Here is a 40747-nt window from a genome sequence, read left to right as displayed (position 1 = left end):
TCATCGATACCGAAATACTGGTGTTAACGCTCTTTCGTTGGGCAAATAGTTTAAGAGAAACCTCATCCAAGCCATTGATCGCTATTGACGGCAAAACCTTGCGGGGTGCTGTTAATCAACATGGTGCTAAAAATGCGCTACACCTCGTTTCGGCCTTTGATACCGAACAAGGAATTGTGCTGTATCAGCAAGATACACAGACCAAAGGTAACGAAATCGCAACGGTTCAAGCGCTGTTGCACATGTTAGACATTAAAGATGCTGTTGTAACCTTTGATGCACTTCACTGCCAGCGGGAAACGCTTCAACAAATTATCAAAGCTAAAGGCGACTATGTTGTTCAGGTAAAAGGCAACCAACCGCTACTGAGGCAGGCCATTGAGATGCAATTTCAACCTCACTGGGATAACGACGGCGTCGACATATTAAGTATCGAAGAGGATGACAAGGGGCATGGCCGTAAGGAGCGTCGCACAACGTTTCAAGTCCCAGCAAAGCTGCCACAGGCGCTCGCGAAAAAGTGGCTATCAGCCAAGTCACTCATAGCAGTTGAACGTCAACGAACATGTAAAGGCATTACAACCATAAATACGGATTATTACTTAAGCTCTTTACCTTTAGACGTCGAACTTGCAGCCAAAGCGGTGCGTCAGCATTGGCACATCGAGAACCTGCAACACTGGGTGCTTGACGTCACTTTTAGGGAAGACTGTTCAAGGATTGGTGACCGTGAAAACGCGAAGAAGATGGCGCTATTTCGCCGTATCGTGATAAACCTTCTAGAGCAGCATCCGCTAAAAGCCAGCAAACCAACCAAGATAAGAAAGGCAGCATGGAATGGCGATTTTAGGAGCGAGATTTTCTTTGGTTAAGAGATTTACAAAGCTTAATCCCGCTCTGTCACATTGTTGATTGCCCTGCCAATATTCTGATTATTAAGTTAGTTGATGAAGTGTAACATAAGTTTTTCGGCTAAGTGGCAAGGCTAATTTAAATTGTAAGCTTGAATAATTTAACTTTAATATAATTGCAACTTTAACTTTATTGATTTTACATATTTATGCCGTTAAATGTCATTTTAGTTAGACGTTTAAAAGGTTCATAAAGAACAGGTTACGACAGATATATTAATAGCATTTAAGCATATGCTGAACTAAAAATTCTGCAGTAAACAATTTCTAAACCTACTTTTTTGTTCGAAAAATATACACGCCGATTTTCAGTGCGTAATCTTTCCTGAATGCAATTTAATATTTAGGTATGACATCGATGATTCTGTTTATACATTCATCTTAATCAGATGGTAAACTTTGTTAATTAGTATTTACATCTGAAGGATGTTGTGTAAAATGCGTTTAAATTTTTGTGTATACAGATATTAGGCATTTTTACCTATGTTTAAGCAATGGAATGTATGTTTAGCTATACTAGTCTTATTTTTTTGTAGCCTTGCTAAGGCCGATTTTAATAGTGACTACAAAAAATTCGAAGTGTACGTTGATCAAAATGGAAACTATATCTTAAGGGTTCCACCTACCTTTGTTCTCATAGCTGCAGATATAAATATCCCACTAAATATTACGCCTAAAAATGGTGTGTTCAAGCTTATTCAGAATGGTTTAGCATGGTCGTTAGTACCAATAACTCAAGGTGAGTTTGAGAGTTTAACTTTAACAGCTGCATCCAATATAACATTAGAGTTCCATGATGTAGATGGCGATGGTGTTAATGATCTGATTCTTCGTGATGTCAGTGGAAATAGAGATAGTTTTATTGTCAGTAACTTAACCGGAATCGCTAATGTTGATGCTTATAGTATAAGTCGCAATGGTATTGATCTATCCCAAGGAAGTGCGCTGACTTTAAAAGATGTCAATGGTGATGGCATAACAGATATTATAAATGGAGATGCCTCAGGCGACCCAATGACTTACTTGGGGTCACGCTCTGGACAACTGATTGATACCTCTGCATTGGATTTATTTACAAATCCCGGAAACGTTGTTGGTCTTAGTGCTGGAGAATTTAAGGTTACTGAATCTGGGGCCGCAACATATAACATTCCCTTTATTTTACCTCAGGGAATTTCAGGCGTTGTTCCGCAGATAGGCTTAACTTATAACAGCCAAAGTGGTGACGGTGTTTTAGGTGTAGGCTGGAATATATCTGGCTTGTCTGTAATTAGTAGATGTCCTAAAAATATTGTAACTGATGGGTTTATCGCTGGAGTTAAATTTAATGATAGTGACGCATTGTGTTTAAATGGACAAAGATTAATACTTAACAAAAATAGTAGTGATGAGTATCACACAGAAGTTGATAGTTTTAGTATAATTAAGCGCTATGATGGTAATCATGGTCCGAGTTATTTCAGTGTGACTAATAAGGCTAATGAGGTATATTATTATGGTGGGGCACCTAATAATATATCAATGAGTGAAGATGCCTATGTTACACGTACGGGAAAAAAATATACCTCTGATTCTGAAGCTGCAAGTTGGGTATTAAAAGCTATTGTTGATAATAAAGGTAATTATATAAGGTATGATTATAATAGAAACCAAGATAATGGCAGCCACACAATTAAAAACATTGCTTATGGTGGTAATGTAAATACAAATGAAATACCAATTAATCAAATTTACTTTGATTATGTTGATATTCAAAATCCCAAGAAAGGACTGTCGCATGGTGGGCCCATAACCCAAGATAAACAGTTAATAAAAATTGTCATCTATCAAGATGATGACGTTTTTAGAACTTATAAAATAAATTGGTCTCGAACTTCTATCCCAGAAGAGAAAGATAATATCACTGCTATTCAAGAATGTTTTGATATATCGAGTACTAGCTGTTTACCTGCTACTTATTTTAAGGTTGAACAACCAGAAAAAAAGTCATCAATAGCAACTAGTTATCAGCCTTTTGAAATAGGGAAAGTAAATTTTTCTAGAAGTAGCACTAACAGAGACTATGCACAGGTAGCTGATTTTAATGGTGATGGGATTGCTGATATTCTACTTCCCAGTAGTCACGGTTGGGAAATATATAGTAGTTATTCCACAACACAATCAGTAAATATAAATGATTATAATGGTAAATGGGAAAAAGGTTTTTTAAGTCAGAATTCAATAGGAAGAAGTATTAAAGATCGTTCTGTTAACCATAAGTATCAAACTATTACTGACTCAAAGGTAGGTGAAAAAGAATATGTTAAGATAATAGATGCCAATGGCGATGGAATAAATGATTTACTTATTCCTGTGTCTGGAGTTTGGCATATTATAACATTAGATACTAGCTCCAATTATGTTTATAAATCGTTAAACATATCATCGTCAGCGTATGAAAATACTACAATAGCAGATGTTGATGGTGACGGTATGCACGATATTTTGTTCAGTGAGGGTGATAAACTATATTACTATAAAAATCTTGGAAGTAGTTTTTCTTCCAAAAAAATGATTGATATTTCTTATGGAAGCTTAGAAAATTATGGGGGGGACGTTAGATTAGGTAATTCTAGGTTTCTGGATGCTAATGGTGATGGGATTACTGATATTATTATGGAAGTCAAATCCATACAATTTGGTCTTCCTCGAAGAAGTACTAATCTATACATTGCAACTTTATCTGCAGGAAGACTGACTTATACTATAAGTTCTCATATATATTGGGGGACATCGGCAACATCATTTACGGGCTCCCCCGTTAAAATTTTGCAAACTGTTGATTTTAATGGCGATGGTCTTCCTGATATTGTTAAAGCAAGTACAGTAAAATCATCAAATGATTTCTCTTGGAATGTCTATTTCTCTCGAGGTGACGATTTATTGGGCGGCAACATACCTTTAGATTTCCTAAACATAAAAGATGCGCAAATTGCCTATCGAAATAAATTTATTGATTTAAATGGTGATGGAATAACTGATATCTTAGCTGCTACAAATACAAATAAGTATGACATTTATATTACTGTTCCAGATAAAGAAAAAATTGTACGTTTTGAAAAAAGAGGCTCTATTGAAATTGGAACAAGCAGAGATGCTACTGTACGGTTAGCTGATATTAATGGAGATGGTAAAGTTGATCTGTTAAGCGCTTCGTCTGATTCGGGTTATTGGCAACTGCAGGAAGCGTCTCGTTCATATATAAAAGATCAGGTAATTACCCAAATAACCAATGGTTTTGGTGTAAAAACTGATATCGCTTATGCAACATTGAGCAGTGGGATTCCACTGCTCAATGTTAAATCGAGTCAAAAGCCCGTAGGTACTGATTATATATCGCTATTCTCTGGTATCTCAGTTGTCACAGAGGTTGCTACTCAATCGTCTAATACTGATTCTGTATTAATTCAATATGGATATGGTGGAGCATTAGCACATAAAAAAGGTCGTGGTTTGTCAGGTTTCGAAACTGTACAGACAACAGATCCACAGTCAGGAGTTGTCACTACAACTCAATATTATCAGCTTTACCCATTAACAGGATTGGCACAGAGTACAACTCGGAAATATAAAGATAAATTATTGAGTAACACCTTTAATACCTATACACAAACTACCAGTGCCAATGGTGGAATGCATGTCTATCTTAATACATCAAAAGAGACTAGTTATGGCTTGGATCTTTCTACTGATGGCACCACAGTAACTAATCATAAAATAATAAGTGAAACGTTAACGACTAATCTTCATGATAATTGGGATAACTTATTTTCAAGTCTTATACAGGTTAAAGATGCTACAGGCAGCTTAGTACACGAAACGAGAATCAGTAACCATTATGATAATGCGGCATATAATACAATTAATCCCGACGCATTAGTGTTGGCTCGACCTCATACTCAGGTTACGAGTCAGAGTGGTTCTCAGCCAGATGCTAGACAATTTGGTAGACTTTATAAAACGATAGTTTCGAAATCACGTTTTCAGAATACAGAATCAGGTAGTACGAATAATCAGAGCAGAGAAACTAAGTTTAGTTATTATCCAAATGGTATGCTGCGTGAATCGAATGTCGATGGGTTAACGACTTCATTTTTCTATGACATATATGGAAATAAAGTCGCAGAGCAAAGCTACGGTAAGCATGACAGTAACAGCTACCAAAAACGTGGACAATATTGGTTTTATGATAGCCGTGGTCAGTACCTTTCCGGTCAAATGAATCAAAACGGCGAGTCTGAAATGTATCTATACAATGGCCAATCATCTGCCTCGGCAACATTGGGTCGTATCTATAGCCAAACGACTACTGGTCCCAATAAATTAGCTACAACTAGCTATTTTGATATTCAGGGCCAGGTTATTCGACAGATATATGCTGATGGTAATAATAGTGAAACTAGTCGCAGTATATGCACGAGTTGTGATCATAACTTTATAACCGAAACTAATATTAGTAGTAACAAACCGCAAAGTGTTGCTTATTATGATAGGTTCGGTTATCAACGTGAGCAACGTGTTGAAGGTTTTGATGGTAAATGGATTGTAACTGCATCTGCCTACGATAAGTTAGGGCATGTTACTCATCAAAGTGTGCCTAATTATGACTCTGCTTCTACTTACTCATCACAACAATTTTATGATGCTTTAGGGCGAGTTTATAAGCAAAGTAAGCCTACTGAATCTGGTTCAGTGATGGTCAGTAGTATAATCGATGGTTTAGATACGACTTCGATAGATGAAAAGGGATTAAAATATAAAGATACATACAGTGCCGACGGTTTACTTTTAACGAGAGTCGATCCGCAAAGCCAAGTTATAAGCTACTACTACGATGCTTTTGGTAACACTAGTAAGATCGTAACTAAAGCAAAAGACAAAAATAATGCTTGGAAGAACCAAGTAATTATTACCGATTTTGATTTATATGGCCGAAAAAAGGCAATTATTGATCCGGATAAGGGCAACTGGAGTTATACCTATAACGACTTTGGTGAATTGATAGCGCAGACTGATGCGAAAAATCAAACAACTACTACTGATTATGATGCCATGGGGCGCATAGTGTGGCGTAAAGATGACACTAGCCTTTCATGTTGGGGGTATGGTAGTAATGCTAGTTTACATAACGTTGGACAACCAACCTGGGTTAAACAGTGGGCCGGACAAACTAGTTGTAATACAACAGCAGCAGTCGATGCGAGCGAAATATATAGCTATGACGATTATGGTCGCCCAGTTCAAACGGATTTTAATATTGGCGGTAACAGTTATAGTACTAGAAGTGAATATAATGAAAAAGGTCAATTAAGCCGTCAACACTATCCGTCGAATAATGGCTCTTTCTACGTTAATTTTTACTATAACGCTAGCCATTACCTTTATTTACAGAGAGATAGTAGTAATCGCGACCTGCGTAAAATTATTTCCATGGATGCATTGGGTAATATTACCAATCAAACTTTTGCTAACGGCACCAGCGAAACTCGAGGGTTTAATAGTCGTACGGGACGTATCAACAGTATCGATCTTAAAAACGGTAATAATTTCATTCATCAGTTGAGTTATGGTCAGTTTGATGAGAAAGGTAATGTCGAGCACAGATCTCACAGCTATTACAACAATAGCGGCTTACAAACGCTCGGTTTCAGTGAAGACTTCACCTATGACACGTTAAACCGGGTATACACACGAGATTTGAGTGTCGGCTCAGGTAGCCTGAATGGTTACAGTTACGATGAACAATATAATTATGATGGTTTTGGAAATCTAAATAGTCGCAAGGGGTATTCAGGCGGTAGCTATTCAGTCAATTTAGCCAGTTATGATTACTTGCAGACGACCAGTGCTAATCGTCTCAATAGCGCCACTGTTGCTGGTAAAAACTATAGTAAATTTGAATATGATGCCAATGGAAATATTAAGTCCGATGGTAATCGTACTTTCACATATAATGCCTTTGATAAAGCTAGTCGTATTCAGGCAGGTACTCAATATACAGAATATAGATACAATCATGAGCGTGCGGTGCTTAGCCGTACCGATTATCGTCAAGAGGGGAGTGATTGGAAGACTTTTAAAACAGATTACGTTGGGACCATATATCAACAAGAAAGGCGCTTTAAGGGGAATGTTGGAGCTGCGAATCTTGAAAATACCCGCCATAAATACATTATTGGTAACATCATGGTGGTGCGTAATCAAAATACTAAGCTAGGTAGTAGTGAGGAGGTGCAATATCAGCATGCCGATCACCAAGGCTCCATCTTGACGGTAACCAATAAAGATGGTGGTGTGCTTGAGCAGTACTTCTATACAGTCTTCGGTAAGCCGATTAAGTTGTCTGGCTCTAGTATAGTACAAGCGATGATTCCGATGGAACGGGGTTATACTGGTCATGAGATGCTGCCAAATCTAGATATTATCCAGATGGGAGGAAGGCTCTACGACCCGTCACTAGCACGTTTTATGCAGGCAGATCCTTTTATTCAGGCCCCAAATAATCTACAAAGCTACAACCGTTACAGTTATGTTGCTAACAACCCGTTAACCTATACAGATCCAAGTGGGTATTTCTTTAAAAATATAGGTCGTTTTTTGGATAAATATTTTGACGTAATTGTTGCTGCATTTGTAACGTATGCGACAGCAGGTTTAGCTAGTGGCTGGGCTGTTACATGGGGCTTTTCCGGAGTGGCTGCTGGGGCTGCATCGGGCGCGATTGCAGGTGCCGCGGGAGGATATGTTGCGACAGGCTCTTTGCGAGGTGCCTTTATGGGGAGCCTATCGGGGGCTGTCTTTGGTGCAATAGGTGCGCAAATTCATGGTGCGGAAAACACATCAAATGCATGGTCCTTTAGTGAAGAAGTATTAGCCCATGGTATGGCTGGTGGAGCCATGAGTAGTTTACAGGGGGGGAATTTTGGTCATGGTTTTGTCAGTGCAGGTATAATGAAAGGTGTCGGAAAAATCCAGACAACTGCGAGTGTTGGCCGTGTCCTCGTGCAGTCGATAGCTGGAGGAACTGTTTCTAGAATTACTGGTGGTAAGTTTGCGAATGGCGCCGTAACTTCAGCGATACAGTTTATCGTAAACGAGGTCGGTAATAAAACTATCTATCGGACGGCGCAGCAGCAAGAAGAAATTCTGAAGATTCAATCATTAGCTGTTGAACTAGCACAAAATGCTGCAAATGAAGTTGATAGCAGTGATCTTGTTGTCGTAACTTTACGCAGATTTTCAGGTGATGGGCCGTTGAAGTGGACATTATATAAAATGGTAAGGGGACAAGTAATTCATACTCGTTTTTCTCTGTTTGTAGACGCTGCGGGAATACCTAATTTTAGAGGCGAAGGTCCATCTTACCTTGGTGGAAATATATCCGGTTGGGGTAGAGCTTTCACTTCTAGGCCTGATGCTTCATATGGACCTATTTTTAAGCCTGATGTTGCATTTGAGTTAAAGACAGGTGTTACCCCGCCCTCGGTTTTTGAACTTAAAAAGTATGATGTAAATTTACCTGCTGAAACCGAGTTATTTATTATTCAACAGGCACATGGAAATTAATAATATTTTAACGAGGCGTATATGAATAAAAATTTTTACACCAAACTTTCTGATAATTTAAGTGGCTTATTTTTTGTCTCTAAGTTTAGATTGGCAAAAATATTTGTTTCAGAGAACTCGGATGACGAACTTTTGAAAGGTGTTTTTCTTATTAAAGCTCGCTCAGGTGTTTTAGTTTGTACTTGGTTTTGCCCGTTGATTCATTTTTCTTATCCTAGTGAACCATTAACGTTTTTGGTTTTTGATGGATGGGGACTTGGAGGAGAAAGTAGTGGATTAATTTCATATTATGTAAATTCTGAATTATTATCGCCTAAAAAGGATGAGGATACACTGATAAAGGAGGTGGCTGATTACATTACCCAAAGAGTAAATGACTTTGATAATGTAAAAACACCAAATGATTTGATTAAACTGTTAAGTATATTTCCCTTATCAGTTTCTGGTGTTTATCGCCAGTTGAATTTTGGCTTGTTGCATTACTGTGTTGGAAATAAGTGGGTTGGAGAAAAGATAATTAGAAATTCAATAGAATCAAAGGAGAAATATCCATTAATAGAAGGCGATGTGGAGGAGTTTTTATCTTGTCTAGATATGGGGGAAGATAAATCAAAAGAATATATAGAAAAAATGAAAATACGTAATAGACAATATCTTGAAAGGTTTGGATTTTATATGCATAAATAAATTAATCTATGGAATATAGGATGTTGTAAGGGCTGATTAGAAATATTGTTAATTAATGTCCAACATATAGTTATGCAGATGATCGCTATTTGCCAACTTAGGGAAATACACTGCGCCAGTCTATATAGGTTCAATATAGTGATATGAATATAAAATATAAATTGTACATTATGGTCTTTGTCATGCTGTGTTCTGTGTTTATCTCTGGGGCTGCATTTGCTAGCAATATTTGGTGTGCTGGAAAAGTAACTAACGCCTATATTGATAGCAACAAAAATGTAATCCTGAAAGGGAGTTGGCGAAATGACTATACACGAATTTGCAGTACTGATGGTAGCAATGGAGTCGATACTATCACTTGTAGCCTATGGTTTTCGATTATAACAACCTCTATGGTGCATGATAAAGAAGTTATCCTGATGTATTCCGATCAAAATGGCACTTTAAATTGCTCTAATATCCCCACTTACTCTAGTTCACCTCGCCCAGGTTATGTTATGTTGACGAAATGAATTGTTAGTCATTTTTTCTCGGTCATTATTTTAATCAATATGGTTTTAAGGTGTGGGTTATGAACTCCAGATTAGTATGTTTTTTATTTTTAATTGTTACTTTATGTTTATCATTGTCAAATGCAGAAGCTACTAGATACTGGCCCCCTAAAACATTAATCGAATGGTCCTTAAGCTTGAATAATGGTGTCGCTTATATTTCATCACCACAGTTTGCCGAACATTGCCTTTATGGTCGTGGACAAATAAATATGGATGGAACGGAATTTAATAAGTCTATGTATGCTTACGCCATGTCTGCGAAGGCAAGAGGACTGAAGTTGAGATATGTAGTTGATGATACACATAGCACTTGTATCATTACAGGGCTTCAAGAAGTAAGTTAACGTCATTTGAATGTGTCACTCAATTAAGTCGGTTAACGATTTAGAACTCTAGCTTTTTACTAGCTTACGGAATGTATTTTGAATAAAGTTGTCTTAAAGTTGTTTGGTTTGTTAGTTGTTTTTTTAATTCTCTTACCATTCCGTACTATCGCATGGGACGGAGCTGTTTCTGGTGCTATTACAAACATCGATGTAACAGGCCATAATAACTATGATTTTAGAATTACATTGGAAGGTTCTCCACAGCTTTGTGGGAATGATAATAGGTGAGCATATATCAATCAATCTGATAGTAATTATCAGACTTTCTCCTCTGTTTTATTAGCCGCAAAGTTGACAGGCGAGCTTGTCACTATTTATGCAAATCAAGAGAAAATTTCTGGTCAAAGTTATTGTCATATTGGCTATATTTCGATTAGGTGAAAATTATGAAATATTTATTTGTACTCTGTTTGTGTATGTTTACTGGACATGCTTGTGCTGCATGGGTTAATACAACAGGCAAGATAACTAGTATTGTCAATTATGCCCATCGGGATACCATTTTAGTCGCATTGAGTGATAATGGTATGGCTGTTTCACAGTGTAGTGATAGAACTACTTTTGCTGTGGGCGATAAATATACTCCAGAACGTCGCGCAAGAATGTATGCAATGCTGCTCGCAGCTCAAGCATCTGAACGTAGTATTACTATATCCTATAACGATGTTGGAAATTGCGAGCCCTGGGATAGCAATCCAGATGTTTTCCGACTTATCACTCGTTTAACATTAAAAAATTAATAATGTTAAAAATGGATTTTTATATAATGAAATGTACTTTTCTTTTAATTTTTTGTTTCTCACCTTGTTGTTGGGCTAATAGCTCATTTACAGCCGACTCAATCAATAGACTAGTTGTTCATGACTTTGGTCAGCATATTTTAGTCTATTTCCCCAGTGATGTGACAAATGCTGAGCAATGCGCAAGCAACAATGGTGTTGCCTTGAAAAAAGAACATCCACTTTTTAATGAAATGTATGCAGCATTGCTATCTACATTTCATGGGAATGGACGATTATCTGGTTGGGTTAATGGTTGTGACCCTTTTTTTAAAATGCCGTTATTGACTCGGGTAGATCTAACTAAGTGATCTAATCTCTATTGGTGTGAGAGTCAAATCTCACTCGTATAATTTAATTGCTTTGTGAGGTTGTAATGAAAAGGATTTTGTTTCTATTTCAAATGTGTATTTTAGTTGGAGTTTCAAGTGAGGTATCTGCAAGAACAGATTGTCAGGTTGCAAAAATTTTGAACATTCAGCTAGAAGGTGAAAAAATCATGTATTTTCAAGAGGGGGCTCCATGGCGTACGCTTGGGTATGTGAATAACAATGACGGTACAAAAGAAAGGTATGCTGCACTTCTTGCCGCACAAATGGCTGGCAAAAAAGTCGTCGTAGGATATAAAGAAAATGGATATGACTGTAATGTGACTAATTACGGTGTGCCAGCTTTTATTGTGAGAACATTTAATGAATAATCTTCTAAAAGTATTTTTATTAGGCTTAGCTTGTATTCCTTATGCTGTTAAAGGTGAGGAAGTGTGGAGTGCGGAAACAAAGATTAAGATATTGTACCCCACGTCAGGGGCGTTGATTTTCATGACTGACTATCGCCATAATTTAAGTCAATGTGATAATGGCACAAGATTTATGCTCGACACTACTGCTGCGGATTATTCTGTACTTGCTTCAATATTAATTGCCGCATTTATGGCCGATAAACCTATTAGGTTTAATTTCAATCTTTCGCAGAATCCTACTTGCAGTCCAATAGTCAATAGATTTATGGTTTTTAAATAAATTTAGGTGTTCAATATGCGCACATTTTTTACGCTTACTCTTACTTACTTACTTCTTATGTTTTAATTGTACCGCAGCAGGGGTTACACCTGCTGTTGTTCCTAAAAATTTGCATATCTATAATGTTCAAGGTTCTACTTATGTTGATATGGTTGCGCATGATTGTTCTGGTTCTAGATATCATTTAAACCCTAATCATCCTAAATATGATGCAATATTTTCCATATTATTATCAGCTCAGTTAGCAGAGAGAAAAGTGATGGTGAAGTTTGATGATTGCATTAATGGAAGTAATCCTCAGGGAGAAATCGTTGGTGTTTACTTACCCTAGGCTGTTGAATTTTTTGAAAAGTGGGGCGGTTGTGAAATTTTTATTAACATTTTGCATATTGTTTAGTTTTAATGTTTATTCAGCTGAGTATGCTTCGAAAGTTGCTCAGATCAACTTGTACAGCAGTAATTGGACTCATGATACATGGAAAGGGTCATTGATTTTTAAATTACAGACCATGCCATCTGGTGTGTCCCATTTTACGGTGAAGAGAGATGATATTGCATTATCTAGCTTTTTATCATTGTTACTGGCAGCGAAAAAAACCGATACTACTGTTAATGTTGTTTATGACGCAGCTGTAGATGCCAATGGCTTTGCAACTACTTTAGCGATATTTGAACCTTAGCTGATAAAATGATTGTCTGGTCGTGTCAAAAAACAGACTTTTATAGTTTTCGACGTAATTTTAAATGTATGTAGCTATGGAGGGAGTTAGATGAAAATAGTCACGTCTATCGTGTTATTTATATGTTCCGTGTCTTCGGCGTTTGCAGGTGGTCAAACTGGTCTAATTACGCAAATCAATGTCAGAACGGATGGGTTACATTGGGTTGTTTTATCCGGGGAACGTGGGGAGATGCCAGCTTGTACTAAAGGTCAATATAAGTACTGGATGATAAAAGATGAAAACGCTACCTACGGAAAAAGCCAATTTAGTATGCTATTAGCAGCTTATCTCTCAGGTAAACCGGTGACAATTATTGGTACTGGAAACTGCAGTCGATGGGGAGATGGTGAAGATATAGGCACACTGCTACTATAGAGTTGAGTTGTTATATCTCATATTGTTAGCTTCATTTGCTTAACTTTATGATTTAATTTTTATCGTTAAGCTGTTGCTCTAATCGATACTTTTTTGTTCTTTTTACTCTAAATATAGTTATCTGATTAATTTTGCTGTTTCTTCCACGCATTTGGTAATGCGCCATGTTGCCGAATATACCGCACTTATCTTTATGTTGTTGATTCTTAATATGAATTCGATGTTGGCATCAGCGTTATGCGATAGCATATATTGACTGGGGACCTGTTAGCTAAGGAGTGCTAAAAATACAATGTTATGTTAATGGTTATAGAGTTACATTGTTATAATTTGAGGGTCGTATGAAATTTAAGAAAAGATTACTATTAAGTTTGTTGTCTCTATTTGTTTGTAATGTTTGGGCTGGTAGTTTCACCGCATTTGCTATTCCTACTCGCATTGATATCGACCGCGGAAATGGGCTGATGGTTTTCGGCGCGTTTGGTAATCCTGGTGGATGCACTGTTGGTGATAGAATATACATTAATATTAATCATCCTCAGTATCAGCAGATTTATGCTGCTATATTGGCTGCTTTTGCCAGTGGCAAAAAAATTCAAGCCTATTCGCACGAATGTAAGCCTGCTACTTGGTATTCTGTTGAGGCCGTAACATATAACCACGTAGAGCCTTATTCTGCGGTGAATTTGATGAATTAACTCTAAGCTAATTCTGACTGCTATGTTCATTTGTAGCAATATTCTCCCAAAAGCCTTTACAAGTGGATAGCATCAAACCCTTAGTTATCATAGGATTTGTCTTAAGTTGGTTTAAGTTAGCGGTTTTCCCCAACGCTCTTTGGCCATATTCAAAGGTGTTATCCTGTCCATTTTGACTTAGACTACCTGAAATAGTGGCAAAGAAACCGTTATCTCTTGGCACTATTGCATAGCTTTCTATTGTTACTCGACTTATATTAGTCTTGGAGTTGGTTTGTGACTCTTGTTTCATGCAGGTGAGTAGAAGTGTTTGGCTATTTGCACCGGTAGATATCAACCCCTCTTCAAGTTCTTTCGCTATGCCTTCATCTATCGCTACTCCGATTGCAATACCTACAATCCCTATGGTTGACATCATTGCAGCACTGTTCCCTTTATACAAAAGACGTGCTTCTTTAGATATTTCAACTTTAGCTGGTGCAACTAGTTCTTGGCTTGCGCAACCATTCAAGGTTGCGGCAAAAAATACAGTAACAATGATTGGTTTACATGGAATAAGCTTGAACATTTATTTCCTCTTTGGTTTGTATGGCTTCGACTAGGATAATACTTTTTCAAGCTATTTTTATGGTTTTTTACAAAATTACATTTTCTAGTTATAAAAGTATTTTAGATACTGCACTCTGAAACCTTAAAAATATAAAGACATGCTTGAAAAGCAACTAATTTATTAATAGGTATTACGGCGGAATAAGCCGTAATACCTACTGAGTTGAATGAAAACCGTTACTTTTGTTTTCCTCTCACCATCCTGACATATAGATAAAGAACTGGTCCATTCCAGCGTCCATGACCATCATAGAATTGGATAAGCCACTTGCCACCAAACTGGCTATTATCGCTGGCAGTTGAAGTCCAATAGCCAGCATAGTCAGGTGTCTGCGGAAATGCTGCTCGCGCTAATGTCGGGCTTTCATAGTTACCTTCACACACATTATCGTTTGGTTTCCAATAACTTGGTTTACCTGATGAACAATAAATCAGTGAACTTAATTCTTCTTTTGTGGGTAAGCGCCAGTCTGCGTAGTTACCATCAGAGATAGACATTCCCATGGCATATGGCCAGATAAAAGTATTAGGGCTGCCTTTACAGCTACCGTCTTGCCAAGTCTGTCCTACACTACAGCGCATCCACATGAGTTTGGTTTGCGTGTCGGTGATAGTGCCATTGCCGTTATCGATATACCGCTCAGCAAGTGTGCCATCGCCGATTTTGGTAAACGTGGCGTTGATTTGGCAATCTGATGTCACTGTGCCTGTGGTGTACTCATTGTTACTGAGCGTACCGTTACAGCCTGTGACGGATTCAATTTGATAGCCGATGTCCGTTGAGAGGTTAAAGCTGGCGTGGGTGTTGTAACTGACATCAATACTCTCGGGACTGATTTTGCCTCCGGTTGTTGCTTGCGTGGTGATTTTGTACGTGCTGAGTTTGAAAGATACGGTGACTGCACACTGGGCATTTATGATCGCTGTTTTATAGCTGTTTTGGGTTAATGCGCCGCCGCAACCACTGATATCATCGATTTGATAGCCGGTATCGGGTGTCACAGTGAAAGTCGTTGCATGACCGGATTCAACCAAGTTTATTGCTGGGCTGATTTTCCCGCCAAGGCTTGCCGTCGCTGGGATGCTGTAGACGGTTGGGGTGACTTGTCCGTTGTCATCGTTGCTGTCACCCTCCGAGCCGCCACAGCCAGCGAGTAATGTTGTTGCAAGTATGCTCAAAAGCAGTGGATTTGCCTTTGATGGCGGTGTTTTTATTGATGTTATGGCGTGTTTGATGCTTGCGTGAATGCACTTATTCATAGGTGTTCCCTGTTATGTGGTCCTGATTAAAGCAGGCGGTTGGTTGTGATGATTACTTCGTTACTTGATTGAGGAGGATGTGTTCTGGTGTGAATATTTCGCCGATAGCCTTGTTGAGTGAGTTACTGTAGATGTCATCTAGGGCATTGTTGGCGGTGATATACGGGGTGTACTCTTTACCTTCTCCCAATGACAGTTGCCACTTTGCTGTATTCACTTCAAAGGTATCGTCGAGATTGATGAGAAACTGAATCGTCAATGATGCGCGCGTGACCTGAGAGATAAAGGCTTCATCGACTTTTCCTGTTACCGCTTCAGAGGCTTTTTGACCCATTTGCTTGAAGTGTTTCAGCTTCATATTGCAGGTATAGACCACTGTGGTAATGCCATTGTTGGCTTCTTGCTCTACCCAAGCCGTGTTGGCGCAAGGCGACCATTTATCAAACGCCTGACCTATGTTGGTTTGCTTGTAGTCTTCGAGGAACCCCTCTTTTACATAGAGAATATTTAATGGTTCACCGAAACGAATGCCGAGAATGATTAAGACGATAAGGAACGCAACAAACGTAACAACCGCAGAGGATATGATACCTAACCAACCCGTCATCCACTTTGGCATCCAAGGCCATATAGTTTCACCGAGCTTGTAATAACGGTAATAGTCATAATTAGCTGTAAGACCGAAGACAATAGAATTGATGATAAAAGGAAGCTTGCTCAGGTTCTTGTCAGTAATGAGTGATGCAACCGCTAGGATTATCAGATTCAGCAGCATTAGCATGAGAAACAAATAAATGCCTTTCTTCCACATGCCCTTAGCGAAGTAGTACCCCGTGCCAAACACAAAAGCGAGCGCATTCATGTTAACCACATTCTGCCCCTTTAATTGCTCCTTTTTAGGCCTTGAGGTATGTGCAGGACTTTTTGCTGAAGCAAAATAGCCCAACTTGTCAGCTTGTCTAAGGTCAAATTCAGCAAACACCTTTTGCCAGCCTTGGCTTAAATCATCATAGGACTTCACTGTAGGCTTGGTGGCCGCAGACGGCTTAGCTTCAATCGATGGCTTCGCTACTTGTTGTGGTGTTACAGGTGTTGTGGCTACAGGGGCCGCAGTTGTGGCTTGAGTTGTCACGGGCTTGATGTGGGTAATGATACCCACACCGTTCAACTTGGCTTTTAGTGCGTTAGCTTCACTTTCGCTCAGAGCTTTCTTAATGCATATCGGATTACCTGAGAACAACAGATGTGCTTTTTCCTCGGGGACTTTTAGAAACTTTGCCAGTGCCTGACTCAGCTTATGGCGGTCTTTTCCTTCTGCTATCTCACCTTTAAAAATGACGTTGTAGGAGTTCATTACCTTTCCTTGTAATACGGGTTGAGCTATAGGCTTTACTAGGTCAAGTAGACCTATGTTTGCTCAAGGGTTTAAATGAGGATTATATGCACCAAATGCGGATTATAATCCGTGGTTAGTTGGTAAGCAAATTCCCATAGTGGTTGCCTTGTGACGAAGGAGACACTATGAAAACATTGGCGACTGAATTTGGTCATGCGATGCGCAAAATGAGAAAGCTCAGAGGCTTATCTCAAGATGAATTGGCGTTACGTGCAGAGATTGACCGCAGTTATATCGGCCGTATAGAACGAGCTGAGGCGAACATCACGCTCGATATGTTGTACAAGATTGCTGAGGTGCTCGACTGTGAGCCGCATGAGTTGCTACCGAGTCGAACATCACTAAAAGGTTAGTGATTGTCTAAGGCTTAAATACAGCCACGCTGTTTGTAGCTGGCTTGCCACTCTTTAAACAGCTCAGTCAATCTCGCTTCATTTTGCTTAACGCCAGACGTTCTTTTGGTTTTTACTTTGGACTTGGCTTTGCCTAGGTCAACACCCGACAGTTCTTTACTGTACATTTTCGGCGTCACGTGGCTGTAGTGCTGTTCAATCATGGCAATGCTGGTGCCACATTGTTTAGCTAACACTTCCATGCTGACGTTACCTGACATCAGTTGCCACGTAATGTAGGTATGGCGCAATGAGTAAAGTGTTCTAACGCCATGCGGAGATGACTTTAAACCTGCTTCGGATATGGCTTTTTCAAAGGCTTTACCCAGTTCATTGGTGGTTGAACCATCTGCCAAGCGAAACAGTTTGTCTGAGGGCTTTCTGTTTGGGAAGCGCTCTCGTAACTCTTGAACGCTGGAGAATATTTCATCACGGCAAACCACTTCTCGGGTGCCAGTGTGCTTGACTGTTTTCCCCTTGGTCACAGTGATATAGAAGATAATGTTGTGCTCATTGGTATCGATGTGGATGTCACCCCATGTCAGGCTTTCCATTTCCGTTCCTGGTCGAATACCTGTATTCACCGCAAACTCGATATAGTCCATCAGTAACTCACGAATTTGGCGGGTTTTCTCCTTACGGCTGTTTTGCTTAAGCTGGTATACGGTATCGAATGCTTTGTTGTATTCCTCGGGTGAAAAATGTGCTCGACGCTGTGACTCTGCCCCTTTGGTCGATAAAGAGGGCACTTGAGCCGCTAACATCCATTTATGGTCAACCGCTTCTTTAAACACTAACTGCATAGCGGCATTGTGGTTTAGCAGTGTCGATTTGGCTGGGACTCTATCAAATTGTTCAATACGCCATTTATCAAATTCACGCAGCTTCTCACTATCAATCGAGGTAATGTAAGTGCGGTCGAAAAAGGGGATATGGTACTTACGTAATACCTGAATATAGGTCTTGTAGTTAAGTGGGGCAGTCTCGTTATCGAACGCTTCTTCCATAGCGCTAATGGCTTTTTCAGCCACATCACGAAAGCGTTTGGAACTCACCAGCAGATTACGGTCGGCCATGAACTGGAATTCCATTTGAATCCGATAGGCCATGCCAATGGCTTTCTCTTTTTCTTTCTGCTTGGTGGCTCTGGCGTGCCACTTACCCGCGACTTTAGTGCGAGCATACCAACGTTCGCTATTGTCTTGCAGGTAGATGTATAATTCGTCGGAAATATCGTGTCGTTCGACCTGTTTGCTCATAGTCAGTTTCTAATGTTGGTTTGCAAAGAATTTGCAAAGTGGTGTATTAGTTAAATCTAATACAGATAGGTGCATGAAAAATAATAACAAAAAACGTCCGATTTAGTAATAAATTTGACGCGCTTTATTCAAAATCCCGCGCCCTTAAAAGCGTGCCAGTTCGAGTCTGGCCACTGGTACCAAATCCTTCTGATGAAGGAACTAAACCGACCTAGCGTCGGTTTTTTTGTACCTGAAATTTGGCAGTAAGTCGATTTAGTGGGATTCGGCGATATCAATTTGCGTCATAGTCACACCTTTGATTTGTGCATAAATCGCTTTGCCATGGGTGAGTTGCAGTTCATCGCAGGCCCAAGGTGTGATGTTGGCCCAAAGTTCATCGCGGCCTAGGGCGATTTTTAATTGGATTTGCTCACCATTATCGCTGGGGTATAACTCTTTAATTTCTCCCTTCAATAGATTACGGATACTTAATCCTTTGGGGACCTCAGTGCAAACCGAGACATGGTTTGCCTGAATACGTACTTTGAGTTTCTTAGTCGTTTCAGCCAGATAACCGCTTACCCATAGATGATTGCCATCATCCATCACGAGTCGCGTCATGGGGTAGTCTGGATGTCTGTCGGCAACCTTAGCACTGAGGAGTGAGCTGAGTTCCTGCAATGGCACCCAAGGGCGCATTTGCTCACTATTCCACACTTCACTTAAGGCGCCTTGGGCGATCAATTTTCCCTGATGCAGCACCAGCATATAATCCGCCAGTTGTAAGATCTCATCTAAGCTGTGGCTCACATACACAATCGGCAGTTTTAGTTCCTGCGATAAGGTTTGCAGGTAGGGCAGTAACTCGCGTTTACGGGGTAAGTCGAGTGACGCCAGCGGTTCATCCATCAACAACATGTCGGGCGATGTTAGCAGGGCACGGCCAATGGCAACCCGTTGTTTTTCTCCGCCCGATAGCGTGCTGGGATAGCGACTGAGCAGCTTTTCAATTCCCAGTAACTGCACAATTTTATCGAATAACACTGGGTTGGCTTTACGCACACCATAGTTGAGATTGCCCTTCACGCTATAGTGTGGAAACAGCCGTGCTTCTTGAAATACATAGCCAATTTGGCGCTTTTCTGGGGGAAGGTTCACTTTGCCTTGCTGATAAAGCAGTTTGTCACCGAGGCGGATTTCACCGCTATCTGGGGTCGAAAGCCCGCCGAGCAGGTTCACGAGCGAGGTTTTACCTGCACCCGAGCGGCCAAAAACGGCGGTCACGCCTTGCAATGGCAATTGGGTATCGACTTTCAGTTGCAGTTGTCCGAGTCGTTTTTCAATATTGATTGTTAGCATACGCTTGCCGTCCTCTGCAGGGCTTTTTTACTCAGCCATTGGGAGGCAAGTAAAGACGCGAGTGCGATCACTATCGAGATAATGCATAAACGCATGGCCTGATATTCGGCCCCTGGGGTTTCAATAAAAGAGTACATGGCGAGCGGAATCGTACGGGTTTCACCGGGGATATTTGAGACGAAGGTAATGGTCGAGCCAAATTCCCCTAGGCTGCGGGCAAAGGCGATAATCATCCCCGACACTATCCCCGGAGAGGTGAGCGGCAGTGTGATGGTGAGAAATACCCTCCATCGACTGCTACCTAAAGTGCGTGCGGCCTGCTCGAGTCGAATATCAACTGTTTCAAAGGATTGTCGTATGGCTCTGACCATCAGCGGGAATGACACTATCGCCGCGGCGAGGGCCGCCCCGCGCCAACTAAAGCTAAAACTGATGCCAAACCAATTATATAACCACTGGCCGATAAAACCTTGGCGGCCCATGCTGATCAGCAGGAGGTAACCCACTACCACGGGCGGTAACACCAGTGGTAGATGGAGCACACTGTCGAATATAGCTTTGCCAGGAAACTCGACTCTGGCCAGCACCCAAGCGCATAAGATGCCCAAGGGTAAACTGGCGATAACGGCAACGGATGACACCTTTAAGCTGAGCAGCAGTGCGGCAATTTCATAGTCGCTTAGTAGAGAACCACTCAGCACCCTAATTCACTCCAAAGCCATATTTTTCAAACACATTTTTTGCGCTTGGGCCTTGCAGATACTCATTGAACGCTTTGGCGCTTGCAGTCGATTCTTGTTTGACTAAGGCGATAGGGTATTCAATTGGGCTGTAGCTCGTCTCTGGGAAGGTTGCCACGATTTTGATCTTCTGGGCGACTTTCGCATCGGTTGAATACACTATGCCTAGCAGCGCTTCGCCCTGTTCAACTAAGGCGAGGGCGGCGCGGACATTGTTAGCGCGGGCGAGTAATGGTTCAGCAACTTGCCACAGCTTGAGATTTTCGAGGGCTTGCTTGGCATATTGTCCTGCGGGCACATGATCAGGATCGCCAACGGCCATACGGCTGCCTTTTAATGCGGTTTTGATATCCCAATCGCCATTGAGCAACACCTCTGTGATGGGGCTATTTTTCTCTGCAATCAAGACTAAGGTGTTTTTTAACAAGGTTTTACGGCTGTTAACATCGACCGCTTTGGCCTCGACCAGATAATCCATCCACTTTTGATTGGCCGAGACAAACAGATCGGCGGGCGCACCATTGGCCACTTGTTTTGCCAGTGTTGAAGAAGAGGCGAAGGAGAATATCACCTTAGTATTGTGTTCTTTTTCATATTGCTGGCCGATTTCGTTAAGTGCATTGGTGAGTGATGCCGCAGCAAAAACAGTTACTTGCTCATCGTCTGCCGCAAAACTTGGGCTAGATGTCAGTGCCATTGTGAATAATGAAGCCGTGGTAAAACGCAGTAATTGCTTAAGGTGAGAGAATTTCATTGTGTTCCTCCGTGATAAAAAGTGATCGTTATATACCAATCTATATATCGATTATTCAAGCCCTAAGCAATCAATTAGTGATCTGTGTGCGGTTTCTTGCGGATTAATGGCATTAATCCGCTGAAATATCTCGGCAATCTTATTGGTATCCTCAAGGTGATGAAGGACAATAGGGCTCAAGTCAGACTTGGGTGCGGGATAAACGATGGATTTACATGCATTACTTACGCTTTCCCTCGGGGATAAGCCCTTCGCTAATCCTAGGCGGATAAGCCTGCTCGAGCAGGTCGCCAGCACAGGCTCGATAAGCCAAGGCGCTAAGCTTGCGGGGATCAGTTATAAAGCGGCGTGGGACGCGATTAATGAGATGAACACCGCCATGCCCGAACCCGTAGTGTGCAGCGAAAAGGGCGGCAAAGGTGGTGGTGGCGCTAAACTCACCGAATTTGGCGAGCGTTTGCTCAAGGTGTATTCCATCACCTCTCAAGTACAAGCAATGGCCTTGGCCGCCTTGCTCGATGAGTCCGTCGACATGCACAGTTTGTTGGATGTGATGGCGCATTTCTCCCTCAATACTAGCGCCCGTAATCAGTTAACGGGCCGCATCAATGGCATTGATTCATTTGGATTAAATGACAACATCAGCGTGACCTTAGCGGGCGGACAACAGATTCAGATTTCAGTGACCCATTCGAGCCGCGAACGCTTGCAGTTAGCCATGGATAAATCTGTGTTGTTACTGTTTAAAGCGCCCGCTGTACTGGCGACGATTCATGCCTGTGAAGTAGATGGGCAAAATTGCCTCAGCGGCCGTTTGCTGAGCGTGACTGAACTTGGTGATAAGGCCGAATTAGCCATAGATATTGATGGTAAAGACATCATCTATTCAGTGATGCCACTGACTCAAATGCAGGCGTTGGCTGTCGGCGAACTATGTTTCGCCTGTTTTGATGCCACGCAGGTTATCCTCGCCAGCATGAATTAGCCGGATGGAGCGGCTTCATTCTGCTAATTACGATCTGTCACCTATAGAGTTTGAAAATTCTCAAGTAAAAGTGTCCAGTTTGGGTTGACCAGTACAATCTAATGGTTTCTTTTGCTTGCGAACTTAATTTGAATTTTTCATTCTTTTAGAGAAAATCAAAGTGGTGGGGTGAAGCTCCACGACGTTGATTTTTTCTTGAAAAAAAATCAAATGAAGTCTGTATCTAGATTCGTTTGAATGGCAGAACTACCACAAGTGGCACAATCATAGAACGTCGAACCCCTACAATTTACCGCCTAACGATTTGGTATCGCACTCAATCGGCATTGCTACCTAATGCTCAGCTGTGCTTCCCTTGCAAATTTCTACACAGATATTTGCAAATCTTTACCTGTTAACGACACTTCCTTCGTCTACTGTCTTTGGCTAACTCTATATACTGTTGGAACAATTTCTGTTCCTTAGCAAGATGAATGCTTGCTGTCTTTAGCATTGATGGACACGACAATACCGATGAAAAAATCCTCAAAGCGTAAATTGCTGCTCGCGTTAAGCGGCTTAATCCTCCTAGGTGGCGGTGCTTATTTTATGTGGCATAAGCCTGAAACGGCACCTGCCTATGTGACTGAAGCGGTGCGCCGTGGCGATATCGAAAACTCAGTGTTGGCCAATGGCATGTTGCAGGCCTCTAAACTGGTGAGTGTGGGCGCGCAGGTATCGGGGCAAATTTTAAGTTTGCCGCTGGCACTGGGGGATGAAGTAAAGAAAGGCGATTTGATTGCTCAGATTGACAGTCTAGCGCAGCAGAATAATTTGAAGGATGCCCTCGCATCACTCAAGAGTATCAATGCCCAGTTCCGCGCCAAACAGGCGCAGATCCGCCAAGCCAAGTTGGAGTTTAGCCGCCAGCAGCAAATGCTTGCCGATAAGGCCAGTTCCCGCGCCGATTATGAAGTGGCCGATGCTAATTTAACGGTTTATCAAGCCGAGCTTGAGCAATTAGAAGCGCAAAAACAACAGGCTGAGATTAACGTCGACAGTGCCCGAATCGATTTAGGTTATACCAAAATCACCGCGCCTATGGATGGCACTGTGGTGTATTCGGCGGTGGAAGTGGGGCAAACCGTTAACGCCAATCAAACGACGCCGACAATCGTGGAAATGGCGCAGCTGGATACCATGACAGTTAAAGCACAGATTTCTGAAGCGGATGTCGTCAATGTCCATCCGGGTCAAGCCGTATATTTCACGGTTCTTGGCAAGCCGAATCATCCCTACCGTGGCATCTTAAGGGCGATTGAACCTGGGCCGATTTCGATGGATGGCGACGATAGTAATATGAGCTCTAGCGACTCAGACGCCATTTATTACCATGGTCTGTTCGATGTTGAAAACCCAGACCGCACCTTGCGTATCGGCATGACGGCACAGGTGTCCATAGTGTTAGCTAAGGCCAGTGATGCGCTATTAGTGCCTGCGCAAATATTACGTATAAAGCCGAGGGAGAAATCCGCGTCTCCAGAGGCTAAGTCTGGCGAGCGTAAAGCACGCAGTGGTCCGCAATATCAAGTGCCTGTGTTAGTCGATAACCAAGTGCAATATGTGGATGTCACGGTTGGGATTAACAACAAAATCAATGCCGAAATCACCACTGGTTTGAAGGAGGGCGATCAAGTCGTGCTTGGCATGCCGTCCGCCGATGATGGTAGCAGCAAATTCCGTCGTCCACCTAGCGTGAGGTTTTAACAGTGACAACGGCATTACTTGAAATTTCAGGTTGTTATCGCACTTTTCAGGCGGGTGAGCAGCAACTCACTGTGCTGAAAGATGTGAACCTGTCGATTGGCCGTGGCGAGATGGTGGCGATAGTGGGCGCCTCTGGCTCGGGTAAATCGACCCTAATGAACATTCTTGGTTGTTTAGATAAGCCGTCAAAGGGCGCGTATTTTATCAACGGCCAAGATACCTCAACGATGGACGTGGATGAGTTGGCGCAGCTGCGCCGTGAGCACTTTGGCTTTATTTTTCAGCGTTATCATTTACTGGGCGATTTAACCGCCATAGGCAACGTCGAAGTGCCTGCTGTGTATGCGGGTAAAGAGCGCACTGTGCGTAAAGACAGGGCCGAGCATTTGTTAACGCGTTTAGGCCTTGGCGACAGGCTCGACCATAAACCTAATCAGCTCAGTGGTGGTCAACAGCAGCGGGTCAGTGTGGCGCGAGCCTTGATGAATGGCGGCGATGTGATCCTCGCCGATGAGCCAACAGGTGCGCTGGATAGTCACAGTGGTGAAGAAATGATGCAGCTGTTGCAGGAGCTGCACAGCGACGGTCATACCATCATTATCGTGACCCATGATATGCATGTGGCCCAATATGCCGACCGCATTATCGAAATCAAAGACGGCGTGATCATCAGCGATGAGCGCAGTCAGGATAAACAGACGGCTAAGCCGCAAAGCTTGGCGTCACAACATTCGTCATCACAAAACACGACCTCACAAAATACGGCGCCACAAAAGCCTAACGGCACTGTGATCGCAAAAACAGTGGCAGCAAAAGACAGCTCGCGTGCGCGGGTGGCTTCGTGGGACAGATATGTCGAGGCGCTTAAAATGGCGCTGGTGGCGATGTCGACCCACAGGTTACGTACTTTCTTGACTATGCTCGGGATTATTATCGGTATAGCCTCAGTGGTTTCTGTGGTGGCCTTAGGTGAAGGCTCGCAGCAGGCCATTCTCAAAAGTATCAGTTCGATGGGAACCAATACGATTGATATTCGCCCGGGTTCAGGTTTTGGCGATCGACGCTCGGCGCGGGTGCGTACCTTAACGGCGACCGATGCTAATGCCCTTAAAAATCTGCCCTATGTCGATAGCGTGACCCCAAGTATTGGCTCTAGCGCGACGGTACGTTTTGGTAATAAAGCGGTATCGGCCTCGGTGAATGGGGTGGGACCGGAGTTCTTTCGCGTGAGAGGTTATGAGTTAGCGCAGGGGCAGTTTTGGGATGATGCCAGCGTTGCAACACTCGCCCAAGATGCGGTGATTGATGACAACACCCGTAAGGAGCTCTTTCCTAACAGTGCAGGCGCGAATAACTCGGCCATCGGCCAAGTGATTTTCCTCGGGGATTTACCCGTGCGCATCATAGGTGTGACGCAGCCAAAAGAAAGCGCCTTTGGTAACAGCGATGCGCTCAATGTGTGGGTGCCTTACACCACAGTTTCTGGCCGTATGATAGGTAAAAACTATTTGGATGGCATCACAGTGCGACTCGATGAAACTGTGCCGAGTAATGCGGCGGAGCAGGGCATTATCGCGCTACTTAAAATGCGCCACGGCACTCAAGATTTCTTCACCATCAATACCGATACCATTAGGCAGAACATCGAAAAAACCACAGCAACCATGACCTTACTGATCTCGGCGATCGCGGTGATTTCCCTCGTTGTTGGCGGAATTGGGGTGATGAACATTATGTTAGTGTCTGTGACTGAGCGGACCCGTGAAATCGGGGTACGTATGGCAGTGGGCGCGCGTCAGAGTGATATTTTGCGCCAGTTCCTTATCGAAGCCATCTTAGTGTGTTTGTGTGGCGGAACCTTAGGCATTGCTTTGTCCTACTTAATTGGCGTGGTGTTTGCTCAAACGGGAGGCAGTTTCCAAATGATTTATTCCACCACCTCCATCGTTGCCGCCTTTGCCTGTTCGACCTTAATTGGTGTGCTATTTGGTTTCTTACCCGCCCGCAATGCGGCGCAGTTAGATCCCGTTGACGCATTAGCCAGAGAGTAATAACACCATGAATACAAAAATATTTAATCGACACTTTTCTCCTCGTAGCTGCGCGATTGCTGTGGACATAGCTTTGGGAATCGCCTTGCTGAGTGGCTGTGGCAGTTTCATGCGTTCAGACTTTGAACCGCCCGCATTGGCGATTCCTGAGCAGTGGCAAAACACCACAGTGAACGAGCAAGTAAAAGTCGATCCTTGGTGGCAGCAGTTTCATCAGCCTGAGCTTGATAAGCTGGTCAGCCAAGTGTTGAGCACCAACAATGACTTAACGCTGGCGACCTTAACCCTGCGTAAAGCGCGCTTGCAGGCAGGACTAACACGGGACGATCTGTACCCGCAATTATCGGCCAATCTTGGTGCTTCCCGTAATCAGCCACTCGATGGCGGCGATGCGACTAAGAGTTACCAAGCCAACTTGTCTGTCAGTTATGAGGTGGATTTGTGGGGCAAAGTGTCGGCCAATATCGACCAAGCTCAATGGGCGGCGCTGGCGAGCGCCGAAGATAGGGAAAGCACCACCCAAAGCCTAGTGGCGACCACTGCATCCTTGTATTGGCAGATAGGATATTTAAATCAACGGGTTGATTTGAGCCAAAAGAGCATAGCGTACAGCAAGCAAACGCTGGCTTTAACTCAAAGGCAGTATGATTCTGGCGCCGTGACGCAAGTGAATGTGCTCGAAGCGCAGCGCAGCATGGCTGGACAAGAGGCGGCCCATAGTCAGCTTATCCAGCAATTAACTGTGGCTAAAAATGCCCTCGCGATATTACTCAATCAGGCACCTGCTGCTGATCCAGCGCAGAGTTTAGCCTCAGGGGAGACTTGGGTTGAGATTAAGCAACTCCCCGATGTGGCAGTGCCGGACGTTAGCGTGGGTGTACCAGCAGATTTGTTAGTCAGACGCCCAGATGTGAAGGCTTCCTTGTATCAACTGCGCTCCGCCTTGGCGAGTAAAGACGCTACCTATGCGAGTTATTTCCCAAGCCTGAGCTTAACGGGTGGAGTTGGGGAGTCGACCTCAGAGTTAAAAGAGCTGTTACGCAATCCCGTTGGTAGCTTAGGCGCTGGGCTTGTCTTGCCCTTTTTGCAGTGGAATCAAATGCAAATCAATAACGACATTGCCGATATCGATTATCAAACCGCTGTGGTGAATTATCGCAAGACGCTCTATTCCGCCTTTGAAGATGTCGATAATGCGATTTCGGCTAAGCAACAATATCGCTATCAAGGAGAGAAGTTGGCGCAGCAATTCAGCGCAGCGGCAGCCGTTGAAGCCATTTATGAGAGTCAGTATCGCAATGGCGCTATCGGTATTCAGAATTGGATTGATGCCCAAGAGAATCGTCGCAGCGCCGAGGCGGCTTTACTCGAGAATCGTTACAACCAACTCACCGCCCAAGCGACGCTTTATCAAGCCCTTGGTGGCAGTGATATCGCCCCGCCTTTGGCAAAGTAATAACGCATTGTTGTAAAAGCATTACAGCACTATAGAAAAACAAAACCGCTATTAATAGCGGTTTTTCGTTTTTGCATCACTCAGGGCAAGTGCAAGCCTCTGAGTGCTAGTGCCTTTGCGCTGTGTTTAGCTGTTAAGCTGAATTAGCTGCGCAATATTTGCAGCGGCAAACTGAGCATATCATCGCCGGTTCCGGCTAAGTGCCAGATGATGCCGACTAAAGCGCCAACCGTGAGCAAGTACCAAATCACCGAGAAGATTTGTCCGTATCTGTCTAACGGCAGCAGGTGGCTTTGATGGCGAGTGCGCCACTCGAAGATGATTTCTAAGCTGCCGATCAACAACAAGAATCCCAATAAGGCTAAGCCTAAGGTGTAGCTGATATACACACCGAAAGCGGCACCGGCGGCGCAGGCGACCAAGCCCATAATGCTGTTCATCGAAAAGCTGATGCTCTTTAAAATATGGCCGCCATCGAGTGGTAAAATTGGCAATAAATTAAATAGGTTAAGCAGCGCATTAAAGGCGGCAAGGCCAGCAAAAAACACATTGCCCGTGGCGTGGTAAGCAATCAAGGACGCGATGGACATCAGGAGTCCAAAGGTTGGCCCCATGATGGAAATCACCACATCTTGCCAACGCGTATTAATTTTTTCATCGGAGAGCGCGAGCCCACCCATAAAGGGAATAAGGTAAATCCCTTTGGTTTTCATCCCAAAATATTTCATCGCGCGGATATGGCCGTATTCGTGGAATACCAAGCAGGCGATGAGCGCGAGGGCGAATTGGAAGGAGAATAGCCAAGAATAAGCCGCAACGCTGGCGCCCGCTAATACCACTTTTATGACTTTGGCGCTTTTTAACAGTTTAAAACCAAGGGAGGCGAGTCCAACCATGCTCAGTTTTTGCTGCTTAACTATGGGCGTTTCAGGAGTTTGGCGTTCGATATCTTTTTCGGTGCGTCGGCCTTGGTCGATAATTTTGTCATCCTGCAGCAAGCAGTAATCGAGGCGGAAAGGCTGCCAAACGAGATCGGTTTCGAGGCGAACTTGGATTTTATTTTCTGTCATGGCGATGGCTTGCTCGCCACTTTCTGTCGCCAATGGACTGCTGTGGTGGGTGAGCTCAAAGACATGAACCTTGAGGCCGCCATTGTCGACGGAAGCTTCTTTTTGTGAGACTAAGGTGTTGTCCCAGAAGAGTTGTTGCCAGCCCGCGAGTGAGCCTTCTAAGCGCAGTTGTTTGCCTAAGCAGTCAATCTTAAGTAGTTCCAATTTCGGTTCCATCTGTTTGTATATTTAGTGCCAACTTAAACGTCATCCCTTAAGTCGACGCAGAAAATGGTCATTTTGAAGTGTATTTTAGCTGCGCTTTGCCAGTGGACTCGGCGCTGCTACACAGCGGCAAATTATGCCTGTGAATTCACTATGAGGATATTAGCTTTTAAGGTCATAGTGTTTTTTATTGAGCAACTGAGTTGTTGGTAGATAGTATCTCAGCTGCTTGCCGATTATTCATCGAGGGTGCGTACAATTTCAATCCCTTGGGAAATCGTTGTGAAAGCCAGTTTAGCGACACAGCATTGCCCCAGTGCTTGGGCGTGGTTTTGAACCCACTTGATAAATTCATTGAGCGGCAAATCTTGTTTTTGGCGCAGTAATTGCGGCAGTTCGCCGACGGGGTCTTCATGGATTTTCTGCGGACAGGCACTGATTAGATAACGCTGGCCTTTTGAGTCGAGTAATTGATCGGTATCGATAAAATGATGCTGATAGAGACAGGCGAGTTCGAGCCAATCCCTTTGGTGTTCTAGGTAAAGTAATTCGTCACTTTGAGTCAGTTTTACAATGGCTGGCCATTCAATACTCGACATCTTAACGCTAGTTATTTCAGAACCTTAGGAAGTTTAAAATGGGCTCCGAGACAGTCTCTGAGAACAATCGGCGGCAGTAGACAAGGATTAGGATTATACAAGAAGATACTTGGCATGCTGCTGCGTGAGTTTATCTGACAGCAGTATGCCACGCTGAGGGAAGATTGATAGAGGCCAGAGCAAGTTCACTGAGTCTGGCTGAATGAGGAAGGCGTGACGACTGAGTCATCACTCCTAGCCAAGATTATGCGGTCGGTGCGGCTTTGGCTTTGGCGTTATAGTCAAAGTTAATTTCTTGACTGACATTGGCAATGCAGCAAGTGCCGTGTTCACGGGCGGTGCGGTGATTCGCTGGACCTATATGTAACTCAACGTTAAGGAATACGTGTTTAAGCACTTCGATACGGTATTTCTCGTAATAGCCTTCGACCTCTTGTTTGAAGGTATCGAACTCGAGTTCTTCGCGGGTGCGTTCATCCATAATGCGATTCTTCTCATCGAGCATCATTTTGATTTGCTCGATCATCGCCGCGTCGCCTTGCCATTCTGATTTAGGCGGTAGCTTATTGAGGCGAGCCTCGATATCTAAACTGGCGACAACCATAGCTTTAACGCTTTCATCGAGCAGCTTGAGATCTTGTTTGAGTTCGGCATGTTCCATCGCGCAATAAACGTCGGTTTTGGTTCCCGCCGTTGCCCCTATGACAACCGCCGTGATGCCTTTCTCAGCACGCGCGACACCGCCGACCAGATCGCCACGACGACCACTCGGATCGCTGACCGTTAAACTGCCGGCGGTTTTGGTATGGCTGTGCAGCAACTGTTTAGTGACTAAGATATTGCCCTTGGCTACCAAATTGGAATATTGCACAAATTGGGCGCTGATCTGCCCTTGAGAATGGATATTGGTAGAGTATTCATTGGCTTTGATTTGTCTGCCAATGATGCCTTTACTGACTGTGACGTCACCTTCCGCCTCTAGGGTAGCGGAGTCCACAAAGCCCATCACGGTAATATCGCCCGAGCTTTTAACGACCATGCCTTCGTGGACATCGCCGGTGATTAAAATACTGCCCTTAAAGCTGATATGACCTGTGCCGATGTCGACATCTTTAAGCTGTAAAATATCATCGACATTCATACCTGTACGGGTTTCGACGGGTTGCCCTGCTACTGTGGCGATGAGTTTATTGGGATCTTTGGGATGAAAATCTGTGCCTGTACCGGCTTGAAGCACGGCATCTTTACCCGGTTTTTGTTTAAGCACTTCGCCCTTAATATTGTAACCCGGCGTGCCTTCGGTGGCTGGGTGCTTAACCATCAAGAGATCATTGGCTTTGACGACGATAAGCGAGCCGAGATTGCGCATATCGACACTGCCATCTTCCCGCTCTTGTGGCTGGAGTAAGCGTTCGCGCGCGAGGAACACTTTGCGTTCTAATACCGCATTGAGTCCATTGACTGGCGCTTTACCTTGGGCGATGTCACTTTGGCAAACTTCGCCGGCCTTGAGCGTACCGAGTTGTTTCAGTAGCGCTTGAATTTTGAGTTTGCTCAACCCCATGCAGACGTTGTTCTTTTTGAGATGGGTAAGGATCTCTGGCAAATCTATCTGTTTACCGCCCCATGCAGCGGTCAGTTTGAGGCTGGCTTGCATTTTATCTGGGCTAATTTCGATTGCGATGGCGCCATCGCGGCGTTCAGCTAAAGTGGCGTAGAGCTCAAACTTCCCGTCGTCTTGACTACACAGAGAGTTAATTTTAGCGACGGTTTTAGTAATGGCAGGCTCTAGCGGAAACAGGGAGGCGAATTCAGGTAAAGACAACAGGCGCATTATATCTTCATGGGTGACTGGGCCATGGACATTAGGGATCAGGCGCAATTCAGCTTTTGTCTTATCGCTGTTTAGCTCAATGAGTTCAGGGTCCAGCATAGGGGCATTCCTAGTAATTGCGTTTTATTATTGTTTAAGAAGCTGATTTGAGTATAACAGTAGAAACTTAGGGTAAAGAAGCCTTTTTGGCTGCAAAAACAGCAAATGTTGGCATTTTGTTGTTAATGGTCTATGGGGTGGTTTTTAAATAGTTTTTTATAAGAAATTGAATGGGATAAGCAGTGTTATCTCTGGTTTATTCGTACTAATAGCAGTGTAAGCCGCAACTTAATGCTAACTTTCGATTTAGCCATTATTTTGATGTTTTAAATCAAATCCCTATGCTAGGAACGGCAGTTTGATGTAAATGAAAGCCTGTTTACCGGAATCGCTGACATGCGGCAGATCACAATATTGAGTTTTGTAACACGAGGAAAGATAAGCTTTATCTGAAAAAAACTGGGATAGTGATACGAGTGAGTATGAGGCGTAGTCAATAACGCGCCTATAGCTGAAGCATAAGCGCGTTTTCGATAGCGGTTTTACTTGTGCTGGAAGTAATACAGCTTGTACTTGTTGTTATCGGCAACCACTTTTAATTGGCCAAATTCGGCGGCAATGATATCTGAATAGGGTAAGTGGCGGTTGGCGACAATTTGCCAAATGCCGTTATGTTGTAATTGCTTGGCACTATCAGTGACAAAGTTCTGCGCTATGCTGGTGGTGCTTGCAAGGCCATCGTGGAACGGCGGATTAGAGATAATGCCGTTAAATTTCCCTGTGGTTTGCGCGAGTCCATCGGAAGGATAGACTTTGGCCGTCATGCCATTGGAGGCTAAGGTGAGTTCGCAGGAAGCCAAGGCCATCGCATTAATATCGACACACTCTAAGGATAAGCTCGGCTGGGCCTTGAGCAGGGCTGCGGCAATCACGCCGGCGCCGCAACCAAAATCGAGCACTCTGCCCGAGAGTGTCGGTAGGTGCGACAGTAACAATTCAGTGCCCAGATCTAAGCGTTTTTCGCTAAACACCCCGACTAAGTTACAGATACTTATCTCGCCCTGCGGCGTAGTCAGTTGATACTGACTGACCCAGTCGCTGAGCTTCATCGCTGGTGCGCTACCTTCCAAACTGCTGCCAAATAACAGGCAGTGGCGAGCGTTATCGAGCTTCATTCCAGTCGCAAAATACTCAGGCAACAGCTTCACTAAAGACTTAATCCCGCCTTTGTTTTCTCCAACGACTAACAGTTGGCCGTTAGGCACAAGATGATTGGCGGCGAGGTTAAACAAATAAGGTGCTAAGGGTTTGGCTTTGGGGAAATAAACAATAACCGTATCGTACTTTTCTCGTTCAAGCGGATCTTGGTGCGGCAGGTCATGGCCGAAATAGCAACGCAGCTTTGTGTTGGCGTGCGGCGCTAAGTGCAAGTAATGGTGGTAATCCAAGGCGAGTGCATCGACCGATGCCGCGACATCGAGCAGGGCTTTTGGCAGTAGATCGGCTTCATGATTGAGCACTAACACTTTATGTTGGCTTAGGCTGTCTTGATTACGAATAATGACTTGCGATGGATTGGTTAACACGGTTACTGGCACCTATAAACTTAAGTGTGGGCATTATACCCGTTATTCACGCCTGAGCCAGTTTGCATCGAATCCCTACTCAAAGACCTAATAAAATCCCTAATAAAAAGACCCAATAAAAAAGGCAACTGCATTATGCGGTTGCCTTTAATGAACGGAATCGATTAACGCTTAGCTTTTAGGTTTCTTCGGTTTAGGTAATAAGCTAAAAATCTTATTGGCGATATCGGTATTATCTTGATGGCCGTTAAACAGCTCAGACGCCGGACCTGCGGCAAAGACTTGTACGTCTGTGCCTGTGTGACCGTCGGTTGTCCAACCTGTATCAGTACGTTTATCAATAACATGGCGAATCGCCACCGCCATGGTTTCTAATCCCTGCATTCTGGCGACGTTTAATTTGGCGACTTCTTCTTCGCTAAGTTCAAAGCCTAAACCGCGGGCGAGATCGGCTTGCCATTGCTCACCAGTGATGGCGGCTAAGGCCAAAGTGTCTGTGCTGGCCGAGATATTACGCAGGATTTCAGGGTTCCAGCTGTAATTGCCATCGACGCCAATCGATAGACCACCGGTATTGTGGTCGGCGGTGATCACCATTAGGGTATCTGGATGTTCACGCACAAATTGCTCAACCACTTCAATGGCATTGGAGAACTCATCCATCTCACCCATGGCAGTGGCGATGTCGTTATTGTGGCCCGCCCAGTCGATGAGACTCCCTTCGACTAACAGCACAAAACCTTGGTCATTTTGCGACAGTAAGCTGAGTGCCTTTTGAGTTAAGGTGCTGAGTTTTCTTGCATCTTTCTCATCAATCGCCCAAGGCAATTGTACTTCGGCAAACAGGCCCAACACTTTTGGTTGGGTGATGCTGGCGAGATCCTCAAAACGGCTGATGTGTTGATAGCCCTTGGCTTTGAACTGCTCTAACAGCGCAGGAGGAAAATACTTTTGACCACCGCCTAAAAATACATCGGCGTTGGTTTCTAAATAGCTGAGTGCCAAAGCGTCGTAGTTTTTACGGCTCTCGTTGTGTGCCAAAAAGGCGGCTGGCGTGGCGTGGTTGATTTGCGACGTTACTGCGACCCCTGTGCTGAGGCCAAGGGATTTGGCTTTTTCGAGTATGGTCGGCAGTGGTTGCTTTTGGGTATCGACCGAAATCGCCCCATTATACGATTTAACCCCTGTGGCCAGCGCTGTCGCGGCCGCGGCTGAGTCAGTCACATAACCACTGACGCTTGCGGGATAGGTACTCGCCATGCCCACCAGTAAACGGTCAAATACGGTTTGCTCGACTTCTTCGGTGTCAGGATTATCTTTGTAATAGCGGTAGGCGCTAGTGTAAGACGGCCCCATACCATCACCTATCATGATGACGATGTTTTTCGGTCGCGATGGCGCTTTCGTTGGACCCGTTTCATCTGCCCAAACTGGCGTAGATAACAGCAAACTGATGCCGAGTAACAAGAGTGGCGCTTTGGTGAAACTCATATCACATCCCTAGAAGTGGTTCGGCGCTCGCGATTTGCTCGCGCCTTACAATCAACAAACTCGTTGGTAAATTCTTATGCTGTGGCGTTAATACGTGCTTCGATAGCATCCATTAACATGCCCGTGATGTCGACATCAAATGCCGCTTGGATTTCACGTATACAGGTTGGGCTGGTCACATTGATCTCAGTCAGCTTGTCACCAATCACGTCCAGCCCGACAAAAATCAGTCCACGTTTTTTAAGCTCAGGGCCAATGGCGCGGGCAATTGCCCAATCGCTGTCGGATAAAGGCTGCGCCACACCGCTACCCCCAGCGGCTAAGTTGCCACGGGTTTCGCCTTTCATTGGGATACGTGCCAATGCGTAAGGTACAGGCTCGCCATCGACCACTAAAATGCGTTTATCGCCTTTGGTAATTTCAGGGATAAAGGCTTGCGCCATCGCATATTGTTGGCCATAACTGGTCAAGGTCTCGATGATCACCCCAAGGTTTGGGTCGTCCTGCTTCACGCGGAAAATCGAGGTGCCGCCCATGCCATCTAAAGGTTTAAGAATGATATCGCCCTTAGCTTGGTGGAAGGCGCGGATACGTTTGGCATCACGGGTCACGATCGTTTCCGGGGTGAATTCGCTAAACCATGCGGTGAACAGCTTTTCGTTAGCATCCCGTAGGCTTTGTGGCTTGTTGACGATTAATACGCCTTGTTCTTCGGCGCGCTCAAGCATGTAAGTGGCGTAGATAAATTCAGTATCAAATGGCGGGTCTTTACGCATTAAGATCACGTCGAGTTCGCTCATTGGCGTGTCTTGAGATTCGCCTAGCTCATACCATTTGCTCGCATCATTGATAACAGTTAACGGACGCATATTGGCCATCGCCACGCCGTTGACCATGGCAAGATCAGCCATTTCCATATAAAACAGTTGATAACCTCTGTCCTGCGCGGCCATTAACATGGCAAAACTGGAGTCTTTCTTAATGTTGATCTCACTGATGGGGTCCATCACTATGCCGAGTTTTATCATTAATCTGTTCCTTATTTGTCGCCGTTTGCAGGCAAAAAAGCATTTATTGGATAATGGGGTCTGTCATGCCAGCGCAGCTTGCGGCTGCGGTTTAGCCTAAATCACCAAATCTGAGTTGCAGCGCCGTAATGGCCGTGAGCGAGGCGGTTTCAGTGCGAAGCACTCTGGGGCCAAGCAACACATCGGTAAATTGATAGGTTTCTGTCATGGCGATTTCTTCCGCCGACAAACCACCTTCTGGGCCAATTAACAGGCGCACGCGTGTGTGCGCTAAATCTAAGCCATTGATGCCGTGTGCGGCACGTGGATGTAAATTGAGTTTCAGCGCCGAGGTTGGCTCACTGCACCAATCGTGTAAGTCCATCGCTGGGCGAACCACAGGCACTTGGCTGCGGCCCGATTGTTCACAGGCGCTTACAACGATTTTCTGCCATTGTTGAATTTTTTTCTCTAGGCGTTCACCATTAAGCTTTACACCGCAGCGATCGGAAAACAGCGGCGTAATGGTATTCACACCCAGCTCGACCGATTTTTGAATGGTGAATTCCATTCTATCGCCACGGGAAATCACTTGGCCTAAGTGCAAGTTGAGTGGCGACTCAGATAAATTGGCCTCACAGGAAAGCAGTTTTACTGTGACATGCTTCTTACCTGCATCGACAATTTCAGCAAGATAATCATGGCCATCGCCATTGAATAGGCTGATATGTTCGCCGTTACCCATGCGCAGCACTTTGCCGATATGGGCTGCGCCATCTTCGTCTAAGTTCAACTGTTGATTGATGGCTAATGGTTGAGGTTGATAAATTCTTGGGACTCTCATTGTCGACCTTACTCGGCTAATTGTTGACGCAGTGGTGGCGCATTACAGGCATTCTGCACAAAGGGATTATGGTTGCCTTGAGTTTGCGCTATAGCGTTATCGCGTTTGCACTCAATAGTATCAACTGGATAGGTTTTATCCCATGCCTTAAACAATTTTAATTGGCTCGACGCGATTTTAAGCCCATAGGTCTGCTGCATATAGAGGTAGGTTCTGGCTATCTTACCGCGAGCGTTTACGGGCGGCTGCGCCTGACGATTCTTAAAATCGACCACCATAGCGCATTGGCCATATTGGTCGGCTTTACCGTTCCATTGGCTAAAACGGAAGTTACTGCGATCGCCATTCACTTCACCGATGGCGGGCACTAAGTTGTGCATGTCCGCTTCCATCTTATTAAATTCGTTACTGTTATCGGCGCAGTTTTTACGCCCGCCCTTTTGCCAGCATTGGAGCTGATGGCCAAATTCCCAGGCGGGCACTATGTGTTCCCACTCGATACGATTGGCGCGGGTTTCCTGTTTACGGACTTGATAACCGCAGCTGGCGAGATCGGGTTTCCACGATTTGCCTTTGATCTGAATATCGCAGCCACAGTAAAAACTGGTGGCGGGTAGAGTACCTTGGCGACTTCCGGCGTAGAGCGCCTGCGACTTAGTTTTCGCTTGGCTGAAACTATTGGGGTGTGACACTGAGGCGCTAGCGGGCACAGTTAAGATTGCCGCCCAAGTGATCAGGCACAGCAAGAGGCGCCGTGAATTAACGGTTAAAGAAGTTTTGTTCAAAATTTATCCCAAAATAACAAACACTACGCGAGCCTTTGGCTCGTCTTTTATGGCGTGATGGTAAGGGAAATGCCGCTGATTATGCAAATTGAGTCGTACTTTTTACTCACGCAATTCCCAAATGTTGAAATTCGAATTGTGGAGTGGGTGTGAGGATTGTGCACGAAGAGTGCTTAGATCGCCGTTAAATGGGTCTTACAGCGTTTACAGATATAACGGCTTTCACCGCGTAGCACCTTGTTATGGCGGCGAATACTTAACCGAATCGGTCCACAGGCGCAGCGATACTCCACGTCGCGACCTGCCACAGAAGTGGTATTGAAGCTGTGGGTGGTACTCGGGTTAACCTTAAATACCGTTAGCATCAAAGATTGCCATTCTTTACCGTGGGGCTTGGTTTTGCCAAAAAGCTGAAAACACAGTAAATGACAAATTTCGTGCGGTACAACTTCAGTTAGAAAAGCTTCGCTGTTTTCGCGTAGTAACACAGGATTGAATCGCAAACGATTCTGCTGCAGATGAGCCGTACCCGCGCTCTTTCCCCTGAGACTAAATTGTGTGACTGGGCGTGGGAAAGCGCGCTTAAGCGATATCTCAGCTTCTTGATAACAAGCTTCAATTCGCTCTAGTACTTGTATTTGCAGTGACGAGAGTGGGCGTGATGAACCGGTGAAAATATGTGCCTGAGCCAGATCTTGTACTGGTGGACTCGTTATCAGCTGCGACTTATCTTGGCTTTGGCCCAAGGCTGCGTATGTCGATTTTGTCAGTGGGGCGAGTGCTTCACTGCTGCGACGACGTAAAGCATTGAGTAAGTCTGCAGGTTTCAACATAGGGTTAGCGTTGGATCTCGTCGGTTAAAGGTAAACATTGAGTGCTTAACACTCATTTAGTTATAAAAGCATCAGTTATGAAGCCAATCCTAAGTATGGCGCTTGGCTTCTGCGTTCGAACGCTTGTTCTTGCAATCCGCTCTTATACTCAGCCTTCCAAATCAGCGATTGAAATAAGAGTCAGGCCAAGCGTTCGCATCATAGCGAACGCTATCTGACAATGCCAGTTTCAGCCAGTGTGACTTGGCTTATAAACTCGCTGCCGCCTGCATCACCATAGTGCGCACTTGTTCGACTATGGCTTGCTCAGTATCGGCGTCATAGCCTTTGACTCTTGGGGTGTGAATATGGCCGACTTTCGCACGGCTATTAAACTTTTGCTGCAACACTATGGCGCGATAGGAAATTTCATTAGAAAGATAACCGCCGCCAGAGCCTTCGACTGACGTTTCATTTTGCAGTTCGCCTAATGATGTTGCACTAAACTCGCCGCGGGCAAGGGTTGTGACTGTGTGGTTATCGTTGACTTTCCATTGGTCATCTTTTACTTGCATGGCGGCAACAGGCAGCGAGAATTCGACAAATTGCGGGCCGATAAAATCTTTGCCATTGAGCTTAGGGGCAACCGGTGCGGTTTTAGTGCCGCCAGTGAGGACATTTTGGTTATCGGGCGCCGCGGCACTGCGATTTCGGGCAGGGAAGCGTTCAATATCAAAGTCAGTTCGGCCCATGCTGACGGTAAATACAAATTGGGTTTTAGGATCGCGGTATATCGGGCTCAGTAGCGATTCGATAAGTCCTTGGTCAAAATCTTCAAAACGCACTGGCACCATAGCGGTTTCGATTTGCGCCGTTTTGCCATTTACATCAAAGCGGAACCCATCCAAGGCGAGGGCGACTAAGCCGGAAGGATTACTCTGGGTGATATCTTTATCGAGGAAGAAGGGATCGAAACCCGTGAGGAATATTTTGATTTGAACATCATCAGCATATTGAATATCGCTAAAACCCCGAGAGGCCTTTTCAACCGCACTCATTAATATGTCTTGTTGCCAATCGGCCATTTTAAAGTTGGCGCTGGTGCTCTTAAGACTATTAAGCATGGCAAGGCGCGCCCAATATAAAGGTCGGTCGTCAATATGACCGGACTGCACATCGCGTACCGCCTGTTGCCATAATCTGTGACCTTGGCGCGCCGCTAATTGGGTGGCATCGACTTCGTTTTTCTTGGAACTTAACTGCTGAGTCAGGCCATCATCGAGTGCTTGATAGCGAGTCACGACTTCGCCCATGGTTGTTTCGGCTGTTGGTAGGCGGGAAACTTCAACATCACCAAATAGCTGCACAGCACTGGCCGTATTGATCAAGCTACTGGCGAGGATTAGCGTTAACACTGGCTTCAACACTGGCTTCAACATTTTTGATTTCCCTGTAGTGATTAGATGTTATTGATTGGAAATGATGTTCATCTCGTCCTGCGGAAGGCTCTTATGCCAAAAAGTATGCACTACAAGCTGAGGGTAATAAAGTTATGCGCAGTGATCTTCGTCATCTTATGCCAATATCTTCTATCTCAACATCTTCTATTTCAAAGGCGGCGGAGCTGGCATCAGTCCTTCTATGGCAGAACTTACTTGCCTCTTTTTTGCCACAATTGGTCAGCAGTTTGCTAGGGCATGCAAACACGCTAAGTGATAGCCTTAATCACTTTTTTAGTTCATTGGATTTTTTGTTTTCTACAAGGAGACTTTATGCGTTCGTTCGCCATATCGACTGTGTTGGTGATGTCCTCACTGTTAGCGTCGTCAATCTTTGCTGCCCCAGCTTTTGCCTCAACAGCGGCGAAGACGGAGTGGCAAGAAACCCGCAGTTGGGATGCCATTTTTACTCAGCACCAAGTTGAACCGCAACAAGCTAAGCAACAACAAGCTAAGCAACAACAAGCTAAACCGCAAAAAACTAAGCCCCAACAAGCCTCGGGCGTGGTGGTGCTGTGGAACGAAAATAAGCAACAGGGATATACCAACAATCTTAAACGTGCCAATCAAGGTTTTTTACCGGCATCGACCTTTAAAATCCCCAATAGCTTGATTGCGCTCGAGTTGGGTGTGGTGAAGGATGAGCACCAAGTGTTTAAATGGGATGGTAAAAGTCGTGATATCGCCACTTGGAATCGTGACCATAACTTGATTACTGGGATGAAGTATTCGGTTGTGCCCGTCTATCAAGAGTTTGCCCGCCAAATTGGTGAGGCGAGGATGTCGAAGATGATCGCCTCCTTCGATTATGGCAATGAGGATATCTCGGGTAATTTAGATAGCTTTTGGCTCGATGGCGGTATTCGGATTTCTGCCACTGAGCAAATTGATTTCCTGCGTCGGCTTTATCACAACAAGATCCATGCCTCAGAGCGCAGTCAACGAATCGTTAAGCAGGCCATGCTCACCGAGGCGAATTCTGACTATATTATTCGCGCAAAAACCGGCTATGCGGTCAGAGCTGAGCCAAGTATTGGCTGGTGGGTGGGTTGGGTAGAACTCGATGATAATGTGTGGTTTTTTGCAATGAATATGGATATACCCGACGCCGCAGGTTTGCCATTGCGTCAAGGCATCACTAAAGAAGTTTTAAAACTGGAACACGTTATTCCTTAGGTCGCGTAAGCATCGCGTATCTAAACCTTGCGAGAATTACGTATGAAGCTGCCTACTTAGCTGACATAAATCG

The 40747-nt window shown here is 44.2% G+C and carries 34 protein-coding genes; 17 read left to right on the top strand and 17 right to left on the bottom strand.

Going from position 1 to position 40747, the window contains the following annotated elements:
• The 11 genes from FW758_RS18670 to FW758_RS18620 form a co-directional block, all read left to right on the top strand.
• A partial coding sequence (locus FW758_RS18670) for an ISAs1 family transposase (protein WP_446446182.1) occupies positions 1-872 on the top strand: 872 nt, incomplete at its 5' end.
• Between the two features lie 522 nt (positions 873-1394).
• Positions 1395-8516 (top strand): toxin TcdB middle/N-terminal domain-containing protein, encoded by a 7122-nt coding sequence (locus tag FW758_RS18665; RefSeq protein ID WP_446446181.1) that lies wholly within the window; start codon positions 1395-1397, stop codon positions 8514-8516.
• Between the two features lie 21 nt (positions 8517-8537).
• Positions 8538-9203 carry a hypothetical protein gene (locus tag FW758_RS18660; protein ID WP_446446180.1) on the top strand — a complete coding sequence of 222 codons (666 nt, stop codon included), beginning with the start codon at positions 8538-8540 and terminating at the stop codon, positions 9201-9203.
• A gap of 571 nt (positions 9204-9774) precedes the next feature.
• The gene (locus tag FW758_RS18655; RefSeq protein ID WP_347672239.1) at positions 9775-10101 is read left to right on the top strand and encodes a hypothetical protein; all 327 of its coding nucleotides are present in this window, start codon (positions 9775-9777) and stop codon (positions 10099-10101) included.
• A 78-nt stretch (positions 10102-10179) separates the two neighbouring features.
• A complete protein-coding gene (locus FW758_RS18650; RefSeq protein ID WP_446446179.1) occupies positions 10180-10371 on the top strand; it encodes a hypothetical protein in 192 nt (63 codons plus the stop codon).
• A gap of 158 nt (positions 10372-10529) precedes the next feature.
• The gene (locus FW758_RS18645; protein ID WP_446446178.1) at positions 10530-10883 is read left to right on the top strand and encodes a hypothetical protein; all 354 of its coding nucleotides are present in this window, start codon (positions 10530-10532) and stop codon (positions 10881-10883) included.
• Positions 10884-11298: 415 nt separating this feature from the next.
• Positions 11299-11622 carry a hypothetical protein gene (locus FW758_RS18640; protein WP_446446177.1) on the top strand — a complete coding sequence of 108 codons (324 nt, stop codon included), beginning with the start codon at positions 11299-11301 and terminating at the stop codon, positions 11620-11622.
• Positions 11615-11944, top strand: a complete 330-nt coding sequence (locus FW758_RS18635; RefSeq protein WP_446446176.1) for a hypothetical protein — start codon at positions 11615-11617, stop codon at positions 11942-11944. The genes FW758_RS18640 and FW758_RS18635 overlap by 8 nt, the downstream gene beginning before the upstream one ends.
• Before the next feature lie 272 nt (positions 11945-12216).
• Positions 12217-12624 carry a hypothetical protein gene (locus FW758_RS18630; protein WP_446446175.1) on the top strand — a complete coding sequence of 136 codons (408 nt, stop codon included), beginning with the start codon at positions 12217-12219 and terminating at the stop codon, positions 12622-12624.
• Positions 12625-12714: 90 nt separating this feature from the next.
• The gene (locus FW758_RS18625) at positions 12715-13041 is read left to right on the top strand and encodes a hypothetical protein (protein WP_347672244.1); all 327 of its coding nucleotides are present in this window, start codon (positions 12715-12717) and stop codon (positions 13039-13041) included.
• Between the two features lie 341 nt (positions 13042-13382).
• Positions 13383-13739 carry a hypothetical protein gene (locus FW758_RS18620; RefSeq protein ID WP_446446174.1) on the top strand — a complete coding sequence of 119 codons (357 nt, stop codon included), beginning with the start codon at positions 13383-13385 and terminating at the stop codon, positions 13737-13739.
• 7 nt (positions 13740-13746) lie between these two features.
• On the opposite strand, the gene FW758_RS18615 is transcribed toward FW758_RS18620, so the two are convergent.
• The 3 genes from FW758_RS18615 to FW758_RS18605 all read right to left on the bottom strand — a co-directional run bounded on the left by FW758_RS18615 (position 13747) and on the right by FW758_RS18605 (position 16962).
• On the bottom strand, positions 13747-14307 hold the full coding sequence (locus FW758_RS18615) for a hypothetical protein (protein ID WP_446446173.1): 561 nt from the start codon (positions 14305-14307) through the stop codon (positions 13747-13749).
• A 218-nt stretch (positions 14308-14525) separates the two neighbouring features.
• The gene (locus tag FW758_RS18610) at positions 14526-15608 is read right to left on the bottom strand and encodes an Lcl C-terminal domain-containing protein (protein WP_446446172.1); all 1083 of its coding nucleotides are present in this window, start codon (positions 15606-15608) and stop codon (positions 14526-14528) included.
• A gap of 52 nt (positions 15609-15660) precedes the next feature.
• Positions 15661-16962, bottom strand: coding sequence for a DUF2628 domain-containing protein (locus tag FW758_RS18605; protein ID WP_446446171.1), 1302 nt, complete (start codon positions 16960-16962; stop codon positions 15661-15663).
• 167 nt (positions 16963-17129) lie between these two features.
• Between FW758_RS18605 and FW758_RS18600 the strand changes: the two genes are divergently transcribed.
• Complete coding sequence (locus FW758_RS18600) at positions 17130-17357, top strand: helix-turn-helix domain-containing protein (RefSeq protein WP_115335460.1); 228 nt, start codon at positions 17130-17132, stop codon at positions 17355-17357.
• A gap of 14 nt (positions 17358-17371) precedes the next feature.
• Here FW758_RS18600 and FW758_RS18595 read toward each other — a convergent pair whose 3' ends face one another.
• From FW758_RS18595 to modA, 4 genes are all read right to left on the bottom strand, one after another.
• On the bottom strand, positions 17372-18655 hold the full coding sequence (locus FW758_RS18595) for a tyrosine-type recombinase/integrase (protein ID WP_446446170.1): 1284 nt from the start codon (positions 18653-18655) through the stop codon (positions 17372-17374).
• 255 nt (positions 18656-18910) lie between these two features.
• Positions 18911-19996: a molybdenum ABC transporter ATP-binding protein ModC gene (gene modC, locus FW758_RS18590; protein ID WP_446446169.1), complete on the bottom strand. Its 1086-nt coding sequence runs from the start codon at positions 19994-19996 to the stop codon at positions 18911-18913.
• Entirely contained in the window at positions 19990-20703 is a 714-nt protein-coding gene (modB, locus tag FW758_RS18585; protein ID WP_432335155.1) for a molybdate ABC transporter permease subunit, read from the bottom strand. The genes modC and modB overlap by 7 nt, the downstream gene beginning before the upstream one ends.
• Positions 20699-21490, bottom strand: coding sequence for a molybdate ABC transporter substrate-binding protein (gene modA, locus FW758_RS18580; protein ID WP_446446168.1), 792 nt, complete (start codon positions 21488-21490; stop codon positions 20699-20701). The genes modB and modA overlap by 5 nt, the downstream gene beginning before the upstream one ends.
• A gap of 205 nt (positions 21491-21695) precedes the next feature.
• Here modA and FW758_RS18575 point away from each other — a divergent pair, with 205 nt between their 5' ends.
• The 4 genes from FW758_RS18575 to FW758_RS18560 all read left to right on the top strand — a co-directional run bounded on the left by FW758_RS18575 (position 21696) and on the right by FW758_RS18560 (position 27728).
• Positions 21696-22475: a TOBE domain-containing protein gene (locus tag FW758_RS18575; RefSeq protein ID WP_446446167.1), complete on the top strand. Its 780-nt coding sequence runs from the start codon at positions 21696-21698 to the stop codon at positions 22473-22475.
• A gap of 513 nt (positions 22476-22988) precedes the next feature.
• On the top strand, positions 22989-24221 hold the full coding sequence (locus FW758_RS18570) for an efflux RND transporter periplasmic adaptor subunit (protein WP_446446166.1): 1233 nt from the start codon (positions 22989-22991) through the stop codon (positions 24219-24221).
• A 2-nt stretch (positions 24222-24223) separates the two neighbouring features.
• Positions 24224-26272 carry a MacB family efflux pump subunit gene (locus tag FW758_RS18565; protein ID WP_413490454.1) on the top strand — a complete coding sequence of 683 codons (2049 nt, stop codon included), beginning with the start codon at positions 24224-24226 and terminating at the stop codon, positions 26270-26272.
• A gap of 7 nt (positions 26273-26279) precedes the next feature.
• Positions 26280-27728, top strand: a complete 1449-nt coding sequence (locus FW758_RS18560; protein ID WP_446446165.1) for an efflux transporter outer membrane subunit — start codon at positions 26280-26282, stop codon at positions 27726-27728.
• Positions 27729-27871: 143 nt separating this feature from the next.
• Here FW758_RS18560 and FW758_RS18555 read toward each other — a convergent pair whose 3' ends face one another.
• The 10 genes from FW758_RS18555 to FW758_RS18510 all read right to left on the bottom strand — a co-directional run bounded on the left by FW758_RS18555 (position 27872) and on the right by FW758_RS18510 (position 39438).
• Positions 27872-29014, bottom strand: a complete 1143-nt coding sequence (locus FW758_RS18555; protein ID WP_006083005.1) for a site-2 protease family protein — start codon at positions 29012-29014, stop codon at positions 27872-27874.
• A gap of 224 nt (positions 29015-29238) precedes the next feature.
• The gene (locus FW758_RS18550) at positions 29239-29616 is read right to left on the bottom strand and encodes a DUF4144 family protein (RefSeq protein ID WP_006083004.1); all 378 of its coding nucleotides are present in this window, start codon (positions 29614-29616) and stop codon (positions 29239-29241) included.
• A 229-nt stretch (positions 29617-29845) separates the two neighbouring features.
• Complete coding sequence (locus FW758_RS18545; protein WP_445781985.1) at positions 29846-31534, bottom strand: DUF342 domain-containing protein; 1689 nt, start codon at positions 31532-31534, stop codon at positions 29846-29848.
• A 482-nt stretch (positions 31535-32016) separates the two neighbouring features.
• Positions 32017-33060, bottom strand: coding sequence for a methyltransferase (locus FW758_RS18540; RefSeq protein ID WP_446446164.1), 1044 nt, complete (start codon positions 33058-33060; stop codon positions 32017-32019).
• Between the two features lie 171 nt (positions 33061-33231).
• Entirely contained in the window at positions 33232-34551 is a 1320-nt protein-coding gene (locus FW758_RS18535) for an alkaline phosphatase (protein WP_006083001.1), read from the bottom strand.
• A gap of 74 nt (positions 34552-34625) precedes the next feature.
• Positions 34626-35579, bottom strand: coding sequence for a glutathione synthase (gene gshB, locus FW758_RS18530; protein WP_012088318.1), 954 nt, complete (start codon positions 35577-35579; stop codon positions 34626-34628).
• A 91-nt stretch (positions 35580-35670) separates the two neighbouring features.
• On the bottom strand, positions 35671-36402 hold the full coding sequence (rsmE, locus tag FW758_RS18525) for a 16S rRNA (uracil(1498)-N(3))-methyltransferase (protein ID WP_006082999.1): 732 nt from the start codon (positions 36400-36402) through the stop codon (positions 35671-35673).
• Between the two features lie 8 nt (positions 36403-36410).
• On the bottom strand, positions 36411-37187 hold the full coding sequence (endA, locus tag FW758_RS18520) for an endonuclease EndA (RefSeq protein ID WP_446446163.1): 777 nt from the start codon (positions 37185-37187) through the stop codon (positions 36411-36413).
• 173 nt (positions 37188-37360) lie between these two features.
• Positions 37361-38020, bottom strand: coding sequence for a SprT family zinc-dependent metalloprotease (locus FW758_RS18515; protein WP_259563333.1), 660 nt, complete (start codon positions 38018-38020; stop codon positions 37361-37363).
• A 248-nt stretch (positions 38021-38268) separates the two neighbouring features.
• The gene (locus FW758_RS18510; protein ID WP_446446162.1) at positions 38269-39438 is read right to left on the bottom strand and encodes a hypothetical protein; all 1170 of its coding nucleotides are present in this window, start codon (positions 39436-39438) and stop codon (positions 38269-38271) included.
• A gap of 333 nt (positions 39439-39771) precedes the next feature.
• Between FW758_RS18510 and blaOXA the strand changes: the two genes are divergently transcribed.
• Positions 39772-40674: an OXA-548 family class D beta-lactamase gene (gene blaOXA, locus FW758_RS18505; protein ID WP_446446161.1), complete on the top strand. Its 903-nt coding sequence runs from the start codon at positions 39772-39774 to the stop codon at positions 40672-40674.
• The last annotated feature ends 73 nt before the right edge of the window (positions 40675-40747 follow it).

The sequence above is a fragment of the Shewanella sp. 1180_01 genome, from assembly GCF_052850535.1.
The sequence above is the reverse complement of the archived record's forward strand: the minus strand, read 5'-3'. Positions and strand labels throughout refer to the sequence as shown.

Excerpts from the sequence above, each read along its gene's own strand:
- FW758_RS18605 (WP_446446171.1), bottom strand. The coding sequence starts at position 16,962 with ATGAACTCCTACAACGTCATTTTTAAAGGTGAGATAGCAGAAGGAAAA.
- FW758_RS18660 (WP_446446180.1), top strand. The coding sequence starts at position 8,538 with ATGAATAAAAATTTTTACACCAAACTTTCTGATAATTTAAGTGGCTTA.
- gshB (WP_012088318.1), bottom strand. The coding sequence starts at position 35,579 with ATGATAAAACTCGGCATAGTGATGGACCCCATCAGTGAGATCAACATT.
- FW758_RS18655 (WP_347672239.1), top strand. The coding sequence starts at position 9,775 with ATGAACTCCAGATTAGTATGTTTTTTATTTTTAATTGTTACTTTATGT.
- blaOXA (WP_446446161.1), top strand. The coding sequence starts at position 39,772 with ATGCGTTCGTTCGCCATATCGACTGTGTTGGTGATGTCCTCACTGTTA.
- modC (WP_446446169.1), bottom strand. The coding sequence starts at position 19,996 with ATGCTAACAATCAATATTGAAAAACGACTCGGACAACTGCAACTGAAA.
- FW758_RS18555 (WP_006083005.1), bottom strand. The coding sequence starts at position 29,014 with ATGGAACCGAAATTGGAACTACTTAAGATTGACTGCTTAGGCAAACAA.
- FW758_RS18640 (WP_446446177.1), top strand. The coding sequence starts at position 11,299 with ATGAAAAGGATTTTGTTTCTATTTCAAATGTGTATTTTAGTTGGAGTT.
- FW758_RS18620 (WP_446446174.1), top strand. The coding sequence starts at position 13,383 with ATGAAATTTAAGAAAAGATTACTATTAAGTTTGTTGTCTCTATTTGTT.
- FW758_RS18625 (WP_347672244.1), top strand. The coding sequence starts at position 12,715 with ATGAAAATAGTCACGTCTATCGTGTTATTTATATGTTCCGTGTCTTCG.
- FW758_RS18595 (WP_446446170.1), bottom strand. The coding sequence starts at position 18,655 with ATGAGCAAACAGGTCGAACGACACGATATTTCCGACGAATTATACATC.
- FW758_RS18535 (WP_006083001.1), bottom strand. The coding sequence starts at position 34,551 with ATGAGTTTCACCAAAGCGCCACTCTTGTTACTCGGCATCAGTTTGCTG.
- FW758_RS18630 (WP_446446175.1), top strand. The coding sequence starts at position 12,217 with ATGATTGCATTAATGGAAGTAATCCTCAGGGAGAAATCGTTGGTGTTT.
- FW758_RS18545 (WP_445781985.1), bottom strand. The coding sequence starts at position 31,534 with ATGCTGGACCCTGAACTCATTGAGCTAAACAGCGATAAGACAAAAGCT.
- FW758_RS18665 (WP_446446181.1), top strand. The coding sequence starts at position 1,395 with ATGTTTAAGCAATGGAATGTATGTTTAGCTATACTAGTCTTATTTTTT.
- FW758_RS18600 (WP_115335460.1), top strand. The coding sequence starts at position 17,130 with ATGAAAACATTGGCGACTGAATTTGGTCATGCGATGCGCAAAATGAGA.
- rsmE (WP_006082999.1), bottom strand. The coding sequence starts at position 36,402 with ATGAGAGTCCCAAGAATTTATCAACCTCAACCATTAGCCATCAATCAA.
- FW758_RS18515 (WP_259563333.1), bottom strand. The coding sequence starts at position 38,020 with ATGTTGAAACCTGCAGACTTACTCAATGCTTTACGTCGTCGCAGCAGT.
- modA (WP_446446168.1), bottom strand. The coding sequence starts at position 21,490 with ATGAAATTCTCTCACCTTAAGCAATTACTGCGTTTTACCACGGCTTCA.
- FW758_RS18575 (WP_446446167.1), top strand. The coding sequence starts at position 21,696 with ATGGATTTACATGCATTACTTACGCTTTCCCTCGGGGATAAGCCCTTC.
- FW758_RS18645 (WP_446446178.1), top strand. The coding sequence starts at position 10,530 with ATGAAATATTTATTTGTACTCTGTTTGTGTATGTTTACTGGACATGCT.
- FW758_RS18635 (WP_446446176.1), top strand. The coding sequence starts at position 11,615 with ATGAATAATCTTCTAAAAGTATTTTTATTAGGCTTAGCTTGTATTCCT.
- FW758_RS18615 (WP_446446173.1), bottom strand. The coding sequence starts at position 14,307 with ATGTTCAAGCTTATTCCATGTAAACCAATCATTGTTACTGTATTTTTT.
- FW758_RS18560 (WP_446446165.1), top strand. The coding sequence starts at position 26,280 with ATGAATACAAAAATATTTAATCGACACTTTTCTCCTCGTAGCTGCGCG.
- FW758_RS18610 (WP_446446172.1), bottom strand. The coding sequence starts at position 15,608 with ATGAATAAGTGCATTCACGCAAGCATCAAACACGCCATAACATCAATA.
- FW758_RS18510 (WP_446446162.1), bottom strand. The coding sequence starts at position 39,438 with ATGTTGAAGCCAGTGTTGAAGCCAGTGTTAACGCTAATCCTCGCCAGT.
- FW758_RS18570 (WP_446446166.1), top strand. The coding sequence starts at position 22,989 with ATGAAAAAATCCTCAAAGCGTAAATTGCTGCTCGCGTTAAGCGGCTTA.